This is a genomic window from Paenibacillus artemisiicola, assembly GCF_017652985.1.
Lineage (GTDB): Bacteria > Bacillota > Bacilli > Paenibacillales > Paenibacillaceae > Paenibacillus_Z > Paenibacillus_Z artemisiicola.
The window spans coordinates 1-56,654 of record NZ_JAGGDJ010000004.1; the positions used below are offsets into that span (position 1 = coordinate 1).

A 56,654-nucleotide genomic window follows, 5' to 3' on the forward strand; every position below is an offset into this window, starting at 1 on the left:
CACGGCCGGCAGCCTCCTTTCGTTCGCCGCCCGCGCGGACGGTCCGTCTATCCGGCCGGCGGAATACGCCGCGCCGTCAAGGCAGCTTCATTTCCAGCTCGGCTTGGTACACGCCCGGCACGAGCTCTTCGAACGCGAACGTCGCGGAATCGGCGTACGCGCCCTTGTTCCGCACGCGAACGGTCATCGCCACGGGCTGTTCGCCGGGCGGCGCGTACCTGGCCGTCGCCTTGTACGTGCCGACCGGAACGTCGTTGCGCCCGAAGCCGCCAGGGAAATGGAATCCGGGTCCGGCGAACGCTTTCCCGCCGCCCGCCGGCGTCAACGCGACCTCCACGTACTGCTCGGAATAGCCCGCGGCGATGTCATCGAGCGAGAGATAATAATACAGCTCGCCGAACGCGGTCTCCTTGCGCAGCGTGAAGTCGCGAACCGCTCCCGTGTTGCCCGCGAACGGCGCGTCGTTCGCCGGGGTCAGGTCGACGCGGTACGTTTCGCCGTCCGCCGCGGCTTCGTACGAGCCGCCCATGTGCCACGTCGTTGCGAGACGCGGCAGCTCGATCCGGTAATTTCCGTTCGCGTCGGTCGTCGCGGTCAAATTGCTGTTATACAGCAGCTGGTTGTCGGCGAACACGGCCGCGCCTTCCACCGGTCGTCCCTGCTCGTCGACGACGCGCCCTTTGACGACGTACGGCTCGTCGCCGGCGCTGCCGCCTGCCGATCCCGGATTCCCGCCGGTTCCGCCGGAGGAAGCGATGCGGATCTCGGTCGCGCCGCCGCCGGACTCATAGTCGACGCGAAAGCCGCCGTTCTCCGACACGAAGCGCAGCGGCACCAGCGTGCTGCCGCGCACGACCCGCGCGGGAACGTCGAGCGTCGCGTTCTTGCCGTTGACCTTCGCCACGCGGCTGTCGATCGTCAGCTCGAGCTTCAGCCCGGCCTTCGTGCCGACGGCCCGGCCGGAGCCGCCGGAACCGGTCCATTGCACGGTAAAACCGAGCGTCTCGAACAGGGCGCGGAACGGCACGAGCAAGCGTCCGTCCTCCGATACGGGCTGCGCGCCGCCGAAGCGGAGCGGTTCGCCGTCGACGTATACGCGGATCGGCTTGGCGGCCGCGCGGGCGGCATGCGGAATCGCCGCCGACAACAGCAGCAGGCTCATCAGCATCGCCAGGCCTTTCGTTATCCGGTGCTGCACGGGGGTCACTCCTTGCGAATTAGGTTGGGACCGCTCCTAGCGTGCCGGACATCGGACGCCGGAGCGGCGTTACGTCGCCCTGCCGCCGTCCAGTACGCGGTAGAGCAGCGCGAGCGCCTTGTTCAAATGCCGGTAATAGGTCGCCTTCGACAGGTTCAGGCTGCGGGCCGCGCGTTCGTGCGGCCGCATGTTCTCCACGTACAGCCGGGACAGCAGCAGCCCGAGCCGTTCTTCGGCTTCGTCGCCTTCGGCCAGCCGCCGGATCGCCTCGCGGATGTCCCGCAGCGCGGCCGCGCCCGCTTCCTCGAGGGAGGCGCCGTTCATCGCGCGATGCGGAAACAAGCGGAGATAGGCGCGGATCGCTTCGGGGTGCCGGGGCAGCGAACCCCCCGGCCGCAGGATGCGCTTGAGCGTCCGGACGTCCGGTTCGTCGGCAAGCGCGTCCCCGGGCTGCGTGTCCGCGGGCCGCGCATCGGCGGCCTGCGCCGGCGCTAACCGGCTTACGGAACGGTCGAGCTTGGCGATGAAATCCTCCTGCCGCAAATCCAGGACGAATGCCCGGTATTCCGTGCCCGCCGCGGAGGCCGCGTCCGCCCATGCCGCGCGTTCGAAGCCGCACAGCTCGAAGATCGGAAACCATTCGCGCAGGCTCGTCAAGTCGACAATCCATTCGGAACGGGAGAAATGATTGATTAACGTCCCGAGCATATAGGTTCGCACGGCGTCTTCGCGGTCCGGACGGATGCCGATGATCGCGAAGAGGTACGCGTTCGGCACGGGCCGCCACCCGTTCAAGAACGGCTCGAGCAGCGGCTCCCGCCGCAGCACCTCCAGCATCCCGCCGCGGAGCGGCACTTTGCCGAAGAAGGCGACCAGCTCGTCGCGCGCCCAGACCGTGACGAATGCGGCGGGGTCGGCTTCCCAGACGTCGCGCAGGCAGCCGCCGAGGAGCGGCCCGTCGTCGGGCATGGGCGCGGCATGCCGGTGATAGTCGGCATACAGGCGCTCCAGCTCGGGGAGGTCGGCTTCCCGGCAGGCGCGCAGCTCAAGCTCGCCGTCCGGGTGGCCGGCGAAGCAAACGGTCCGCACGAGCGGATGCTCGTGCAGGTTCATTTTATCGAGCTGCAGCCGGCCGCGCAGCCGCGGATGCAGCTCTTCTTCGCGGCGGATTTGCAGCAGGGCGCCGCGCCGCATCGCCTCGTACGCGCTCGGCCGCCGCAGCGTGAAATCTTCCAGCGCCCACGCCCGGACGGCATCGTGCAGCAGCCAGCCGTCTTCCGTCAGGCGGACGAACGGCAAGCCGGCGAACAGGCGGAACGCGGCCGGATCGAGCTCCTTCCCGAGCGCGGCGGCAAGCCGTTCTTCGTTGAACCGCCAATAGACGGAGGCCGCTTCAAGCATCCGGTGCATGTCCGCCGGGAGGCCTCGCAGCAGATCCGCCAGCAAGACCGAGAGAAGCCGGAAGTTCTCCTCGCGCGCCAGCCGTCCGGCTCCGGCCTCGCCGCCGCCCCGGATCGTCTCCGCCGCAAGCGCCATGGCGAGCGGGACGCCGCCGGAAAACCGCTGCAGCCTGACACGGTCGCCCGGCTCGTCGATGCCTCGCCGTTCGGCGTAGCGCTCCACGTCCCGCGCGGGCAGCGCTCCCAGCCGCAGCGTCTCGGCGAACGCGGCCGGCCCGCCGCGAAGCCAGTCGCCCGTCAGCATGCTGCGCCCCGCCGTGACGATCCGGACCGCCGGCTCCAACAAGGCAAACCAGCGCAGGCACCAAGGCGCGATCGCGTGCCAATGATCGATGCCGTCGATGACGAGGACGAGCGGCCGGCCGAGCAAGCGGGCACGGCGATTCAAGGCGTCCGCCGCGCCCTCTGCCCCGCCGTCCGGGAGCGCATCGTCCGCGGTCCCGATCGCCTCCAGCCGCTCCGCCAGCTGGCGCGGAACGTCTTCCTGCCGCATGACCCTGCCGCCGTCCATCGCCACGAGGCGGCCGGTCTCCGTATCGGCCAGGAATCGCCGAAGCAGCGCCGACTTGCCGATGCCGCCTTGGCCGAATACATGCAGCCAGCGCGTCTCCGATCCGCCTTCCGCGTGCGCATGCAGCCGATTCAATTCTTCTATCCGTCCGACGAAGACGGATTCCGGATGGACGATCATCGCTCACCGACTCCTTCAACGTATCATGCGATCGCCGGGCCCGCTACGCGATTTGATACTCCATGGCGGAAGTTGAGACTGCCGTGAGACCAATTTCGGATGCATCGCGAGACCCCGTACGTATCCTAATATACGACGCCGGGCAGGCGGGCGCCTGCCGCGCGGTCAGGGAAATGCGCGGCCGACCCATCCTTGCGCGCGACAAAAAGGCTGCCATCCTTTAGGGAAGGCAGCCTTTTGTCCGGGTTCGCAAGAACCGCTATCGCTCCAGCATCCAGCGCATCGGCTTGAACAGTTCGATCATCCATTTGTTCGGCCCGGGCAGCTCCGGAAAGCACAGCACCAGCAGCAGCAGGCCGGCGGCGAACGCGGACAGCAGCGCGAAGGCACGCCTCTCCCTCGGCCTTCCTGGCTTCAGCTTCGGCCATTCGTACAGCGCGCCGAGCGCGAACAGCAGCGCGACGCCGGCGATTTTCAGCATCACGGGGGCGTTCCTCCTCTTCCTTATCCGGCTATGCGGGCTGCTCGTCCGGCCGCGGCGGCCCGCCCCGCGCCGCCTTCTTGCGAATGGTTGCGATCAGGATGAGCAGCACGGGAATGAGCACGTGGATCGTGCAGCTGTAGAAGGGCGTCGCCTTGCCGATGAAGTCCACCAGATCCTGCATCGACGGTCCCGACCATAGCGTGAACGTCAAGATCAACGCGCCGACCGGAAACACGACCGGCCGATAGGACTCCAGCCCGAGCCAATGCGCCATCCCCAGCGCCAGCACATAATAGAAGATCGCGATTTTCAAATAAACGCCCGCCACCCAAATGACGACCACGAGCGCCTCCAGATGCTCCAGGAAGTCCGCAATGCTGATGTAGCGCGCCGCCTGAATGACGGGATAGGTGAAGCTGCCGGTAATATTGCCGAACAGCATCAGCGTGTACACGTTGCACAGCGACAGCGAGCACGTGGCGACCAGCACGGCGATGAAGCCCCATTTGCGCGCTTTGTCCGGGTCTTTCACATAAGGCAGGAGGAACGAAATCATGATGTAGTGCGAGAACCAGGCGGTCGGCACGATCGCCCCCATCAGCGACGGCCCGACCCCCAGTCCCATGATCGGAAGCAGCTTGTGCACGTCCATGTCCGGGGTCAGCAGCACGAACACGAGCACGGTCAGCAGCAGGATGAACGGCACCAGCATCTGCGCCGTCCGCGCGATGACCTCGAGCCCTCCCCGCACGGCGCAGCCGCTGACGAAGATCAGCCCGGAGATGACCACGATCACGGGGGTGTAGTTCAGGAAGTTCGACGTCACCAGCTCCTGCGACAGCTTCACGATATTGCCGTTGATGTGCACGTAATAGAAGAGAAACAGCAGCCCCAAGGCTTTGCCGGGCCATTTGCCCAGGATGCGAACAAGGTATTGGATCAACGTCTCCCCCGGATACAGGCTCGCCAACCGCACGGCCATCCAGACCGAGAACAGCCCGAGAAGGGCGTCCCAGAGCGGCGAGATCCACAGGTCGCGGCCGGCCAGCTTGAAGGTCGTGGCGGGCACCGTCAAGTCGGCGGTCGCCACGACTAGCGGATAGAGCATCAGCCCCAACTGAAACGCAGAGATTTTGCCTTGCTCCGCCATCGTACGCACCTCCGTCCTTTGCTTTCGTCCGAGCCTCGCCCGGCTCCGTGCCGACGCTCATTCGACCCAATCTTCTTTCGGCTTCCCTTGCGGCGACGTGGACAACCCGGGACGCCTAACCTTCGCCTCGACATGCACGCGCGTCTCGACCTTCGGGAAGAGCTCGTCCCAATGCCGCTTCGAACGCTCCCACTCCCGGGGATACTTGCGTTCGAAGGCTTCGGCGAATCCGATCACGTCGGCGTTCGCTTCTTGCTGAACGGCATGCAGCGCCCCTTCGATCCGGCTGGCGATATCCCGTTCGGCCGTCCGCTCCACCACGCCGAGGAAGCGCGGCGTGCCGAGCACCAGATCGGTCGTGTTTTCCAAGATATCGTCTTCCGTGAAGACGTTCACGTCCATGCGCCACCGGCCGTCCTTGATCGCCGGCACCAGCCGCGTGCGCGCCGTCAGCTGCAGCATGGAGATATAGCCGTTCGAGCCCTTCGGCGAAACGGTGATGGTGGGGTGGTGGATCTCGTTGCGCAGCCACATCATGCCCCGCACGCGGCTGTCGTCGAGGTAGAGCACCATCCGTCCTCTCTTGATGACGGCCGCCCCGTTCAACCGGAACCCGCGATTCTTCGATTGCCCGTCCGACAGCCACGCCGAATCTTCCACCCACGGGATCAGGCTGGCTTCGCGGACGCTGCTCATATCCTCCAGCACGTCCCTGATGGTCGTCTTCACGCCGACGTGGCTGATCGCCAGCTCCCGGATTACCTCGGAGCTCGTCATTTCGAGCGGCGGAACCGTGGCCAGCAGCTCCGCTGCCTTGCCTTTCTTGATGATCACGTACGCGTTGAGTCGCGTCTTCGGATGCCTCGCCATGAAGTCCAGGCAATTGCGGATGTCCCCGTTCCTCGCCAGCTCTTCGCCGATCACCAGCACCTTGCTGTGCCCCCAGAACAACCGCCGCGGCAATTGCTCCTGCATCCGGCTCAAGGCGTCCGCGATCGTCCGGCCTTTGGCGATGCGGGCCAGCGTCGGGTCGCCGCCGCTGCTCGGCTGTCCGCCCTTCTCCTTGCCTCCCGTCACCTGGCGGGGGGCGATGATCTGGGCGGACACTTCGATCGCGGAGCTGTCCGGCTGCTTGTCCAAGCCGGAGCCGGAAATAATCGCGAGATCGTTCAGCTCTTTCCGGTCCCAGCAGCCGGTGAGCAGCAGCGGAAGCACCGCCAGCATGAACGTCCGGCAGAGCGGCCGTCTTCCCGGTCGGTTCGCCGCCATTCGTCAGCCGCCTCCTTCGCTGGAGCCCGGCTTCGTCCCCCTCGGCTGGCGGACCGGATTCGGGCCGTCGCCGAGCTTCGGCCGCCGGTTGAGCGACCAGATCGGCGCCCGGATGAGCACGTCCTTCCATTCGCCGCGCATGGCCGGGGCAAGCCCGCTCAGATACGGCACGCCGAACGAACGAAGCGTGCACAAGTGAATCAAGATGAGGATCAATCCCCACAGCACGCCGAGGAGGCCTAGCGTCCCGGCCAGCAGGATCAGCGGGAAACGAAGGATCCGAAAGGCGCCCGAGACGTTGTACCGCCCCGTCGTGAACGACGCGATGCCCGTGAAGGCCACGACCATGACCATGGGGGGCGAGACGAGACCCGCCGATACGGCGGCGTCGCCGATGATCAGCGCCCCGACGATGCTGACCGCCGAGCCGACCTGCTTCGGCAGCCGGATGCCGGCTTCGCGCAGCGCCTCGAACGTCAGCTCCATCAACAAGGCCTCCACCAGCGCGGGGAACGGGATTTGCTCCCGCGACGCGGAGATGCTGATGAGCAGCCGGGTCGGAATCATCTCCTGATGGAACGCCAGCAGCGCGACGTAAATCGAGGGCAGCATCAGCGAGATCGCCATCAGGAAGATGCGCATCCAGCGGATCATCGTCCCCAGCATGAACCGCTCGTAATAATCCTCCGACGCCTGGGCAAGCGAAAACAGCGTCACCGGCGCGATCAGCGCGAACGGCGAGCCCTCCGCCAGCACGACCGCCCGCCCTTCCAGCAAGCCGGAAGCGGCCACGTCGGGACGCTCGGTGGAGACGATCTGCGGGAACGGCGAGAACGACATGTCCTCGATGTATTCCTCGATGTTGCCGCTGTCCAGCACGCCGTCGACGTCGATGCGCGCCAGCCGCCGCTTCACTTCCTCGATCAGCTCCGGATCGGCCAGGTCTTGAATGTATGCGACCGCCACCTCGGTCTGCGTATACCGGCCGATCTTGAGCGTCTGGAACTTCATGAGGGGCGAACGGATGCGCCGCCGCAGCAACGAGAGGTTATCCTTCATCGTCTCCGTGAAGCCTTCGCGCGGGCCGCGCACCACCGATTCGGCCGAAGGCTCCTGGATCGCCCGCTTCTCGAATTTGGACACGGACAGCAGAATGCCTTCCTCGAGCCGGTCGATCAAGAGCAGCGCGTTCCCTTCCGCGATCGCGCCGACCGCTTCCGCGAATCCTTGCGCGCCCTTCGTGCCGGATACCGCCAGCCGCTTCTCCACCAATTCCTTGACCGCCCGCGCTTCCTCGCTCTTCCCCGCCATGAGCGGCGTCAGTACGTTCTCGTTCAGCCCTTCCGTATCCGAGAGCCCGTCGATGTAGACGAGCACGGCCTCCGTGCCGCCGCCGACGGCGAACGGCCGGAAGATGACGTCGGGGCAATCCGCGTACACCGCCCGCAGCTCCCGCACGTTATCCTGCAGGGCCGGTCCGAACCGCTCCGGCAGCCGTATCCCGGCGCCTCGAAGATGCATCTGCGCCGAATGCCAAGGGTCGCGCGCCGCCATATGGGTTCGCAATCGGGTCCGAAACCGCATCCGCTCTTGTCTCCTCGTATCGCTAGTATGAAGAATTCCGTATTTTGTAAGATGCATCAATCGGGCTCGGAATATTCCTTTGCAGGAAACCGTTGGCTGCCGGGCGACGCAAAAAACCGCTTCGCGAACGAAGCGGCTGAGCGGCATTTCGGTGGTGCAGTAATTCGGCGTTGCGGCCGTATGCCTATACGGTTGCAGGATCGATCGGTTCCATGGTTCTGCGTGCTTGCCCCCGCTTCCGCGGCGAACGGTGAACGCCCCGCGCTCAGGTCCGGCGCATGTAGGCGCGCACCGTGATCGGCGCGAACACCGCCACGATGACCGCGGCGCCGATCAGGGAGATGCCGAGGTCCCAGCCGGCGGTGCCGCCGTTGGTCAAGTCGCGGACGGCCGAGATGAGATGGGAGATCGGATTGATGTCGGCGAACCAGCGCAGCCAGTGCGGCATCGTCTTCGTCGGCACGAACGCGTTGGACAGGAACGTCAGCGGGAACAGCACGAGCATCGAGATGCCCTGCACGCTCGAAGCCGTCCGCGCGATGACGCCGAAGAACGCGAAAATCCAGCTGATCGCCCACGAACAGAAGATGACGAGCACCGCGGCGATGGCGACGTTGCCGAGCCCCCCGTCCGGCCGGTAGCCCATGACGTAGCCCATGGCGAACGTCAGCACCGTCGCGATCGTATAGCGGATCGTGTCCGCGAGCAGCGCGCCCGCGAGCGGGGCAATGCGCGCGATCGGCAGGGATTTGAACCGGTCGAAGACGCCTTTGTCCATGTCCTCGCGCAGCTGCACGCCCGTCACGATCGACGTCGTAATGACGGTCTGCACCAGAATGCCGGGAATGATGACCGGCAGGTAGCTCTGCACGTCGCCCGAGATCGCGCCGCCGAAGATGTACGTGAACATCAGCGTGAAAATGATCGGCTGCAGCGTCACGTCGAACAGCTGCTCCGGCGTCCGGCGGATTTTCAGCAGGCCGCGGTACGCCATCGTGAACGAATGGCGGACGGACTGGCCGAAGGAGGTGCGGTTGCGAAGCTTCAGGCCCGCCCCCGTCTTGATCGTCGGATTGCTCATGCGCTAGCGCCCTCCTTCCGTGTTTGGCTATCGCCGTTCGTCGGCGGTTCGTCCGCCGGCACGCCGTGTCCCGTGATCGTCAGGAACACTTCGTCGAGCGTGGGCTTCTGCACGCTGACCTCGGCGAGCGGGATGCCCGTCTCGCGGAGCGCGACCAGCAGATCGGTGATCAGATCGGCGTCCGCCATCGGGGCCGTAATGCGGGCGGCTTCCGGCGAGACGGTCGACGGCGCCCGAAGCACCTGTTCGACAAGCCGGCGGGCGCCCTCGATATCCGCCGCGCTGCGCACCGTGAGCTGCAGCGACGTCGTGCCGATCGACGCTTTCAGCTCGTCGACGGTCCCTTCGGCCACGACGCGGCCGCGGTCGATGACCGCGATCCGGTCGGCGAGCTGGTCCGCTTCCTCGAGGTACTGCGTCGTCAGCAGCACGGTCGAGCCCGTCTTCACGAGCCGGCGGATCGTCTCCCACATCTGGGCGCGCGTGCGCGGGTCGAGCCCGGTCGTCGGTTCGTCCAGGAAGATGAGCGGCGGCTGCGCGATCAGGCTGGCCGCCAGGTCGAGCCGGCGCCGCATGCCGCCGGAGAAGTTCTTGAGCGGCCGCTTCGCCGCCTCCGTCAGGCCGAATTCCTCCAGCAGCTCGGCCGACTTGCGCTTCGCCTCCGCGCGTCCGAGCCCGAGCAGGCGGGAGAAAATGATCAGATTCTCGGTCGCGCTCAGCGACTCGTCGACCGACGCGTACTGGCCGGTCACGCCGATCAGCTGGCGGACGACCTGCGATTCTTTGACGACGTCGTGCCCGAACACCCGCGCCGAGCCGGCGTCCGGCCGAAGCAGCGTCGCCAGCATGCGGATCGTCGTCGTCTTGCCGGCGCCGTTCGGCCCCAGCACGCCGTAGATCGAGCCGGCGCGCACGTTCAGGTCGACGCCGTCCACGGCGCGGTTCGGTCCGAACGCCTTGACGAGCCCGCGCGCTTCGACGGCCCATTCGCCGCCGTGCCCGTTTGCGTTTCCATACCCGTGATTCATGGCGTTTCATGCCTCCTATAGTTTGCGGATGCTTAGGATGGTATCGTTGTTCTATGAACGGAATATGAACAACGGCAAAAAGGCCCCTGAGGATTCAGAGGCCTTCCGCCGCGCCGGCATGCGCCGCGGCCGCGATCGGATTAAGGTCGGATGAGAGCTTGCTGGAACTGCGCGATCGCTTCGTATTCGTCTTCGAGCTTGCGCGCGACGCCGATATAGATCGGCAGCAGCCGGTGATAGACGGAGGCCGATTCCGCGTCCGGCTTATGCTCGTGCGTGGCGCCGACCATGTCCGCGACGACGCTCAGCGAATCGGCCCTGCCGATCGCGTTCAGCCCGAGCACGACGGCGCCAAGGCAGGAGCTCTCGAAGCTTTCGGGCACGACGACCTCCTGGTCGAAGATATCCGCCATGATTTGGCGCCACAGCGCCGAGCGGGCGAAGCCGCCCGTGGCCAGAATTTTTTTCGGCCGCCCGATGTTCTCCTCCATCGCCAGCAGCACCGTGTATAAGTTGAAAATAACGCCTTCCAGCACCGCGCGGATCAGATGCTCCTTGCGGTGGTGCAGGTTAAGCCCGAAGAAGGAGCCGCGTGCGCTCGCGTTCCAGAGCGGGGCGCGCTCGCCGGTAAAATACGGATGGAATAGCAGGCCGTCCGCGCCTGGCCGCACCCGCGCCGCGATCTGCATGAGCAGGTCGTAGGGATCCATGCCGAGCCGCTTGGCCGTCTCGGCTTCGGCGGCGGCGAGCTCGTCGCGCGCCCAGCGGAGAATCATGCCGCCGTTGTTGACGGCGCCGCCGATGACCCAATGCTTGTCCGTCAGCGCGTAGCAGAAGATCCGGCCCTTCGGATCCGTCACCGGCTTGTCGACGACGGTGCGGATCGCGCCGCTCGTGCCGATCGTGGCCGCGACGACGCCGGGCTCGATCGCGTTCACGCCGAGGTTGGAGAGCACGCCGTCGCTCGCGCCGACGATGAACGGCGTCGAGGCGCCCAGGCCCGTCTCTTCGGCGTAGGCGGCTTTCATGCCCCGAAGCGCATGGGTCGTCGGCACGAGCTCCGACAGCCGCTCCCTCGTCACGCCCGCGAGCTCGAGCGCTTCCTCGTCCCAATCGAGCTTCTCGAGATTCAACATGCCCGTGGCCGACGCGATGGAATAATCGACGACGTACTCGCCGAACAGCCGCGCGAAGACGTATTCCTTGATCGACACGAACTTCGCCGCCTTCCGGAACAGCTCCGCTTGCTCATGCCGGAGCCACATCAGCTTGGGCAGCGGCGACATCGGGTGGATCGGCGTGCCCGTGCGCAAGTAGACGCCGTGCCCGTTCAGCTCGCGCTTCAGCTTGTCCGCCCATGCCGCGCTCCGGTTGTCGCCCCAGGTAATGCTGCGCGTGAGCGGCTTGCCTTCGCCGTCGACGAGGATGACGCTGTGCATCGCCGAGCTGAACGCGACGAACAAGACTTGCTCGGGCTTCGCTTTGCTCTGCGCCACAACGCCTTTAAGCGTATGAAGAACGGCGCGGAAGATCTGGTCCGGGTCCTGCTCGGCCACGGACGAGGTCGGCGTGTAGAGGGGGTAGCCCTCGTCCGCCTTGGCGACGATGGCGCCGTTCGTCTCGAACAGCACGGCCTTCGTGCTGGTCGTGCCGATGTCGACGCCGATCATATACATCGATTGACTCAAGGGATGAACCTTCTTTCGGATAAAAGTGCGGCGAGCGCCGCCCGGCTGCCGTCAGACCGCCATGCTCAGCAGCAAAATGAGCATCAGGCCGACGACGGACAAAATCGTTTCCATGACGGTCCACGACTTCAGCGTCTGCGGCACCGACATGTTGAAAAACTCCTTGACCATCCAGAAGCCGGCGTCGTTGACGTGCGACAGGATGAGCGAGCCCGCGCCGGTCGCCAGCACCGTCAGCTCGACGTTCGCGCCCGGGGTTTGCGCCAGGATCGGCGCGACGATGCCCGCCGCCGTCGTCATGGCGATCGTCGCCGAGCCCGTCGCGACGCGGATAAGCGCCGCGATAAACCAGGCGAAGAAGATGATGTTGACGTGCGCCGACGTCGCGATGGCGGCGATGGCGTTGCCGACGCCGCTGTCGATCAGCACCTGCTTGAACGCCCCGCCCGCGCCGATGATCAGGATGATCGTCGCCGTCGGCGCCAGGCATTCGCTCGCGAAGCGCGACACGTCCTCCTTGGAGAAGCCCCGGGCGAAGCCGAGCGAGAAGAACGAGAAGACGACGGCGATCAGCAGCGCGATCACTTCATTGCCGATGAATTCGCAAAACACCGTCAAGCCAGACGTCGCCTCGCGATCGAGAATATTGGCAATGGAACCGATTAACATCAGCATAACAGGGAGCAGAATCGTAAACAACGTGATTCCGAAGCCGGGAAGCTTGCGTTCGCCCGCCGACGCGAATTGCTCGGCCAGTTTGGCCGGCGGCTCGACCGCGATCCGGGCGCCGATGAATCTGCCGAAGAGCGGCCCGGCCAGAATGGCCGTCGGCAAGCCGACGATCAAGGAATATAAAATCGTTTTACCCAAATCCGCCTTGTAGGCGTCGATCGCGATCATCGGCGCGGGATGCGGCGGCACGAGCCCGTGCACCGTCGACAGCCCGGCCAGCACGGGAATGCCGATCTGCAGCAGCGACATCCGCGTCTTGCGCGCGACGATGAACACGATCGGGATGAGCAGAATCACGCCGACCTCGAAGAAGACGGGAATGCCGACGATGAAGCCGACGACCATCATCGCCCAGTGGACCCGCTTCTCGCCGAACAGGTCGACGAGCGTCGTGGCGATCCGTTCCGCGCCGCCGGATTCCGCCATCATCTTACCGAGCATCGTTCCGAGCCCGATGACGATCGCGATCGTGCCGAGCGTGCCGCCGAGCCCGCCGGTCACCGACTTGATGATCGCGGCCGGCTGCATGCCCGCGAGAAACCCGAGCGCGAGCGCCGCGAGCAGCAGCGTGACGAACGGGTTCCATTTGAATTTCGCGATCAGAATGACCAAAAACGCAATGGAAACGAGCGCCCATACGATCAGCGTCGCATTGTGGCCGAATCCGAATATCGTGCTCATGTTGAACCTCCTAGTCGATCTGGTTGCTTTACGGTTTGCCGTTAGTATTCGCCAAAATCGGCGAACGCTACCGGCAACCGCTTTCAATTCGTTCGCTTGCTTGGGATGGACATGCGTGCAGTCTTATATTGTATACTTGTCGACAACTTTGCGCGCGCGTTTTGTCCCGGCGCCGGTCCAGCCCTCCGGTTACGGAAGGCTGTTGTGCAGCGTCCGGTTGGAATCGGCGAAGTACGCCCGCACCTCCGCCCGGATGACCGCGGCGTCCCGCGATTCGATCGCTTTCAGGAGACCGCCGTGCTTCCCGATCACGCTCTGCAGCTTCGCCTCGCCCTCGGAAAACACCTCGTCCGTCGTAATCAGCATGACGGCGAGCACGACGTGGCGGATGCTGTTCCACAGCTGCTGGATTCTCGCGTGCTTCGCTTCGGCGATCATCGCTTCGTGGAAACGGAAATCCAGCTGGGCGAACTCGACGCGGTCGCCGTGCTTCACGGCCAGTCCCATCTTGTCGATCAGCTGCCGCAGCTCGGCGAGCAGCGGCTCGCGGTCTCCTTGCGCCAAGCGCTGCTGCGCGAAGCTTTCGATCAGATACCGGACGTCGTACAGCTCCTCGAGATCCTGCATGCTAAGCCCGAGCACGACGGCGCCCATCCTTTCGAGCCGGATGAGCCCTTCGTTCGACAGCGTTTTCAGCGCGTCCCGGACCGGCGAACGGCTCGCGCCGAATTCGGCCGCGACCCGGTTCTCCGAGATGACCGCTCCCTGCTCGATCGCGCCTCTGATGATTTGCAGCCGCAGTTCGCTCGCGATGGCGTCCCCGCGGGAGGCGCCCTGCAGCCAGGCGGATGGATAACGCATAGTCGTTTCAACTCTCCTACGTATCGATTTCCGAGCGCGTGCTAACAATCGGCAGGTACGATTTTACCACACATTCGCGGGCGGAACTATAAGGAGGCGTATCTCCGTCCGGCTGCCCGGCAGCGAGGAACGACGCTTTGGCCCCATATCGCTAAGGCGATTCGCCCGGGACGCCGTTCGCTTGTATCGTTACTCGCTCGGAACGACGGCATGGCCGCCGAATTCGTTGCGCAGCGCCGCGACCACTTTGCCGTGGAACGTGTCCGCTTCCAGGGAGCGGTAGCGCATCAGCAGGGACAGCGCGATGACCGGCGTGCTCGCTTCGAGATCAAGCGCAGTCTCGACCGTCCATTTCCCTTCGCCGGAGCTCTGCATGACGCCGCGGATGCCCTCCAGCTTGGGATCCTTCGAGAAGGCGTTCTCGGCCAGCTCCATCAGCCAGCCGCGGATGACCGAGCCGTTCGACCAGACGCGGGCGACATCCTCGTAGTCATAGTCGAAATCGCTCTTCGACAGCAGCTCGAAGCCTTCGGCGATCGCCTGCATCATGCCGTATTCGATCCCGTTGTGAATCATTTTCAGGAAGTGGCCGCTGCCGTTCTTGCCGGCGTACAGGTAGCCCTTGTCCACCGCCATCGCTTGGAACAGCGGTTCGATGGTTGCGAAGGCCTCGCGGTCCCCGCCGATCATGAAGCAGCCGCCGAGCGCCGCGCCTTCGGTGCCGCCTGACGTCCCCGCGTCGAAGAAGAAAATGCCCCGCTCGCCGAGCCGCTCGCCGCGCGCGATGGAGTCCTTATAATGCGAGTTGCCGCCGTCGATGACGATGTCGCCTTCGCCGAGCAGCGGCGCAAGGGCGTCCAGCACCTGATCGACGATCTTGCCAGCCGGCACCATTACCCAGACGATGCGGGGCGCCTGCAGCTTCGAGACCGCATCGGCGATCGTCTCCGCGAAAATCCCGCCTTCCGACGCGAGCAGCTTGCCGGGCTCCGGATTCACGTCCTGCACGACGACCTCGTGGCCGTTCCGCAGCAAATTTTGCGCCAGATTGAAGCCCATCTTGCCCAGACCGATCATACCTAGCTTCATTATGCTCACCTCGATCTTTGATCTACAAGTATACTTGTATACAACTCGTGAATCGATTTTACACCTTTCGCTTTCGTCTGTAAATACGACGGAAGAAAGCTGTCGTTATTTGCCAAGCACCCCCGTAAAAACGGGATAACCCCCGAATTCCTATTTATGGGCTTTCCTGCGGGCCGAAAGGCGAATGGACCCCGCTTGCAAAGTACCACTATTCATGGATAGGAGGTAGACAGATGACTCAACAATCCGCGAAAAAAGACTGGGCCGCTCCGACATTGGAAGTTCTCTCCGTTGGCGAAACGATGTACGGCAAAGGCACGACGACGATCGATTTCGTCACGACGGACGACCTGGATATTTACAATCCGAGCTAATGCGCATCCCTCCTAACGGCAGCGTCACGCTGCCGGCAAGCCCGAAGAGACCGCCGGTTCTGCCGGCGGTCTTGTTGCGCTCATGCACCGCCATAGTTTTCGCCTGCGAAATCGAATAGCCCCTCGCCCGCGTCATTGCCGTCGACCTTCCTAGTGTTCGCGAAGGCTGAAGCAATTATCCTTTAATGATCGCCGCGCGGGCAGGCCAAGAAATATTCTTTCTTTACCGATCGTTCTCAATATGCTAAGATGTCTTCGGGAGGCGAACGGGCATGGCAAGAAGCAAGGAATACGACGAGCCGGAAGTCCTTGACAAAGCAATGCGGCTCTTCTGGGAACAAGGCTACGAGAAGACGTCCATGACCGATCTGGTCGATCATATGGGCATTCACCGCAGAAGCTTGTACGATGCGTTCGGCGACAAGCGCACGCTGTTCTTGAAGGCGCTGGACCGATACGGCTCGTTCATCGCCGGGAATTTGAAGGCGGGCATCAAGCAGGCCGAGACGGCCGCGGACGCCCTGCGGTTCGTGTTCAAATACGCCATCGACGACAAGGAAGGCTGTCCGTCCGGCTGCCTGCTCGTCAGCTCGGCGGTAGAGCTGGCCGCCCGCGACGAGGAGGCCGACGCCAAAACGGTGCATGGCTTCGAAAGCGGAGAAGAGCTGATGGCCGGCATTATCGCGTGGGGACGGCAAAATGGCGAATTCACATCGGCCGTCGCCGCCAAGGAGCTTGCCGAATCGCTTCATAACGCGCTGCTCGGCATCCGGGTCTTGTCGCGCACCTCGGTCAGCCGGGAGAAGCTGTACCGGATCGTCGACGTATCCATGGGCCTGTTGCGCTAAGTTGCGTTAAGTTGCATGTAATTCGAAAGCCAAATTTTTTTGAGCTAAGTAGAATGATCGTTCCCATTAGAGCCGCGCAGCCTTGACGCCGCATTCGTTCCATCCGTTCACCCGCCCGCCCATTAGACGTACCATCCAAGACGTACCAACCCAACGTACCATCCAAAAGGAGACGATATGACGATGACAACGCAACATCTTCAAGGCAAAATCGCGTTCGTAACCGGCGCCAACCGCGGCATCGGCTTGGAAACCGCGCGCGGCCTCGCCAAGCTCGGCGCCACGGTGGTCATCGGCGCGCGGAACGAGCAAAACGGCCGCGAGACCGCCAAGCAGTTGAAAGAAGAAGGCTTTAAGGCCGAGAGCATCCGGCACGACGTCAACGTATCCAAAGACAACGAGGCGGCATTCCGCTACTTCGACGAACATTACGGCAAACTGGATATTCTCGTGAACAACGCCGGCGTCATGCTAGATCAGGAGCATATCTCCATGGAAATCGTGAACCGCACGGGCACCATGCCGCTTCAGCTGCTCCGCGACTCCTTCGACATCAACTTCTTCGGCCAGGTCGAGTTGACCCAGCTGCTCCTGCCGCTGCTCCGCAAGTCGGACGCCGGCCGCATCGTCAACCTCTCCAGCATTCTGGGTTCGCTGACGCTGCAGGCCAATCCGGAATCGCCGATCTACGCGATCAAGACGTTCGCGTACAATGCCGCCAAAGCCGCGATCAACGCCTTCACGATCCATTTGGCCGAAGAGCTGAAAGACACGAACATCAAAGTGAACTCGGTTCATCCGGGCTGGGTCAACACCCGCATCGGCGGCGACAAGGCGGAATTCGACGAAACGGAAGGCAGCCGCACGAGCATTCGGGCGGCCACGCTTCCGGCCGACGGACCGAGCGGCTCGTTCCTCTACCTGGACGGCACGCTGCCTTGGTAATTTTTTTACCCAAATGAGAACGATCATTCCCGTAATAGTGAATCGCTTTGCGCCCCAGCGGGCTCGCATCGCAACAGGCGGCACCATAAGGTGCCGCCTGTTCACTTATCAATGGAATGAAATAAAAGAGAGAGAGGAACTGAAGCAAGTCCAGCAGATATAGGAAGCCGAATGGCCGCCGTCTTACTCGGCTTGCAGCGCCTTCAGCATGGCATTGACGAATCCGACGTGATCGAGCAGATGCAGCTCCGTGGACACGATCAGCTCGCCGATCGTTTGCGCCTTCAGGAAGTTCTCCGGCACGGGCTCGTCCATCCGGTCCTTGAACGTCTCGCGGATGAGCACCGCCTGGGCGCCCAGCTGCGAGACCAGATCGTCCCAGGCCGGCGGCTCTTCCTGCCAATCCGCGGGCTTCGTGCCGTACGCGAACAACGCTTGATACCGTTCAGGAAGGAACGCGGGCTGATTCGAGAGCGCGAACACATGGAATTCCGTTACCGTCAGCACGTGGCCGACATGCCAGTGCAGGTGGTTCTTGAAGCCGTTCGGAATGACGCGGCGCTTGTCCGGCGGGCACTGCTCGACCAATCGAAGAAAGACGTTCAGCCGGCTGTCCAGCAGCTCCAATATAAACTCGTTTCTCATTGCGCATCGTCCTCCTGAAATAGTTTGGCGTATTTCCCGTATCCGCTTTGCGCCAGCTCATCCATCGGAATGAAGCGCAGCGACGCGGAGTTCGTGCAGTAGCGAAGTCCCGTGGGCTCGGGGCCGTCCTCGAAGACGTGGCCGAGGAAGGAGTCCGCGTAACGGCTTCTTACTTGGGTCTCGTCCGAGAAGAACCCGCCGACCTCCCGGTAGATCACGCTGTCCGGCTCGAGCGGACGGGTGAAGCTCGCCCAGCCCGTGCCGGCATCGAATTGATCCTTCGAGCTGAACAGCGGCTCGCCCGACACGATGTCCACGTAAATGCCGGCTTCGGCGTTGTTCCAATACGCGTTCCGGAACGGCGGTTCGTCCTGATCATGCTGGGTAACGTCGGCCTGCAGCTTCGTGAGCGACTTCAGCCGATCCGCTTTGTCGAATACGGCATACGGGCTTTCCAATGCCTTCAACTCCTTGTCCTCCCCCCAGACGCGGTCCAGGAACGCTTCCCGGCCGGACGCGACGTCGTTGAACTCGTAATCGGCCGGATGGGTTCTGAAGAAGTCCTGATGGACGTCTTCGGCTTCATAGAACGCGGCGACCGGCAAGATCTTCGTCACGAGCGGCTTGTCGAACTTGCCTTGGGCGGCGAGCGCCGCCTTCGACGCTTCCGCCGCGGACTGCTGCTCCTTGCCGTCGTAGAAGATGACCGAGCGATATTCCGTGCCGCGGTCGCCGAATTGCCCCTCCGCGTCGGTCGGATCCGTGTTGCGCCAGAACGCCTGGAGCAGCTGATTGTACGAGATGCGGCTCGGGTCGTAACTGACCTGCACCGCTTCGAGATGGCCCGTCTTGCCGGCGGATACCTTCTCGTAGGTCGGATCGGTCGTATGTCCGCCCGTATACCCGGTCACGACGCTCACGACGCCGTCCAGCTTCTCGAACGGGCCTTCCACGCTCCAGAAGCACCCGCCGGCAAATACGGCCGTCTTAGTGTTCCCGCCTGCAGCCGCCGCTTCCGTGAATCGATTCGCCGTGCCGCTCATGCCTTTCGCCTCCGCCGTATCGTGTTTGTGATAGGAGCCATACGCGGCAAACATCACCACGGCCATCAACCCGACGGGAAGCACGATTCGTTTCAAGTTCACAAGCCCTCACCTCCGCGGAAATTCTTGCGCGTCCCTTCGCATGCGCGATCAATAATTCAAGAAGCAGTTCAGTTCAAAGAAAGATCCGACCACCAGCGCCAGCAGAAGCGACACCGTCATGATCCGCAGCGTCAACCCGGCTTTTTTCTCCGCCATCCCGTCCACTCTCCTATCGCGTCTTGGATTTCGCCGGAGGGGCTATTCGCGCCGCCTCCGTTCTTGCACTTTGATCTTACCAAGGTTCGCGGACCGCCAAATCTGTGGAACGTCATGAATCGGACGCAAAAAAAGCATCACCTTCGGCCGCCGCGCATGACGAATCTCATGCGCTATGCCAAAAGTCATGCTCGACTTGCTCAGATGGAATGACGGACCGCATAGACGGCCGCCTGCGTTCGGTCGCGGAGCCCCAGCTTCGCGATCAGATTCGAGACGTGGTTCTTCACCGTGCCTTCCGTGATCGACAGCGTCTCCGCGATTTCCTTGTTGTTCCGGCCTTGCCCCAGCAAGGCCAGCACCTCTTTTTCCCGTTCGGTCAACGCCGCCAGGGCGCCCGGCTCGTCCGGAGGCAAGGGCGCCGCCGCGCCCGGATCGCGCTCCGCCATCTTTTTCATTTCGCGCAGCAGCATCGCCGTGATATCGGGCTGCAGCACCGTGCCGCCGTTGTACACCGTGTGGATCGCGCTGACGATCGCCTCCGACGGCAGATCCTTCAGCAAGTAGCCTTGGACGCCCTTTTCCAATGCTTGCAAAATCAGCTCCGCGTCGTCGAACGTGGTCAGGATCAGCACCTTCGTGTCCGGCATATGCCGCAGGATCAATTCGGTCCCGGCCACGCCGTCCATGCCCGGCATCCGAATGTCCATCAGCACCACGTCCGGCCGCAGCTCGACGACCTGGTTGTAAGCGTCCCTGCCGTCCACGGCCGTGCCCACCACCTCCATGCCTTCTTCCAGGCCGATAATGGTCGCGAGCCCCTCGCGCATGAGACGCTGATCGTCAACGATGAGAATTTTCAATGGCTTCCGCTCCGTTTCCGCCGGGGGCATAAGGGAAGCGGACGTCGACCGCGAACCCCGTTCCCGGCTCCGTCCCCACCTGCACTTCCCCGTTCCACTCCCGCACTCGTTCTTGCATGTTGATCAACCCGAAGCCGGGCTTCAGTTCCGCGGGCGCCTCCCCGTCATTGCGGATGCACAGCGAAAATCCGCTGTCGGCAAAAGCGAGCACGATCTCGGCCTTCCGGGCATGGCCGTGCTTCTGCGCGTTCGTGAGCGATTCCTGCACGACGCGGTACGCGGTCAGCTGCAGGTCGCCCGGCAGCGCGACGGGACTCCCTTCCACCTCCAGCGTCGTGTGCACCTCCGCCCACTTGGTGAATTCCCGCGCGAGCTCCGCCAGACGCTCCTGCAGCGAGACCGACCGGACCGGCTCGTCGCGGATCGCCCGGACCGAGAGCCGGATCTCTTGCAAGGACGCCCGGATCAGGTTCTCGCATTCCGCGTAGGTCTCCTCGCTGCGCCGCGGATCGATCCGGCTTAGCTTCCGCGCCGCCTGCATTTGGACGAGCAGCGCCGTCAGCTTATGGCCGACCGTGTCGTGAATGTCCCGCGCGATCCGGATTCGCTCCTTCGCGGCGCCCCATTCCTCCGTTTGGAGCGCGTATTCCTGCAATTGCGCGTGCGACTGCATCAACTCCCCGTACAGCTTCAGCGTGTTCGCGCGCGCGCTCCGATAGAAGTGGATCAACACGCTCACGATGCCGGCGAACACGATGAACGACCCGGTCGTAAAATAGCCGATTTCATCCCATTGCCCGAAGACGTACCAATCCAGGCTGCCCATCGTCAGGACGTATACGCCCAGCAGCAGCAGGCAGGTCCAGATGATGCCGCGGACGCTCTGCGCGAACATCAAGATGGCGAGCGCCGTGATGCCGACGAAGAGATGATTCGGGAAATTGCCCGCGATGTAGATGTAGCCGTAGGCGGCGGACAGCAGGAAATCGAGGATCAGCAGCTGGAACAACCCGCTTCGCCGCTTGCTCTGGTTCATATAGACGTAATTGGCGAACAAAAAGGCCGCGATGGATATGAAAATGAAGCTGAGTCTCCAAAACAGCGCGATCGAATAATCGAAATAAAAGACGCCGGCCAAGGCTAAATTCAGCAGCAGCTTCAATCCGAACGCCAGTTTCCAGGTCCGGGAAGCGCTCCATCCGCCTTCGGCGGCCGCGCGCTTGTCGGCGGTCGTTTCGTTCATGAGCCCGCATCCCGCTCCCCTCCGGATGATGTCCCCTTAAACTTACCACGAGGGTTTCGAAAAAATCAAACGATCGGTCGGATTTTGGTACTTGAACGGCCGATTGGCGGTCTCGGCGAAGCAGGAAGCGCCCGCCCCGATTCCTAGATTTCAGAAAAAAAATAAAATTCAAAATAGCAAGATAACGAATTGTATTGTTAAGCGCTTTCATTTACAATGAGCCTATCAGACAGGCGGAGGATATGCTTGGATGACCTGGGGGGTTATTGCCAGTCTGACCGAAGGCTTGTTGATTAAAAAAGGAGGCTATTCAATGGCGGCAACGAGAAAAAAAACGATGTTGTTCGGCGCGACCGCGGGCATGCTGCTTCTGGGCGTTCTGGCGGGCTGCGGCGACAACGGCGGAAGCGGCGGCGGTTCCGGCGGCAAAGTCACGCTGCGCATGATTGAAAGTCTGACCAGTCCGGCACGCACGACCGTATTGAACGAAATGATCTCGAAATTCGAAGCAGCCAACCCGAACATCAAAGTGGAATTGATCTCGCCTCCTTTCGATCAAGCCGACAACAAGATCAAGACGATCCTGGGCGCCAAGCAGGATCTCGACGTGCTGGAGGTCCGCGACCTGACCGTGTCCGAGTTTTCCAATAACGGTTACTTGGAGCCTCTGAACGATTACGTGAAGAACTGGCCGGACTACGCGACCGAGGTCGACGTCGCCAAATCGGTCGCCACGCTGAACGACAAGCTGTACTTCATCACGAACGGCATGTACCAGCGCCAAATGTTCTACCGCAAGGATTGGTTCCAGGAGAAAGGGATTCCGGCGCCGACGAACTACGAAGAGATGGTCGATGCCGCGATCAAGCTGACGGATCCGGCCAAGAACCGCTACGGCTTCTCGTTCCGCGGCGGTCCCGGCGCGAACGGCGTTCCGGATACGATGATTCTGAACTACAACTTCGATGGCATCGACCACGACGACTCCATGTTCCTGACGGACGGCAAAACGATGTATTCGACGCCGGAAGCGAAGAAGGCGCTGGAGCTGTACGTCAAGCTGTACAAGGAAGGCTCGCCGAAGGATTCGATCAACTGGGGGTATCAGGAGCAGGTGCAGGCGTTCACCTCGGGCGTAACCGGCATCCTGCTGCAGGATCCGGACGCGATTCCGGCCCTGATGGAGAAGATGGACGTGAACACGATCGGCACGGCTCCGATGCCGAAAGGCCCGGGCGGCAAAGCGTTCACCGCGACGGGCGGCGGCGGCTGGGGCATCACGTCCTATTCGAAGCATAAGGACGAAGCGTTCAAGCTGATCGCCTTCCTCTCGAGCCCGGAACAGAACACGTACTTCGCCCAGAAAACCGCGCTCATTCCGATCCACAAGTCGGCGAGCGAGGATCCGTTCTTCCAGACGGATATGTACAAACAGCTGCTGCTGATGGCTTCCAAGCCGGACGAATTCGTCAATCTGAAAGCGAACACGAAGTATCCGGGAACGAGCCAATGGGGGCAGGTCTCCATGGAAACCGGCCAATCGCTGCTGCTGGGCGACGTGTCGGTCGACGATACGCTGAAGAAATGGGATCAGTTCTGGGCGGATCAGCGCGCCAATCTGAATAAATAAACGGAGCTTCGACGAACGATGGGTGGCGCGCAGCCACCCATCGTTACCGTTTCGTTCGATTTCCTCCTAAAGAAGGTGGTGCGGTTCATGAAAGAAGATCAGCCTCCCCTCGTCAGGCGCGCGCAGACCGCTTTCCGCAACACGCCGCGCGGTTTTATTTTCCTCAGCTTGCTGCCCGCGCTCGCGCTCGTGCTCGTCTTTACCTACTACCCGTTCCTCCGCGGCATCGTCATGGCCTTCCAAAACTACCAGCTCTTCGACCTTACGAACGTTCACTTCATCGGCTTGGACAACTTCAAGACGATGTTCCACGATACGAAATTCAAAACCGCCGCGATCAACAGCGCCTACTGGGTCTTCATATCGCTTATCCTGCAATTCGCGCTCGGCTTGACGGTCGCCCTCCTGTTGAACAACCGGTTTCGCGGACGCGGAATCTTCCAAGGCTTCGTCTTCTATCCGTGGGCGCTTTCCGGCTTTCTGATCGGCTTGATCTGGAAATGGATGTTCAACTCGCAGATCGGCGTGATCAACGACTTGCTCCTGCATCTCGGCCTCATTCACGAACGCATCGGCTTCCTGTCGGATCCGAGCTGGGCGATGGCTTCGGTCATCCTCGCGAACGTATGGTACGGCATCGCCTTCTTCGCGATCATGCTGCTGGCCGCGCTGCAATCGGTGCCGCCCGAGCTGTACGAGGCGGGAAGCATGGACGGCGCGAACGGCGCGCGCAAGCTCCTCAATATTACGCTGCCCTATATCATGCCGACGGTCATTACGACGACGCTGCTGCGCGCGATCTGGATATTCAACGATCCGTCGATCATTTACGGCTTGACGAACGGCGGCCCTGCCGGTTCGACGCATATTCTCTCTTCTCTCATGCTGGACAAAATCATGTACGGCGGGGATTACGGCGCGGCTTCGGCGATCGGCATCGTCATGATCGGCATTCTGCTGCTGTACACGATCTTCTATCTGACGGTCACGCGATCCGAGAAATTGGGGGACTTCTGATATGAAGCGTCACGCGTTGAAAGGCTTGAAGGTCGTTTTCTTGACGCTCTATCTGATCACCATGGTCTTCCCGCTTTATTGGATCGTCATCACCTCCCTGAAGCCCCAGAAGGATATCTTCTCCTTCCCGCTGAACTATTGGCCGGATCGGATAACGTTCCAAAACTACATCAACATCATCAAAATCTCCAAGTTCCACGTCTATATCGCCAACAGTCTGCTGATTTCGCTCAGCGCCGCCGCGATCGTCGTCTGCATCTCGGTGCTGAGCGCCTATGTGCTGGCCCGGTTCAAATTCCGCGCCCACCGGCATGTGATGCTGGGCTTCTTCCTGACCCAGATGCTGCCCGGCTTCGTGGCGCTGGCGCCGCTTTATTTGCTGATGACCCGGCTCGACCTGATCAATACGCGCTCTTCGCTCGTGCTGATGTATACCGTCGGGTTGATTCCGTTCTCGACGATTCTGCTCAAAGGCTTCTTCGAACGGATTCCCTCCAGTCTCGAGGAGGCGGCCATGATCGACGGCTGCTCCCGGATGTCGGCGCTCGTCCGCGTCATTATGCCGGTCATGCTGAACGGGATCGCGGCCACGTTCATCTTCGCCTTCGTGCAGAACTGGAACGAGCTGTTCATGGCCGTCCTGTTCATCGACGACGAGACGCTCAAGACGCTGCCCGTCGCGATGAACTCGTTCGTCATGAAATTCGACGTCGATTGGGGCGCCATGTCGGCCGGGACCGTGCTGTCCGTCCTCCCGACCATCGCGCTGTTCGCCGTCGCGCAGCGCTTCATCGTCGAAGGGCTGACGCAAGGCGCGGTCAAGGGATAAGGATAAGCTAAGCGCCCGTAACGAAAGGAGCATGCAAGGATGAACAAGAAGGCAGACCTGGCCTGGCAGTATTCGGCGGTGACGCACGACCCCGTCGACGTTCGGCATCACGGCGCGATCAACGTGCCGATCTACCAAACGAGCCTGTTCGCGTTCGAAACGTACGATGAATTCCGGCAGGCCGCCCAACATCCGCAGCAGGCGCACGTCTATTCGCGGGGCAGCAACCCGACCGTCTCTTATCTGGAGGAGAAGCTGGCCGCGCTCGAAGGGGCGGAAACGGCGAAATGCTTCGCTTCGGGCATGGCCGCCATCTCGGCCGCGATCCTGTCCACGGTCAGAACCGGCGACCATATCGTCTGCGTCAGCCAGGCGTACGGCCCGACGCGAATGTTCGTCACCCAATACCTGCAGCGCTTCGGCATCGACGCCACGCTCGTGGACGGCAGCTCGCTGGACGATATCCGCGCGGCGCTCCGTCCGGAGACGAAGCTGCTTTATCTGGAAAGCCCGACGTCGATGCTCTTCCAGCTGCAGGACTTGGCAGCCTGCGCCGCGCTCGCCCGCAGCCGCGGCATCGTCACCATTGCGGACAATTCGTGGGCGACGCCCTTCTTCCAGCGCCCCTTGGAGCTGGGCATCGACCTCGTCGTCCATTCCGTGACCAAATACATCTCGGGACAGAGCGACAGCGTCGCCGGCGTCGTGATCGGCTCCAAGCCGCTCGTCGGCCGGATCGCGGAGGACGAATACATGCTGCTGGGCGGCATCATGACGGCGCATACCGCGGCTCAGATTACGCGCAGCCTGCGTACGCTGCCGCTGCGCATGGAGCGGCATGAACGAAGCGCGCTGGCGGCCGCGGCGCATCTGGCGGGCCAGCCGTACGTCGCGAAGATCAATCACCCCGCGCTCCCCTCGCACCCTCAGCATGCGCTCGGCCTCCGGCAGATGAACGGCTCGAGCGGGCTGTTCTCGTTCGAATCCGCCGAGTCGCCGGAGAAGATGCGGGAATGGGCGAACCGGCTGAACTATTTCAAAATCGGCGTCAGCTGGGGCGGCTTCGAGTCGCTCGTGACGGTCAACCCGGCCTTTCCGGGCTGCGCGCCGGAAGCCCGCAGCCTGATCCGGCTGCATATCGGCCTCGAGAACGTCGACGATCTGACGCAAGACATGGATCAGGCGTGGGCGGGCGTGAAGGATATGCAGCCGTAACCGTGCATCACCGCTGAATTTGCGATTACGAGGAGGGAGACGACGTGGCTAAAATCCAAAGGCAATCGATGCCGGAATTGGTTTCGCAAGAAATTCAGAATTTCATCGAAGAGCAGTCGCTGCAGGAAGGAGATAAGCTTCCGTCGGTCGAGGCGATGACGCAGATGTTCGGCGTCGGCCGCTCTTCGCTCCGCGAAGCGCTGCGTTATCTGGAGGCGATCGACGTCATTACCATCGTCAACGGCAAAGGGATTTTCGTCCGCGACGTGGGCATCTTCCGGTTCGCCGGCAAGATCAAGATCGAGAAAGAGAAACGCTTCCTCCTCTCGATCCTGGACGTGCGCCGGGCGCTGGAAGGAAAGGCGGTCGAGCTGGCGGCCAAGCGGATTACGCCGTCGCAGATCCGCGAATTGACGGAATGCTTGCGGGAATACGCCAAGCTGAAGGAAGCCGGGCAGCCGACCTCCCAGATCGACCTGGCTTTCCACCGGGGCGTCATGCGGGCGGCGGCCAGTCCGATTTTGTTCAGCGTGCTCGAATCGATCTCCAGCATGTACGAGAAGTTCTTCCATGAACCGCTGGGCGAGCAGAAGCTGTTCGACGAAACGTACGAGTTTCATCCTACGATGTTCGCGGCCATCGCGGATCACGATCCCGTACGGGCGCTTGCCGAGTTCGACAAGCTGATGAACTGCATCGAAGAGATTATCAAGGCGTACTGATCGTGTGAAAACGCCGGAAATGGGCGCGTTCGCGTTTGTGTTAGACGGAGCCTGGGCGAATCGGCTTGCATCGCTTGATGATCCGTCAGGGATGGCACCGTCCTCGGCACCAAACAGGCAGGGACCCTATGATTGGGTTCCCTGTCTTTTTGTTATGATCCTAACATTCGGCTGCAATGTCTTAACGTCTCCGCAGAAGATACGGATGAGTTGTCCTTACCGGTCGTTCGCCCCTTTCTGACAACTGCCCATGCACTATACCCGATTGAACATATAATGCGGTGTACCTCAAATAAAGGAGCTGACTACAATGGGATATGGTGTTGGAGGCGTAGGCGGAGTAGGTTGCGGACCTGTCGGCGGTTTCGGCTGCGGCAGTGCGCTGGGTATTGTTCTTGTCCTGTTCATTCTGTTAGTCATCATCTTGCGGGGCGTCTTTTTCTAAGTAATGGACTCCATTGAAATCCCGTCTGCGACAACCTCCTGGTTCAATAGCATTGCCTAGGCATGTCTGCTAACCGGACAGTGGACCGCCCCCAAGATAAGGTCACAAGCCCCAGCGAGTATTCGCTGGGGCTTTTCATTTTGATGGTCCCGCGGTTCGACCTGCCGCAATGTTCCAACATCCGAAGATATCATGATCAGTAAGAGCAAAATGAGGTAATGATAAAGCGCATAGCTTCGGCTATGCGCTTTATCATTTTCGAGCAAAGATTTCGAGAATATTTTCCCCAATGTGTAGACTAAAGCAAGCAACTTATTCTTCCTTACTCAGAAATTTGATAAGAAACCAGCATCCAGCTAACAAACCAATGATGACAACAAAAAAGCCTGCAATTCCGATGCCGTCCATGAATGGCGAGGAACCCATCATCGTTCGATCTCCCCTTTCCGTATCGCTACCTTACTTCGCTTTAAAAATCCTGCAAACAATAACCTACGCCCCATACTGTTTGGATAATCGCTCCGGCTAACCGAGAAGCGCCATTTAACCGCGTGCGAATACGTTTGACATGGGCGTCAACTGTTCGATGGTCGCTGCTTTTAAGGTAATTATGATCCCAAACCGCCTTCAGCAGCTCTTCCCTTGTAAATACTACGCCGGGATGTAAGGCGAAATAGAGGAGCAGTTCATACTCCTTTAATGCCATAGTAATCGGCTTTCCATCGACGAGAACGCGGTAAGCCGCAGGTTCGATGACGACACGCTTTAAGATCACTGTGCCTCCGTTAGAGCGTTGCCAGCCTGAAAACGGAACGGCCTGGCTTCTATTCACGATGGCCTTTATTCGGAAAGCCACTTCTCGTGCGCTAAACGGTTTGACCACGTAATCATCGGCTCCAGCCTCAAAGCCTTGAAGGCGTTCATGCTCATTTCCGCTTGCCGTCAGGATGAGCACGGGCGTTTGTTTAACCCGGCGCAGCTGCCTGCACACATCGAGGCCGTTCATGCCCGGTAGCATGATATCCAATACGATTAAGTCGTAATCATGTTTCAACGCTCTCTCCAATGCGTTAGCTCCATCCTCGGCCTCATCCACTATATAGCGGTCTCGCTCCATATATAAACGCAGCAGCTTTCGAATGCGGTCTTCATCGTCTACGATCAGAAGCCTTTTGGCGCGTTCCTGCATCAGCATGGACTCCTTTCCTGCCTCGGAGGGGATAGATTTAGTATAGGCTGATCCCGCTTTGCTCGAAAACCGCTCGAACGGGCTAGTTTAGCCTTCAGGTATGACAAAGCAGTGAAGATTCCCAATGAGCTGATTGCTCCTGGGCGTTTGCCGGTGCACAAAAAACCGATGTCGCTGATGGACATCGGCCTCAATGGGTTACGCCATATTCATAAGCTGGCCGGCTCGTTTAACTTAGCCAAGCGCGAAGCTTTGAAATTCGCTGTATCACGACCCAATCCAGAATGAGCGCAGCCAGGAACGTGATGCCGACAGGAGGAATAATGACGGCAAGCACAATGACGATCAAGGCTGCCCCCCGCTGCAGCGTATGGTTCACCGGCTTCGTCGGTGCGCCGAGCACGGTTCCCTTCGGTCGGCGGCGCCACCACATGACTGCGCCTAGGATCGAGGAGCCGGCAATTGCAGCGCACGCAAGCAGGCAGAGGATTAAGTTCGCTACACCGAAGTAATGCCCCTCATGCAGCGCAATGCCGATTTCGATCATTTGCGCCATGGTTCCATAATCGCTGAAACGGAATGACGTAAGTACTTTCCCGCTGTATTGATCCATATGAATCGTGGCTTCGTCATAGACGTTTTTAGGCCAAACGGAAATGGTATACACGCCTTTATCATCTTGCGGGAGCGCTACGCTGTAGCCGTCGACAATCTTATCTTGTTTGGCGATAGCCAGCACGTTCTCGATCGGCAGCGCGGGCACGCCGCTCTCGCTCGAGCGCGGAACGGGCAGGTTCTCGGCAGCCCAAGGCACTTCCAGGATGTCCTTCGTTGGTACGGCCGACTCTGTACCGCTGCCGCCCCATACGCCAGCAGGATAATTGCTGTTCAAGGCCGTTGCTGCCTTGTCGATATAGTTACCGGTTATGCCGGACCATGGAAGTCCCGTGATCACGAGCATGATGATGACGATGCTGAGCCAAAACATCGGTACGGCATGGAGATCGCGAATCGTGGTTTTGCGCCCTTTGCGGAATCGCGGAAGCAATACGCCCCATATTTTGCTCGTACCTCTCGGCCACCAAAGGTAGAGGCCGGTCACGATCAACACGATCGCCCAGCTAGCTGATAATTCGATCATTTTATCGCCGACGGAGTGGTCTCCGGCCAACAGGCTGCCGTGAAAGTCTCTAATCCGCTGGGTAAAGGTTTTGGACGGATCCAAGGATCCGACGATCGTCCCGTCGTACGGATTCACGAAGACGGTATGGTCGCCCTCGGGAACGGAAATGCCGATTTCGGCAGTACGGTCTTTGCCGAAGGAAGGCTTATAGGAGGTAAGCGCGGCGTCCGGATATTTCTTCTTCACGGCTTCCAGTTGATAGGAAGGCGAAATCTTAGCAGTTTCCTGGGCCGGAATGTGATACAGCCTATGGTACATCGCATCATCGATCTGGTCTTTAAATAAGTACGTGCCGCCGGTAATGGCGAGCACAATCAGAAACGGCATGAATATCATGCCGGCGTAAAAATGCCATCGCCATATCCTGGCATACAGTCCTCGGCTTACCGGCTGCTTCGCCGGTGCCGGTTGTGCTTTCGTCGCAAGTTCCATTGAACGGCCCCCATCTCATCTTGCTCATTGGCTTTAAGGATTTGTCGATGCAACCGTCAGGATGGTCTTTTTATGACGATCCTTCTCCAGCGTAACGGCAGCCTTCCAGCTCCCATCCATCGCCCATTTCAGTTTCGCGGTATATTGACCGTCGCCGCTGCGCTTCATATCGCCTTTCGATTCGTGACGCATGCCGTGCATCGACATCGTAATCGTCAGACGCACGTGGTCAAGCGCGGCCGGTTGACCTGACTGATCCGTTATCGAGGCTTTGTATTCATGCATTGCGGAGCCTGCGGATGATTCTTGAAGTTTTACGGTCAGGCCGTCCAAATAAGGGCTTGAGGCGGCCGGTTCTGAGGTACCGCAGCCTCCAATCAGCAAAGCTGCCGTCCACATGACCATGAAGCCGATTAGCGCGACTCGACTTTTCCCGATCCCGGTTGTCATGCCGTCATCCATCGCCGAGTCTGTTCGATTGGAGTAACGCTAGCCGTAGGTATCTGTGCCGTCTTTCGTTGCATGCTGCTCATTTTCGAGCCGTCCCCCGTTTCTTGTTCACAATCCGTGAACAGTGTATCAGGGGGACAACCGCAGCAACATGACTAGGAAGAGCTATTTTGAGGGGAGGTCTTGTCCGAATTTTGAACATGACCGAGTTGTACGGGAACCTGATAAAACAATGACTCGAACGAGTCATGCTTTCCAATTTTGGCACATGCTAGAATGAAGGCGCCGGTCAGCGTAAAAGCAGGTAAAACAAAAAATGCGAAAGGAGCTGAATATGAGTAACGGACTAAAAAAACACGGACTGTTTTGGAGTGCGATCATACTGCTGGTAATCGCCGCGCTGCTAGCGATTCGTGGAGAAATCGGCGGTCAGTCGAAATTGAAAGTGATCCGACCTGTCCCTTCTTTCAGCTTAACCGACATGGACGGCAAGCTTGTCCAATCGTCCGACTTGGGCGGCAGCGTGGTGCTGCTCGCGTTTATCTTCACGATGTGTCCCGACATTTGCCCGATCACGACCAGCAAGATGGTACAGCTGCAGGAGGAATTAAAAAATCGCGGACAATTCGGCAAACAGGTTCGCTTCGTGTCCATCACGATCGACCCCGAACACGATACGCCGGAAGTGCTGAAGCAATACGCGTCGAAAATGGGTGCCGATGCTGCAGGGTGGAGTTTCGTGCGCGGAACGGAACAAGGTATTCAACAATTGGCCTCCCGTTTCGGGTACATGGTTCAGAACCTTGGGGACGGCAATTTCGTGCACACGGTGACGTCCTTAACGTTAATCGACAGCCGCGGGCAAGTCCGAAACGTTTACAAAATGGGCGAAGACATGGACAACCAGACCGTGCTCAACGATATCGAAACGTTAGCCTCGGACCTGAAGAAGACTCCTGCATCTGCGTCCTAGATAATCAATGCCACCGTACGAGCAGCGGCCCGTATGCGTGCTGAATCCCCCCTACACCGCATACATGTAGCGGTGTAGGGGGGATGAACGGTGAAAAAAATGTTGGCTGTTCTGAGTTTGGTAGTGCTTGGGGTTGCGGCTGCGTATTGGAAAACGAGCGGCGAGTCGTCGGCACCGAGGCTTCGGACGGAAATCGAGCAGAACCATCTGCGCATTGATGTACAAACCGAGTCCACGGATATCCAGCCCATGCATGAGGCTCGGTTCGCCGTAACGTTGACGGATGCCGCTGGGAAGCATCTGCCGGCGTCCGAAGTTGAAATGACATACGCCATGCCGCGGATGTTCTGCGGGCAGTTCAATGCAGAGGTCTCGCAACTACGTCCGGGTGCTTATCTAGCCGTCGGAGTACCGGTCATGAAAGGGAGCTGGGAAGCTAAGATAACCGTTGTCTTCGAGAAGAAACGGATTACAATGACCCATCCGTTTCGAGTAATCTAACGACTTACCATAGCCAGGGATGAATAGATGGAATCCATCCGTTCGCGCTTAGGCCTTTCATAAGCGATAACAGACCCATGAGAACAGCGATGTAGAAGCCAAGTTTACTTACGGCATGCCGCCACTTGCGGCTCATTCGCCGAGCCGTTAAGGCGATGATAACAAGCGTAGGTACCGTTGCCAAACCAAAGGCAAGCATCGCCGTCCCGCCCGCGACCCAGGAGCCCGTTGCCGCCGCTCTCATCTGCATGGCATAGGTGAGACCGCATGGCAGCCAACCTAGCAAAAGGCCGGCCGCTATGGAGGCTCCCCAATCCAAACCGGGTTTACGCGTGAGCCATTTGGCGGCTAAGCCGTGCCAATCCATCGAGATACCGGTCAACGGAAGCGTATAGCGTCGAAACGCCCACAATAAAATGAGGATGCCGCCTAGCATGCTGGCCATCGCTTGGACCTGTACAAGAGAACCGGCCGCGTTCAAAAACGAACCGGCTGCTCCCAAAATTGCGCCGCTGACCGCGTACGTTGCGATTCGGCCTGCATGAAAAGCCAGCAGCTCCCGAAGCGCATCCCCCCTTGCCTGCAAGGCTATGGACGAGCCAATGCCGCCGCACATGACGATACAATGCGGTGCACCTGCAATACCGAGCAGCGCTGCCGGAACCCATTCAGAGACAATCATGGCGCCTCCCCTTCCCGCTAATCATGCAATCATCCCTAGCCTCCTTCATCTTATGTCGGCGGCATCCAAACAAAGAATAGCCCGCCCGGGCTGGCCCGAACGAGCTATGGAATCATGACACATCATGCGATAAGCTAACGAAGAATCTGAAGCGGAGGGAACAACCATGCACAAACGACTGATGCTGATTACGTTCGCGGCTGCTGCCGTACTGGGTATCTGTCTGATCATCTTTGCTTTGCCCGAGAAGCAAGAAGCCGGCAACGGAAATACGGCCGCGATTCCGAATGCGCCTGTCAATGCAACCGCCGCGGAGACGACATACAAAAGCAACTGCGTCTCGTGCCACGGAACGGATCTCCAAGGCAAAATCGGACCGAACCTCACCAAGATCGGCGCCAAGCTCTCGAAGGAACAGATCGATGCCAAGATTTTGAAAGGCGGCGGAGTCATGCCTTCCTTTGAAGGCAGGTTGTCCGCCGAAGAAGTCGCAAACCTGGCCAAATGGCTATCGGACAAGACCTAGCGGTCCATGCCGAGTCCACGCTCGTACGCATAACGCGCGAGCTGGACACGGTTTTCCAGGTGCAGCTTTTGCAGAATATTTTTTAGATGATTTTTCACTGTATGTTCAGAGATGTTGAGGTGAGACGCGATTTCGCGGTTTTGCACCCCTTTGGATACCCAGGTTAAAATCTCGGTTTCCCGGGGGGTAAGCGGCGTATGGTGCGAAGCCTTCTCGCGATCGAAAAATTCTTTAAGGAACCGAAAGGCGAGCTCTCGAGACATCGGTACTTCGTCGAGCGCCACCGCTTTCAGGTAGTCGTGCCACGAACTCGGATCAAGGTTTTTGAGCAAGTAACCCTGTGCGCCTCTTTTAATGGCTTCGAATAAATGCGTGATATCGTCGGAGACCGTCACCATAACAATCTTGATGTACGGAAATCGCTCTTTGATGATCTTGGTTGCCTCAAGGCCATCCATTTCTTTCATATTAATATCCATCAGGATCAGATCTGGCATTTCTTGAACCGTCATCTCGATGGCCTCCAAGCCGTTCCGCGCCTCACCTACGACCTCGAATAAGGGGTCTCCCTCAATGATCGTCCGTATGCCTTCCCTGGCATCCCGGTGGTCGTCCGTAATTAATATGCGCATCGGTTGCATAGATGCCCTCCTCCTTTCTACTCCTGGATCAGCCATTCCGTTAGCTTTGATTCGGATTCGAATGCCCCGGATACGATTTTTGAGACGCGTCCATTCGCATCGATAAGTACGGTTGTCGGCAGCGCCTGTATCCGGTAAAGATCCGTCATTGTCCCGGCGGCGTCGATGACAAGCGGAAATGACAGGCCTTTGGCCTTGGCAAAAGCCGCAACCGTGCCGCGGGATTGGCCGATATTCACGCCGATAACAGCTGTATCATCGCGCTGCGTTGCGATGCGCTGCATGACCGGCATCTCCTTCACGCACGGCGGACAGTAAGTCGCCCAGAAATGCAGGACGACGCGACGCCCGCGGTAATCTGCGAGCTGAACCTCCTTGCCGTCTATATCCTTCAGATCGAACGCAGGCGCAACGCTGCTTACGGCAGCGACCGGACGACTATCGCTCATTTGTCGCACGACTACAACGGCCAGCACTGCAATGGCAGCCGTCAAGAGAATGACGCTTACTCGTTTACGGATGCGATTCATCATGAGGGGCCTCCTCCGTCCGGCCATACAAATTTCGAAGCGATGCCGAACGCCCTTCTTGAACGATTCTGCCTCCGCTCAAGAAGACGAGCCGATCGGCGCAAGCCTCGGCTACATCGAGCTGATGCGTTGAGAACAGGACGGACTGACCTTCCTCCTTAGCCGATTGAACAAGCTGGATAAACGTCTCCATCCAGAAGGGATCCAGCCCGTTCGTGGGTTCATCCAGCACAAGCAGTGCCGGCCTCGCCAATAGCGCTTGCGCGAACAACAGCCGCTGCCGCATGCCCTTGGAGAAGGCGGATACCGGCTTGCGTCGGACGTCCGAGAGTCCGACGCGCTCCAGAAGCTCCGAAACCCGTTCCTTCGGGGCTTTCCGCAGCTTCGACCAGAAGGCGAGATGTTCTTCCGCGCTTAGCCCGCCTCCGAAGCGGTAGTCATCCGGCATGTAGCCGATAATCTCGGCGTAACGGTAACGATCGCGCTTCCGGCTTAGCCCGTTGACGGTAATGTCCCCGCTGCTCAGCTCGAGAATACCGGCAACCATGCGGAGAATCGTGCTTTTGCCCGCACCGTTATCTCCGCATAGCGCAAGGATGCTTCCTTTCTCTACGGCCAGGTTCAATCCGTCGATAATCGTTTTTTTTCCAATGGTTTTTCGAACCATCCGCATCTCTAGCAGGACGTTATCCACGAACTCGCCTCCTTTCCCATACGACATAGGCTGCGCCAGCCGCAGCGGCGAGGAAGCCGGCGAACAATAACGCGAATAAGAGTAAACCATAAGGTCCTCTGACCCAAACGATCCAGTTGTAATATTCAGGTCCAAGCGCGGATCCTCCGCCGAGCCGAACGATGACGAACAACCGAACGAATTCTGCCGGGTTCAAAGCGGTCAGCGTTAAGAGAAGCGGCTTGATCATGCCGTAAGGTACAAAGCCAAGCACGGCGATAAGCAGCGTGGGCCATCCGATAACGGCAAAAAACCAAACCGAAACCCCATAGATAAGCGCTTGCCAGCGATTGCTCGCAAACGTGCCGAGCCACAAAGCTACTGCGAGGAATAAGAGTACAAGTCCGGACGAAAATGCGATATACAGACCGAACGCGCCGAACCGAATGCCAAGAAGCGCCCCTACGACACCGGTCAGCCCGAAGCCGAACGCGACGATGGCGAGCATGACAATGGCCATGCCCATATATTTCCCCGCCAGAAACGCGAACGTGCTAAGCGGATAGGAGGCGAGCAGCTGCCAGCTGCCCTCTTCCTTCTCCGACGTCAAGGTAAACGAACCGAGCAGCAGTGCCACCAGAGGCAGTAAATACAACATAAGATTCAACAGCGTTCCGGTAATACTCGAGAAGCCTTCCACATCGTTCTGCGACTGAATGAGCAACAACGACAAGCTGAAAACAGCGAATAAGCCGAGAAACGAGTACGCCCAGGGATTACGAAAGCCGATTCGGATCTCGCGGACCGCAATATGCCAGGCATTCATGCGCCCGCCTCATCCCTTTCGGCGTTGCCTCCCATATCCATCTCGCCATGCGCATTTTCGTCATGTTCCCCGCCCATGTCGGACATGTTATTCATTTGATCCATGTTTTGCGCCCAGGAATGCTTCGCCAGTTCGCTCGCCGTCATCAGCTTGCCGGTCTTTTGTTCATCAATGAATTGCTGCGCGGACGAACGGTCCTTAAACGCATAAATCCCATAAGCCATTGGCTAGCGGAAAGAGGCGTCGTAGGCGTAGTATGCATCGCTGTATGGGACCCAGGTTAAATCGTCGTAATCCCGTACGTATTGGGCACCGATTTCTTCGTCGGGGTTCTTCGTACGCCATTCGTTCATGCATCCGATATCGTCGAAGAAATACGTCTTCCCCTTCGTCGTGGTCAGTTGGACGGCGAACGCGTCGTCCTTGACCTGCATATTGCATACCGTGCATTTGGCGGTTGCCTCGTCGACTGCGACCGGTTCATATTGTTTCTTGGAACAACCCGTCATCAAAATCGTTACGATCAATAAGGCCAAGATGGGAATCGCATATTTATTCATCGTCTTCTACCTCCGAATTGTAGGATGATCCAGCTGGATACGAGCAGCAGGCATGCGCCGGCGGTGAATAACCCCAAGTCTGTTCCGGCGGCATCGGAGCCATCGCTTTCAGTCATGGCCGGCTTCATAAGCGGCATCGCGTCGCTCGCCCATTCGTTGCGGTTCGTTTCGAACAAGCTCTCCAGAAAAAGCATACCCGGCGATCGAAAGAAAAGCTGATACGCCGGCGTTTCGCTCGTCAGCTGTTGAAAAAACGGATTAATGGCGTAGGCGGTGTTGCTTGCCCCGTCGCCATCGGAATCGATGCCCCTATACGCATCCCAGTAGTTCCCCGTTAATTGATTGTTCTTGCTCCCCGTTAATTGATTGTTCTTGCTCCCCGTCGCTTCAGCCTCGATGACATTTCCGATAAAATCATTGTTGGTGAAGCGATTATTCTCGGCATCCAGCAGCTGGATGCCTGTAAAATTCCGCAGTACTTGGTTGTTTTGGAGCAGATTGTCTGTCGATTGTTCTATATAAAGCCCGACTCGGTTGCCCTCAACAAGGTTGCCTTCGACGCGGGACGTATGGACATCGAATAACAGCAGTCCCTGCGAGTTGACGTTTTCGCTTTGCTTCGCAAACCGGTTTCCGGTTACGACGGCATCGTTGACCCCCATGATCATAGCCCCTGTGACGTTGGCATAGCCGTGATTATCTTTCACGACGGTCTGCTTGGTGAACATGCAGTGTACGCCATAACGGGAATGATCGATTGCGTTGCCGGATACTACATTGCCGTTACTGCTTTCCAAGTAGATGCCATCGTTCATATTCGACACGGTATTGCCGGTAATGATGTTCTGGTGCGAATCGAATAGATCGATCCCGTTTCGTTTGACCGTCTTCCGGTTGCTCCCCGAGGCATTCGCGTCGTCCAGCGATCGGACTTGGGACTTCCCAATCTCTACGCGATTTGCTTTACGCAGAAGAATGCCGTAGCCCTTCGTGGAAATCTCGAGGGATTCCAGTTTCACTTCGTCTGCAGCGACGTATACGGCGGCATTCTTGTCCTTGGCATCGTGAACGACCCGTATGCCTTCCAGGGCAGCGCCTTTCGCCGTAATCGCGACCGTAGATTCCCCTTCGTCACTCCGAATCGTGACCGTGCCTTCACCCACAAGCCGAATTGAACGATTGAGTGTAAATCGGCCTTCGTAGGTACCAGGCGGGATACGCACACTTTCGCCATCCTTAGCTCCGGCAATTAATCGCTCAATGAGTGAAACATTTGAAGTTGCGGCGTGGACCATCGCCGGATCAAAGCCGTTAACCAGCGACGGCAGCAGCGCTAGCATCAGAATCTTTCGAGACCATCGATAACCGCGAATCTTCATTTCTGGACGACCAGTTCGGTTTTCTTCGTCATATGCAGATCGTCTTGATACAAATGAATGTATACTCTGTATGTATCTGCTTCCTTGAAGGTATGGTCCACCGTATAGGTGTTATCCTCGCCAAGCGTAGCATTGACCAGATCCGGGACAGCCGAGGTATCGGACCCCCGAATATCAAACTGCACCTCTGCTCCGTCCGTATTGTTCAAGCCCGTAATCTTGGCCGACAGTTGGATCTTCTGTCCTGTAACTGCTGGCGACGGGTTAGTGGTCAGTGCGACCTGTATCGCTGCCGGGTCTTGCCCTTCCGCCTCTTTGGTTGAACCGCACCCCGTTAGCAACATGAAGATGAATAGGCATGATACTAGGAATCCAGCCGAGTATTTCAAATCCTTCACTCCCTTCTCGTTCATTTCCGTACTAAGTGTACCCGCTGCGAGCAGCATCTAACATGACTCCTTCGAGCTAATCTACCCTGGAAATATGGCGAATTTGAAGCGGTTGATGGCTGCCTAGCGCAATATTTTCTACAGGCAGGCATATTGGGATTACAGTTAAATCGCATTACAGGGCATAAAAAAGAACGTTCCCGTAGAGAACGTTCTTAGAACACTTAGACATGGTGAATGCGATTTGATGGGATGGTCTGGAGGCAGCAGGCTTGATTTACAGTAGCATAATTAGCTTAGAATAATACGCGTTGTCCTAACCAAATTGCCCCCAAGACAAACGCAACGGTTGACGCAGCATAGACTGCTTGTCTTGAATATTTCCAACGGTGCAAAAGCAACAACAGTGGGAACAGGACCCCAACTATCGTTATCTGAACCGCTTCGATGCCGAGGTTGAAGCTGATCAGAGCCGTAGCCAGCATCGTTTTCGGCAGATGCATTCCCACCAAGAGATCTGCGAAACCCATACCATGGATCAGACCAAATAAAAAAGTAATAACCCAGCGATGGCTAACTTGCTTACGTACAACATTATCAATGGCTACAAAGCAAATGCTAAGTGCAATCATTGGCTCGACGATCCATGCAGGCACATCAATAACCCCAGTTACAGTCAATGTTAACGTGATACTATGAGCGATCGTGAAGGCGGTTATCATTGTCGCGTACTCTTTAAACTTCTGTCTCGCAATGATGAGCGAGAATAAAAATAAGAGATGGTCATATCCGCCTAAAATATGATTCATACCTAAATCAAAAAATGAATACCAACCTGACATTGTGTTCGCCCCTTATTCGAATTCGTTAATGTGTTTAAGCATGGTATAAATATAGAAAGTTACTATTAAAAGACATTAGGCGTTGTGTAATTCTGCTGTAAAAAATAACTAATCATTGTGTAAACCTTCGGAGGCGGAGTTACTTGCATGGCAGTTGGGAAGGTAAATTTCATAGCTCATTCTAAAAAACCGTTACCGGCCCTCGTATTGGCGGGCCAGGGGGGCGCTTTGCTTGCACAGATTGCCGATCCGCCATGGATGTCCGAATCTTGATCGTATGCTGACGAAGCGTATTCGAGTCGGACTTTAGTCGGTCGATTCAGACGCCGTGCTCCTTCGCTGCCGCTTCGTCCGCGCGGACTGAACCCCGGGGTTATCGAAATTAGGATTGAAGCGGCTGCGGTAAATTTCGATGCCGTGCTCCTACGCTTGCGCTACGTACGCGCGGTCTGCCCCAGAAGAGCTCCACCGAACATAAAAAGTGTGTATCGTTGTGTATGATGGAGCCTAGAGGGATTCGGCTTGCCTTGCGCGCCGATCCGCCATGGGATGTCCGAATCTTGATCGTATGCTGACGAAGCGTATTCGAAGCGGACTTTTCGCGGTCGATTCAGACGCCGTGCTCCTTCGCTGCCGCTTCGTCCGCGCGGACTGAACCCCGGGGTTCGCCCCCTTCGGGGCTTCACCAAATAAACAAAAAACTACGTCCGATCGGACGTAGTTCGCATTGTTTATTTGGTGGAGCCTAGGGGGATCGAACCCCTGACCTCATCGCTGCCAGCGATGCGCTCTCCCAGCTGAGCTAAGGCCCCGTATTAAAGTGGCGACAAGAAAGATTATAGCATGGACTATCCGGTTTATACAAGTCTTTCCTCCAAAAAAATTTACGTCTTTTTTCGGGCCGCCGATTTGCCGTCTAGACGCAAAAGCAACCTGCCGCTCCGCGTACGACCGCGGCCGGCAGGTTGCTCTGCGAAACGTCCGCCGCGCTTAGGACAAAGGGTCCTTCGACAGCAGACTGTTGAGCTCCTTCATGAACATGTCGATGTCCTTGAACTGGCGGTAGACCGATGCGAACCGGACGTACGCTACTTCATCGACGGGATACAGCTGCGACATGACGAGCTCGCCGATTTCGCGGCTCTCGACTTCCGCCTGCGCGGTGGTGCGCAGCTCCTTCTCCGCTTCGGACACGATGATTTCGAGCTGGTCGACGGAGACGGGCCGCTTCTCGCAGGCGCGGATCAGGCCGCGCAAAATTTTATCGCGGCTGAATTCTTCCCGGCTGCCGTCTTTCTTGATGACGATCAGCGGAGTCTCCTCCACCATCTCGAACGTGGTGAACCGCCGCGTGCATTTCTCGCATTCACGGCGGCGGCGTATCGACTTATTTTCGTTAGCGGGTCTGGAATCGAGCACTTTCGTTCCAGCGTAGTCGCAATACGGGCATTTCATCGTCTATATCCTCCGTCTACTCGCGATGCGAATTCGAATACGCGAACATTCCCAAACGTTACCTGTAATGAAACCGCCATTATCGCACATAATACAGTTACCAACCGCAAGGAGGTGAACGAACGAATGGCTAACAACAACGGAAGCAGCAATCAACTCGTAGTTCCACAAGCTAGCGCTGCTTTGGACCAAATGAAGTACGAGGTGGCTCAGGAGCTGGGTATCTCTCTTCCACAAGACGGATACTATGGCAACATCACCACGAAAGATGCCGGTTCCATCGGAGGCAGCATCACTCGTAAACTGGTTCAAATCGCGGAGCAATCTCTTGCAGGTCGCGCCTAATCGATGATTGAACATCGGGCTTTGGTCGGTCGCCGTCGATGGCGGCCGGCCAAAGTCTTTTTTGCTATTCCGCCCGAATGTCGGGATAGAGCGTCTTGTACTTATTATAATAATAAATGACCCGCTGTATATAGTGTCTTGTTTCCCCGTACGGCACCTCGTCCACCGTCTCGGCCCGGCCATCCCACGTGCCGTCCGACAGCCAGCGATTGACCGTCCCCGGGCCGGCGTTGTAGGCCGCGATCACCTTTACCATATTCCCCTTGAACTGCGCGTTCAATTCGTTCAAATACCATGATCCGATCTCGATGCCGGCTTCCGGCTCCGCCGAGACTTTCTCGGTCGTCATATCTTTGAAGCCGCCCTTCTGGATGATCCAATTCGCGGTGTCGGGCATCAGCTGCATGATGCCGATCGCGCCTTTCTTCGAGACGGCTTCCGGTTTGTAGTTCGTTTCGACGCGGATGATGGCCGCCACCAGATGGGCGTCCAGCTCGTATACCTCCGCGCTCGCGGCGATTTCCTCGCGGAAATGCACCGGATACAGCCAGCGGCTCATCCATTCCGAGCGGATGAACAGCAGCGCAAGCAAAGCCAGAATCAAGATGAGAAATACGCGCTTGCGCAACCGGCGTTTCTTCATGGCAATCCCTGCTCCTGCCAGAACAGGTCGACCTGATGCCGCGTCTCGTCGAGCGTCCCGCCGTTGTCGATGACGAAATCCGCCAGTCGGCGTTTCTCCTCGATGTCCAGCTGCAGCGCGATCCGCCGCTCCGCCTCTTCCGGCGACATTCCGTTGCGGGCGATCAGCCGCTCCGCCTGCATGGCGCGCGGCGCATAGACGACCATGACCGCTTCGTACAGCGAAGCTTGTCCCGTCTCGTAAAGCAGCGGTATGTCCGCGATGATCAGCTGCTTCGGATCCTCCGCTTCATACGCGCGAATTTGCGTCCACATCCGGTTGCGAATGGCGGGGTGCAAGATCGCTTCCAACTTATTCAGCCGCTCGCGGTCGTTAAACACGAGCTTGCCGACCTCCGCGCGATTCATCGTGCCGTCGCCGTTCAGGACGGCTTGTCCGAATTCCGCGACGATCGCCGCCAAGGCCGGCTCGCCGGGAAGCACGACTTCCCGGGCCGCCTGGTCGGCATCCACTAGCTTGGCGCCTCGGGAGACGAGCATCGCGGACACCGTGCTCTTCCCGCAGGCGATTCCGCCGGTCAGTCCCAGTTTCAAGTCATTCACCTCGTAAGTAACCGCGCCGCCCGCCCACAGGCCGTGAGCGAGTCGACGCAGGGTATTCTACATGAGCCGTATGAAGCCCATGATGATGAGCATAATCCCCGGCAGCACCGACAGCGCGCGCATGCCGCGCCACGCCGCGAACCGAAAGCCGAGCCGCATGCCCGCCAGGAGAAACAAGCCGCTGGCCGTGCTGATGACGAGCGCCGTGAGCAGCGGGTTGAAGCCGACCAGCGCCGCGCCGAGACCGGCGCCGAAGCTGTCGAGCGACAACGCGAAGCCCAGCAGGACGGCTTCAGAGGACGAGATCACGCCCGACCGGTCGACGTCGGCGATTTGCGGGGTGCGCAGGATTTGGATGACGATGCCGAGCCGCTTCAGTTCGAAAATGACGATCGTCGAGGCGGTCGCGCTCCCCTCCGCCGTGAGCTCAATCGCGTCCCCCGTTTGGGGAACCGCCGATTCTTCGCCCGGATCGTCGGCGTTCTCGCGCCGGCGCTGCCACCATTGGATGAGCGCGTAGACGCCGATCAGCATGAGCAGGCCGGCGCCGATCGCCTTCGCGACCATCGGCGACATATAATTCGTAAACAGCGAGCCGATCTGCATGGACAGCCAGACGATCAGCCCCGAACAGAAGGCGATGATGCAGATCGACAGCAACGGTATGCGGATCCGTCTTAATCCGTACGTCACGCCAACGCCGAATCCGTCCAAGCTGACGGCAAACGCGAGCAGCACTAAGGAAAACGCATGAATAAGCACCTTGATGTCCCTCCCATGAAGACGTTAATGCAGGTTCTGTGCATTCGCCTAGAACATGAATGGTACATCATATGCGGCATCATGCCGCTCGTGCCTTATTTGGCGCGCGGCTTGACCTTTGCCTTGAGACGATTGCCCGGCAGCGGCTGGCAGGCGGGGCAGGTATGCGTGCCCCGTCCGCCGACGACGGTCTTGACGATCGTGCCGCCGCAGCGGGTGCAGGCGCCGTCCTCGCGGCCGTAGATGAGCAGCTGATGCTGGAACATGCCCATCTCGCCCTGGCCGTTGACGTACGACTTGATCGACGAGCCGCCGGCGTCGACCGCGCGTCCGAGCGTGGCGCGGATCGCGTCGTACAGCCGGGCCCAGTCCGGCGCCTTCAGCGTGTCGGCGGCCCGCTCCGGATGGATGCCCGCCGTGAACAGCGCTTCGTCCACGTAGATGTTGCCGAGTCCGACGATATGCGCCTGATTCAGCAGCAGCGGCTTGATTTTCGTCGTGCGGTGCGCGACCTCGCGCTTGAACGCCTGAAGCGTGAACGCGTCGTCCAACGGCTCGAGCCCCAGCTTGTTCAGCGGGGCGTTCGCCAGATCCTCGCCCGGCGCGAACAGATGCATCGTGCCGAATTGGCGGACGTCCTTATAGCGCAGCTCCGTGCCGTCATCGAAACGGAACCGCACGTGCGTGTGCAATTCGACCGGCTCGTCCTGCCGATAGACGCCGTAGCGCCCTTCCATGCGCAAATGCGACACGAGCACGAGCCCGTCGAGCAAAATACGCAAAAACTTACCCCGGCGCTCCACCGTTTGAATCGTATGGCCGGCAAGCGCGGCGGCGAATGCCTCCGGCTCCGCCGGCCGCTGTATAATTCGCGGAAGCGTCACGGTTACCCGTTCGATCCGTTTTCCTCCGACAAGCTCGTTCAGCGTGCGCCGAACGGTTTCGACCTCCGGTAATTCCGGCATTTCGAGTCCTCCCCTGCCAAATGGTCTACCCCCCATTATACGACAGGATGCGCGGAAAGTCTTACTTCGCCTCGTACCAATTGTCGCCGTAGCTGACGTCCGCCCGCAGCGGCACGTCCAGCTCGATCGCGCGCTCCATGACGTCCGGCACGAGCGTCTTCATCAGCTCCAGCTCGTCCGCCGGCACTTCGAAGACGAGTTCGTCATGCACCTGCAGCAGCATGCGGCTGCGCAGCTTGCGCGTTCGCAGCTCGGCGTCCATCTTGACCATCGCGAGCTTGATGATGTCGGCGGCGGTGCCCTGGATCGGCGTATTCATCGCCGTCCGCTCCGCGAAGGAGCGCAGGTTGAAATTCGAGGCTTTGATCTCCGGCAAGTAGCGCCGGCGCTCCAGCAGCGTCGTGACGTAGCCGTCCTTGCGCGCCTGCGCCACGATGTTGTCCATATACGCCCGCACGCCCTCGAACACGGCGAAATACTGCTCGATGAAGCGCGCCGCGTCCTTGCGCGAGATGCCGAGGTTGTTGGACAAACCGAAATCGCTGATGCCGTAGACGATGCCGAAGTTGACGGCCTTCGCCTGGCGGCGCATGTTGGCGTCCACGTTCTCGGCCGTCACGCCGAACACGTCCATTGCCGTCTTGGTGTGGATGTCCGTATCCTCGATGAACGCCTGCTTCATGCGGGCGTCGCCGGAGATATGCGCGAGCACGCGCAGCTCGATCTGCGAATAGTCCGCCGCGAGAATGCTCCAGCCCGCTTCCGACGGCACGAACGCCTTGCGGATGCGGCGCCCCTCCTCCAGCCGGATCGGGATGTTCTGCAGGTTCGGGAACTGGCTCGACAGCCGCCCCGTGGCCGCGATCGTTTGGCGGTAATACGTATGCACCTTGCCGGTATCGCGGCGGATCTCCTTCAGCAGCCCTTCCACGTAGGTGGACTGCAGCTTCGTCAGCTGCCGGTAGTGCAGGATCAGCTTTACGATCTCGGAGTACGGCTCCAGCTTCTCCAGCACCTCGGCGTCCGTGGAATAACCCGTCTTCGTCTTCTTGATGACCGGCAAGCCGAGCTTCTCGAAGAGCACTTCGCCGAGCTGCTTCGGCGAATGGATGTTGAATTCCATGCCCGCTTGCGAGTAAATGTCGCTCATGTACTGCGCGATGCCCCGCTCCAGCTCGGCCCCGAGCTCCTCGAGCACGCCCGGGTTGACCTGGATGCCCTGCTTCTCCATGCCGGCGAGCACGACGGCGAGCGGCAGCTCCAGCTCGTCGTTCAGCTTCGTCATGTTGCCCTTCCCGAGCTCCGCCGACAGCAATGGCACGAGCCGCCTTACCGCGTCCGCCTTGGCTGCGAGATGGTTCGCGAGCGCCTCGCCCGCCGGCACCTGCAGCCGCGCTCCCTTGCCGTACACGGCCTCGTCGGTCTGGATGGCGGCCAGGCCGAAGCGCTGGATCAGCGCGGCCAGCGTCTGGCTCGATTCCGTCGGGTCGAGCAGGTAGGCCGCGAGCAGCGCGTCGAACCGGATGCCGCAGAGCGGGATGCCGGCCCAGCCGAGCGCCAGCTCCGCCTTATGCAGGTCGTAGCCGCGCTTCGGCGCCTGCTCGTCCGCCAGCCAATCCCGCAGCGGCGCGGCGGTCCGCCCGTCCATCAGATCGTCGTACGTCGCCACGGCGATCCGGTCGCCGGCGGCGACCGCGAGGCCGATGAGCCGCGCCTGATGCGGGTTGTCGCCGATCGCTTCGATGTAGACGCTCTCCGAAGCCGCGAGCAGCGCCGTCAGCTCGGCGGCCGGCAATTCTCCGGCCGAGACGACGTCGTACGTGGCCGCGGCCGCAACGGCCGCGGCGTCGGCGCCGGCCGCTTCCGGCAGCGCCAGCCGTTCGAGCAGCGACTTGAACTCCAGCTTGCGGAAGTTGTCCGCGAGCGTCTGCGCGTCGTAGCCGCCGTAGGCCAGCTCGTCCGTCCGCTTCTCGAGCGGCACCTCGCGGTAAATCGTCGCCAGCTTCTTGCTCATGACCGCGCTGTCGCGGTGCGTCTCGACCTTCTCCTTCATCTTGCCCTTCAGCTCGGCGGCGTTCTCCAGCACGCCCTCGACGGAGCCGAATTCATGCAGCAGCTTCAGCGCCGTCTTCTCCCCGACCCCGGGGATGCCGGGAATGTTGTCCGACGTATCGCCCATCAGCCCCTTCAAGTCGATGATCTGCAGCGGCTTCAGGCCGTACTTGGCATCGATTTCGGCGGGATCGTAGCGTTCGACCTCGCTGACGCCTTTGCGGGTCAGCGCGATCGTGACATGGTCGGACGCCAGCTGGAGCATATCCTTGTCGCCGGACACGACGACCGTCTCCACGCCCTGCTCGTCCGCGAGCCGGCTGAGCGTGCCGATGATGTCGTCCGCTTCGTAGCCCGGCAGCTCGTACTGCGAGATGCCGAAGGAGCGCAAGAGCTCCTTGAGCACGGGGAACTGCTCCGACAGCTCCGGCGGCGTCTTCTCGCGGCCGCCTTTGTAGTCCTCGTACCCCTCGTGGCGGAACGTCGTCTTCCCGGCGTCGAACGCGACGAGCATATGCGTCGGCTTCTCTTCCTCCAGCAGCTTCAGGAGCATCGTCGTAAAGCCGTACACCGCGTTCGTGTGCAGGCCGGCCGAATTCGTCAGCGGCGGCATCGCGAAAAACGCCCTGTAGATGATGCTGTTTCCGTCGATCAATACCCATTTATCCATCCGAAGAGGCACCCCTCACCCTTTGATTTCCTTGGCACTATCATAGCATAAAGCAAACAAGCTTTCCCAATGGATCCGCTTGCGCGAACATTAGGAAAGCTTCATGGTTGCGCCGCCGGAACTAGGCGTCCGCCGCGAGCTCCCGGGCGGCGCCGAACGATGCCGGCCGGCCCAGCAGATACCCTTGCCCGTAGTGCACGCCGAGCGTCCGGATATGCAGCAGCTCTTCTTTCTCCTCGATGCCTTCGGCGATCACCTTGATGTCCATCTTCGCCGCCAAGTCCGCGAACGTCTGGACGAGATGCGTCTTCATCGGCTCCAAGTGGATGCCGCTGATCAGGGAACGATCGATCTTGATGTAGTCCGGCTTCAGCTCCACGATGGATTGCAGCGAGGAATAGCCGGCCCCGGCGTCGTCGATGGCGATCTGATACCCCTGGTTGCGGTAATGCCGCAAAATCCGCTTCGCCGCTTCGAAATCCTCGATGGACGTGCGCTCCGTAATCTCGAACACGACGTGGTGCGGGGACAAGCCGTAGCGCTGCAGCATCGGCAGCGTCTGACCCGGCGAGAACGACGGGTCGTTCATGATCTTGGCCGTAATGTTGATGAACAGCTTGCGTCCGCTGGCCAGCCCCGCGCAGCCTTCGATCGCCTTCTCGCGCGCCAGCCGGTCGAGCGCGTAGGTCAATCCTTCCTCGTCGGCAAAGTCGAACAGCCCTATCGGCCCGCTGAACCAGCGGCTCCCCGGCAGCCGGGACAGCGCCTCGTACCCGTACAGCGTCTCGGCGTCCGGCCGCAGCGCCAGGATCGGCTGATAAACGGGCTCGATAAGCCGCTCCTCGAGAATGCGCTCCAGCGCCCTGCGCTTCAGGCTGCGCTCCGCCGCGCCCCGCGACTGCCCGTGCACGATCGCCCGCTTGAAGCCGTCGTACAGGCGCTCCTCTTCGGAGGCGATGCCGTCGTCGAGGAACGATACGCCCGTATGCAGGCGAAGCTCGGGCACCTGCTCGCCGAATGCCGCCTCCATGAACCGCGTCTCCCAATCCGACCGCAGGTCGTTGGACAGCTCGAGCAGCCGTTCCTCCTGGGTCTCCCGCCGTTCCTGCGCGAGCCGGTAACCGACGAACAGGTCGTCCCGCATCCACAGCCTCGACGTCTCCTGCAGGCCGGCCGCCTCGTGCTCGTCCAATACCCGTTCCGCGAATATCCGCCAGGTCGCCCGAATCCGCCCCTTGACGTCCGCCCGTTCCTGCGCCTTGCCATGCCAAGCAAAGTAAATGATGCCCATCCCGCCGCTGTCTGTTCTCACGTTCACGTTTTTCCCTCTCCTAGATGCTTCTCCTCATATACGCTGCCTGACACGCAGGCGCTGCCGCTGATGGACTTGGCGCGCTTCTTCAGCCGCGCCGCCGCCTGCGAGACGGCCGCCGCGGTGACCGGCTGCTCCCCGTCCCACAGCAGCAGGGACAACGATAACGTGACGCCTTGCTGCGCGACCGGATGGCCGCTCCGGTCCGTGACGGCCGGCGCGTCTCCGCCGCCGTACGCGCCGACGCCGCCGTTGAACCGGTCGATCATCAGCCGGCACAGCCGCTCCGGATCGGAGCATTCCGACAGCAAGATAAAATCGTCTCCGCCGATATGGCCGATAAAATCGTCTCTTCCGCCCGCCGTAAGCGCCGCTTGCTGGAGCACCGAGCCCAAGAACCGGATCAGCTCGTCGCCTTGGCTGAAGCCGAAGCAGTCGTTGAACCATTTGAAATAGTCCAAATCGGCGTACACGATGGCCAGCGGGCGCCGGCCGTCGATCCGGCGCTGAATTTCCCGTTGAATGGGCGCGTTCCCGGGCAGTCCCGTCAGCGGATTGGCCGTCAGCGCTTCCTCCGTCCGCAGCTGCGTCAAGCATTCCAGGATCGATCGGACCGAGGCCGCGCCGATCAGCTTGTCGCCCTGCGTGATGATCACGACATGGTACAGGCGGGACATGTCGCGCGCCATCGCCATCTGGGCGACCTGCTCCACCGGCCAGCTCCCGTCGACCACGAGCGCTTCCTCGTCCATGATTTTGGCGATGGGCCGGTTCCAATAGAGCGGCAGGCCGAACTGGCCCGCGAGCAGCTGGTTCATGTTCTCTTTCATCACGAGTCCGAGCGGGCGCCCTTCGACCGCGATCACCGCGCCCTGGACATGCGGGTTCGCCTCGAACATCCGCGCGAGGTCCGATACGAGCGCGTTCGGATGGAACGTCGGAATCGACTTGGCCAGCTCGCCGATCGGAAAAGGCGACGGGCCGCCGGCCCGCGCGCGCTCGGCGGCGGGCTTGCCCGATTCCCGGGCGCTTGCGTTCGGCGATTCGGCATACGCCTCCGCCTCCGCGGCGGCCGCCGGCTCGAACACCGCCGCTGCCGCCTCCTCGCGGATCTGCTGGCGCATGACCGCGTGCTGCGCTTCCTTGACGGCGTAATAGATCGTCGCTTCCGCCGACCTTCCGATGCCCGACGGATACGCGAGCGCGTGGCCGATGGCGAACCCGGCGAGGGCGCGCTCGGTGCTCGGCGCTTGCAGCGTTTCCCGCGAGAAAGCGCGGCCCAGCCGCTCGCGGAGTCCGGCCAGCGCGCGTCCGACGAGCTTGTCCAATTGTTCGTCCGATTTGCCGCGCTGAAGGAAATAGAAAAAATCGTTCTCCATCCGGTACCGCCAGACGAGCCGCCGCTGCTCGTTCATCCAGCCCGTCAGCGCTTCATAGACGGATGCGGAAGGCCCGCCGTGCAGCTGCACGACGATGACGCCGATGCCGCCGTAATGCCACTGTTCCGTCAGCCGATGTATCATTGTACGGTCCAAAAGTCCATAGCCGATTTCGTCCACGGGAATCATCTCTCTTAGGCATAAGCCGTATTGACTAGCATCTAGGGCTATTGTAGGGGGAGATTGTGATGGGAGCATATCTGAACTGTTAAAATCATGTAAAATCATAGGCGGCTTTTGACAAGGGCGCCTGCCCGCGCGGCATGAGGCGCTCCGCGGAATAAAAAAGACCCGGCGCGAAGTGCTCGCTCTCGGATCTTAGGGTGCTTAGGCGTTCAAATCGGGGCGCTTGCCGGTGACGAGATAGACGACGCTCTCGCCGATGTTCGTGGCGTGATCGGCGATCCGCTCGATATACCGGCCGACGAAGCTGATCAGGCCGGCCTGCGAAATCGTCTTCGGGTTGTCCATCATGACGCCGTACAGGTCGCGGATGACCTGGCTGAACAGCGCGTCGACCTGGTCGTCGTCCTGCGCCATCTTGCAGGCCAAATTGACGTTTTCCTGCACGTACGACTGAATCGACTCCCGGGTCATCTGCTGCGCGATGCCGGCCATCTGCGGGAGGTCGACCAGCGGTTTGACGAGCGTCTGGCCGTCCAGCCGCACCACGACCTTGGCGATGTCCACGGCGAGGTCGCCCATGCGCTCCAGATCGCCAGCCATCTTGAACGCGACGAGGATCCGGCGCAAATCCTTGGCGACGGGCTGCTGCGTGGCGATCATGCGCGCGCCGAGCAAATCGATGTTTTCTTCGATTTGATTCAGCTTGATGTCGTCCGCGATGATCCTTCTGGCCGAGATCGTATCGAGCTGCTCCAGCGCGCGCATCGCGTCGCCGAGCACTTTTTCCACGCGGGTTCCCATCTCGATGAGCATGGCCTTCAGCTGATCCAGGCCGTCGTCTAGCTCTTTCCGTCTAATCACGCGCAGCGCCCCCTGTTCGCCCCTTAACCGAAGCGGCCGGAGATGTAGTCGTCCGTCGCTTTCTCGGAGGGATTCGTAAAGATCTTGTCTGTTTTGTCGTACTCGACGACTTTGCCCATGTAGAAAAACGCGGTTTTATCCGATACGCGGGCGGCCTGATGCATGTTGTGGGTCACGATGATGATGCTGTAATCCTGCTTGAGCTCGGCGACGAGCTCCTCGACCTTCGCCGTCGACACGGGATCGAGCGCGGATGCCGGCTCGTCCATGAGGATGACCTTCGGCTTGACCGCGATCGAGCGGGCGATGCACAGCCGCTGCTGCTGACCGCCGGACAGCGCGAGCGCCGACGTGTGCAGCCGGTCCTTCGTCTCTTCCCACAGGGCGGCCTTCCGCAGGCAATCCTCCACGATCGCGTCGAGCTCCTTGCGCTTGCGGATGCCATGGTAGCGCGGCCCGAAGGCGATGTTCTCGTAAATCGACTTGTGAAACGGGTTCGGACGCTGCCACACCATGCCGATCTTTTGGCGGAGCAGCACGACGTCGACGCCGGGGTCGTTAATGTTTTCGCCGTCGATCCACACTTCTCCTTTGGTGCGAACGCCGCCGATGGTGTCGTTCATCCGGTTCAGGCTGCGGAGAAACGTCGACTTGCCGCATCCGGACGGCCCGATAAGCGCGGTCACCTCGCGGGGCGCGAAATCAAGCGACACGCTCTTGATGGCCTCTTTCTCTCCGTAAAACACGCTGAGGTTGTTGGCCGACAATCCTGCCTGCTGCATGCTTGATCACTCTCCCCTTTATTTGGTGGCCGTAAATTTGCGGTGCAGGTACCGGCCGAACCAGCGTGCCGAGAAGTTGAAGATCAGCACCATGATGATCAGCACGGCGGATGCGCCCGCGGCGATTTGCGAAGCGTCCGGCGCGAGGCCTTCGCTGTTGATTTTCCAGATGTGCACGGCGAGCGTCTCGGCCGGGCGGAACGGATTCAGCGGCGAGAACGGGCTGAGCGGGTTCCAGTTCGTGAAGTCGAGGCGCGGCGAGCTCATGCCCGCGGTGAAGAGCAGCGCGGCGGCTTCGCCGAAGACGCGGCCCGAAGCCAGGATCGTCCCGGTGACGATGGCCGGCGTCGCGATCGGAAGCATGACCGACGTGATCGTCTTCCAGCGCGAGAGGCCGAGCGCGAGGCTCGCTTCCTTCTGCTCGCGCGGCACGCCTTTGATCGCCTGCTCGGTGATCCGCACCATAAGGGGCAGGTTGAAGACCGTCAGCGCGAGAGCGCCCGAGAACAGCGAGAAGCCGAGTCCGAATACGTTGACGATGACAAGCAGGCCGAACAGGCCTACGACGATCGACGGGAAGGACGACAGCACTTCGACGATGAGGCGAATCGCGTCCGTCAGCTTGCCCGGACGGGCGTACTCGCTCATGTAGATGCCGGCGCCGAGGCCGAGCGGAATCGTGATGATCAGGGTCAGCACCAGCAGGAACAACGAATTGAACAGCTGCGGTCCGATGCCGCCGCCCGCCTTGATCGTCTGCGGACCGCTGGTCAGGAAGTGGAAGCTGATGTGCGGCAAGCCGCGAAAGAGAATGTAACCGAGCAAGCCGGCCAGCAAAAGCACGATAAGAGCGGATATGGCGATAATGACGGCGGTTGCGATGCGGTCTGCGGTTTTGGCGCTCATCGGCTATTTCTCCTTTCCAGCAAGCGGACGATAAAGACGAAGACGAACGTCATGGCGAGCAGAATCAAGGCCAGCGACCACAGGGCGTTGTTGTGCGTGGAGCCCATGACCGTGTTGCCCATGTCGAGCGTGATGACGCTGGTCAGCGTGGAAGCCGACTCGAACAGGGAGTGCGGGATATGCGGCGCGTTGCCGATTACCATCTGGACGGCGAGCGCTTCGCCGAACGCGCGGGACATGCCGAGCACGACGCCCGTGAGCAGCGAAGGCAGCGTCGTCGGAATGACGATGCGGTAAATCGTCTGCCAGCGGGTCGCGCCGAGCGCGAACGAGCCTTCTTTCAGGCCGCGCTGCAGGTTAGACAGCGCGTCGGTCGCGATCGACGTGATCGTCGGCAAAATCATGAACGACAACACGATGGCACCGGCCGCGATCCCGATCCCTTGACCCGGAAATACGTTGCGCAGCAGCGGAACGACGACGCTCAGACCGACGAAGCCGAAGACGACGGACGGGATGCCGGCGAGCAATTCGATCACCGGCTGAAGGACGCGCTTGCCGAGTCCGGGCATGATTTGCGTCATGAATACGGCGGCGCAGCAGCTAAGCGGCGCCGCGATAACGGCGGCCAGCAGCGACGTGCTGAACGAGCCGAAAATGAACGGCAGCGCGCCGTACAGCGGAATTTCGCCTTCCGGATCCCATTTCAGTCCGCTGAGCAGCCCGCCGAGGCTGACACCATCCGTAATAAACGTAGCCAAGCCGCGGGAAGATACGAAGTATACGATCGCGCCGATCGTCACGACCAGCACGACGATGCACAGGGTCGTAAAGACCTTCCCTACCCACTCTTCCATGACGTGCGGTTTGGCCATATTGCGTGCCGTTCTCGGTTTTACGCGGGACTGATCATTCACAGCGGGCTGCTCCATCGTTTCATCTCTCCTTCAAGTACGAACATGATCGAAACACAAGTCAATTAGAGGCGGAATGGCTCCACCTCTAATGACTGAATGCGTTATTCAATTCCTAAGGCCGTTCTTATTTCGTGACGTTGCCTGCGGCGTCGCGCTTCACTTGCATTTTCGTAACCGGGATGTAGCCCAGTTCGACGACGTCGGCGTTTTGTACTTCGTCGCTCATGATGTAGTCGAGGAGCGCTTTCGTAGCGGCGTCAGGCTCGCCTTTCGTGTACATGTGCTCGTATGCCCATACCGGATACGTGCCGTTCACGATGTTGTCTTCTTTTGCTTCGACGCCTTCGTATTTTACCGTTTTAACCGTATCGTCCAGGTAGGAAAGGGCCAGGTAACCGATCGCTCCGGGCGTATCCGTTACGTATTTTTTAACCGTGCCGGAAGCATCTTCTTGGATGGAGCCCGGGATGTCTTGGGAAGCCGTGCCCAGCGCGTATTTCTCGAACGTTTTGCGCGTGCCGGAGCTGCTTGGACGGTTGATGATCGTGATTTTCTCGTCTTGGCCGCCCACGTCTTTCCAGTTCGTGACTTTGCCCGTGAAGATGTCGACCAGTTGCTGCTTCGTCAGGTTGTCGACCGTTACGCTTTTGTTAACGACTGCCGCCATGCCGACGACCGCTACTTGGTGGTCAACGAGTTCTTTCGCTTTGTCGGCGTCCGCATCGACGAATTTCTCTTCGGCGAAGATGTCGGAGTTGCCGATCGTTGCTTGTCCGCCTTGGACTTGCGTCAGGCCCGTGCCGCTGCCGCCGCCTTGGACTTGAACCGTGATGCCGCTGTATTTGGAGTCTTCCATGAATTTCTTCGATACTTGATCGACAAGCGGTTGAAGAGCCGTGGAACCTGCCGCCAGAATGGAACCGCTCAAAGCCTCGCCGCCTGCATTCGAACCGCTGTTGCCCCCTGCGTTCGTTCCGCTGTTGCCCTCGTTCGTCGTGCCGCTATTTGCAGTGTTGCCGTTGTTCTCTTTGTTAGAGCCGCAAGCAGCAAGCCCGATCGTCAACATGAGCGCTACAACAATGAATAATGCTTTTTTCATTCCGTTCTTTTTCTCCTTCCGCTTTCCTCTGCGGTTATTTGTTCTTACAGGAGCTATTGTACGGTTCCCTTATTAATTTGATATTTCCTTAGTGTTAACGGAATGCTAAAACTACATAGATAGATTGAATACTAGAGTTGGGTATTATAAATTAATTGTATAACTGAAACGATGGGGAGTTTAAAAATCATGAGCATATTAAGATTGCGGATTTTAGTGCTGCTCGGCGAGCTAAAAAAAGTGACGGCTGTCGCCGACGAGATCGGCGTCAAACAGCCGACGGTCAGTTTTCATATGCGCAAGCTCGAGGAAGAATGGGGCGTTCCGCTCTTCGAGATCAAAACCGGCAAGGTGCTCCTGACGGAGCCGGGCAAAATGCTTTACCGCTATGCCGTCGAGATCAACAAACTCTATAAAGAAGCGCAGTCTCGCTTCCAGTCCTTCCGCGAGCACGGCAAACACGGCTTCGTGATCGGCAGCACCGACGCGGCTTCTTCGCTGCTGTTCGGCCGCGACTGGCATGTCCGGGCGGCGGACGCCGCGCCGATGCGCATTCAACTGCGGACCGGGCCGCACGACGCGCTGCTCGAGCAGCTGTTGACCGGCGCGATCGACCTGCTCGTCAGCGGCGGCTTCTCCGCGCGCGGCGCCTTGTCTCAGCTGACGTACGAGGATCTCGGGGAAGAGCGGCTGCTGCTGTTCATGGGCGACCGGCATCCGCTTGCGGACAGCGCCTCCATCCCGCCCTACAAGCTGGCGGGGTACCGGTTTGTCGAGCTCGCGGATGCTTCCCTGCAGGAGGCGCTTCGCGTCTGGGAACAGCACGAGAAGCTGTCGCTCGCCTTCGACTGGTCGACCGACCGGGTCGACCTCGCGCTCGCCGCCGCGGAGAACGGCGGCTCGCTGACCGTTCTTCCCGCCTCGGCGGCGCTCCGGGCCGCCGGGACGCTGCAGCACGTGCCTTTGCCGGGTCGTCCGGTGACCCTGCAGCTGACGGCCGCCTGGCGCTCCGATTATTGGAATCTTCCGCTGCTGCAGCGGATCGTGGGGTTACTATCGAGAACGACCCCTAAGGCCACGACCCCCTAAGGGCACGACCCCCTAAATCCCCCTCGCCAGGGGGACCCCGAGGGCCCCGGCCCTCTGGACACCTGGATGGCATAACGTCGGCGGGACAGAGCAGCGCGCTTGGGGTACGTGGGTGCCGGGCCTCGTTTTCGTCCCTCGCGGGACACACTTGACGGTTGCGCTCGCGAGTTACCTGGTGTCCCTGGCGGGACCATGGGAACGCGATGCGCCGCAGAGACGCTCGGGAGCTGCGGCGTGCAAGTCCCCGCTTTCGTCCCTGACGGGACACGCTCCACGGCGTTTTGGCAAGCCGGCACCTGCGGCTGGCTTGCTTATTTGGCGGCAGGTCCTCGCCGCTTGTAGAGCAAGCCGCCGCCTGCGGCTGGCTTGCTTATTTGGCGGCGGGTCCTCGCCGCCGAAGTTGGTTAAGCCTGCCTGCGGCAGCCTTGGTATAACGCAAGAGCCGTTTACGGAAGCTAACTTTAGCTTCGTAAACGGCTCTTTGTCGTTTGTAAGGATAAAGAGATTAGGAGTTCAGGTCGGGTCTTACGCCCGTCACGAGATAGACGACGGATTCTCCGATGTTCGTCGCGTGGTCGGCGAAGCGCTCGATGTAGCGGCCGACGAAGCTGAGCAGGTTCGCTTGGGAGATGGTCTTCGGATTCTCCATCATGAGCGAGAACAGCTCGCGCGTGATCTGCGAGTACAGCGCGTCGACGAGATCGTCGTCCTTCGCCATCTTGTACGCCATGTTCACGTTCTCCTGCACGAACGACTGGATCGACTCGTACGTCATCATCTGCACGATTTGCGACATGCGCGGCAGGTCGATGAGCGGCTTGATCAGCGTCTGGCCTTCCAGGCGGATGACCGTCTTGGCGACGTCGACGGCCAGGTCGCCCATCCGTTCGAGGTCGCTCGCGATTTTGAACGCGACCAGAATGCGGCGCAGGTCCTTCGCGACCGGCTGCTGCGTCGCGATGAGCGTCGAGCCGATCTCGGAAATTTTCTCTTCGAGCTTGTTCAGCTCTTTGTCTTCCTTCACGATGCGTCTCGCTTCATCCGCATCGACGCGCTCGAGCGCCTCCATCGCTTGGGCGATCGCCGTTTCGACGCGGCGGCCCATTTCCACGATGAGGCCGTTCAATTCTTCGAGTCCTTGATCGAACTCTTTGCGTTTCGTCATCATTTTCGCGTCCTACGTCCTCTCCGTTTTGCTGGTATCAGCCGAACCGGCCGCTGATGTAATCTTCCGTACGCTGGTCGCGCGGGTTGGAGAACAGCTTCTCCGTATCGGAGAATTCCACGACTTCGCCGTTAAGGAAGAATACGGTTTGATTGGATACGCGCGCCGCTTGGTGCATGTTGTGCGTGACCATCACGATCGTGTATTTGTCCTTCAGCTCTTGCGCGAGCTCTTCGATCTTCAGCGTGGAGATCGGGTCGAGCGCGGACGTCGCTTCGTCCATCAGCAGCACGTCGGGGTTGACCGCGATGGCGCGCGCGATGCACAGCCGCTGCTGCTGGCCGCCGGAGAGGCTCAGCGCGGAGCGCTTCAGGTGATCCTTCACTTCGTCCCACAAGACGGCGGAGCGCAGGCTCGTCTCGACGATCTCGTCCAGCTTCGCCTTGCTGCGGATGCCGTGCAGGCGCGGGCCGTACGCGACGTTGTCGTAAATGGATTTCGGGAACGGATTCGGCTGCTGGAACACCATGCCGACCTTTTTGCGGAGCGTCTCCACGTCGACCTCCTTGGAGTAAATGTCCGCGCCGCCGATCGTGATTTTGCCTTCGATCCGGG

At 59.9% G+C, this 56,654-nt stretch carries 57 protein-coding genes and 1 tRNA gene (1 of these 58 running past the window's edge); 13 read left to right on the plus strand and 45 right to left on the minus strand.

Features of this window, described 5'->3' with window-relative positions; translation table 11 throughout:
- Positions 1-76: 76 nt before the first annotated feature.
- From I8J29_RS08385 to gnd, 12 genes are all read right to left on the minus strand, one after another.
- Complete coding sequence (locus I8J29_RS08385) at positions 77-1,198, minus strand: stalk domain-containing protein (protein WP_208847177.1); 1,122 nt, start codon at positions 1,196-1,198, stop codon at positions 77-79.
- A 69-nt stretch (positions 1,199-1,267) separates the two neighbouring features.
- Positions 1,268-3,349, minus strand: coding sequence for an ATP-binding protein (locus I8J29_RS08390; RefSeq protein ID WP_208847178.1), 2,082 nt, complete (start codon positions 3,347-3,349; stop codon positions 1,268-1,270).
- 259 nt (positions 3,350-3,608) lie between these two features.
- On the minus strand, positions 3,609-3,833 hold the full coding sequence (locus I8J29_RS08395) for a hypothetical protein (protein ID WP_208847179.1): 225 nt from the start codon (positions 3,831-3,833) through the stop codon (positions 3,609-3,611).
- 28 nt (positions 3,834-3,861) lie between these two features.
- The gene (locus tag I8J29_RS08400; RefSeq protein ID WP_208847180.1) at positions 3,862-4,983 is read right to left on the minus strand and encodes a GerAB/ArcD/ProY family transporter; all 1,122 of its coding nucleotides are present in this window, start codon (positions 4,981-4,983) and stop codon (positions 3,862-3,864) included.
- A 57-nt stretch (positions 4,984-5,040) separates the two neighbouring features.
- Entirely contained in the window at positions 5,041-6,252 is a 1,212-nt protein-coding gene (locus I8J29_RS08405; protein ID WP_208847181.1) for a Ger(x)C family spore germination protein, read from the minus strand.
- Between the two features lie 3 nt (positions 6,253-6,255).
- Positions 6,256-7,836: a spore germination protein gene (locus I8J29_RS08410; RefSeq protein ID WP_208847182.1), complete on the minus strand. Its 1,581-nt coding sequence runs from the start codon at positions 7,834-7,836 to the stop codon at positions 6,256-6,258.
- 265 nt (positions 7,837-8,101) lie between these two features.
- Entirely contained in the window at positions 8,102-8,917 is an 816-nt protein-coding gene (locus I8J29_RS08415; RefSeq protein ID WP_208847183.1) for an ABC transporter permease, read from the minus strand.
- The gene (locus I8J29_RS08420; protein ID WP_208847184.1) at positions 8,914-9,945 is read right to left on the minus strand and encodes an ATP-binding cassette domain-containing protein; all 1,032 of its coding nucleotides are present in this window, start codon (positions 9,943-9,945) and stop codon (positions 8,914-8,916) included. Before I8J29_RS08420 ends, I8J29_RS08415 begins: the two co-directional genes overlap by 4 nt.
- 140 nt (positions 9,946-10,085) lie before the next feature.
- Entirely contained in the window at positions 10,086-11,633 is a 1,548-nt protein-coding gene (gntK, locus tag I8J29_RS08425) for a gluconokinase (RefSeq protein ID WP_208847185.1), read from the minus strand.
- A 51-nt stretch (positions 11,634-11,684) separates the two neighbouring features.
- Positions 11,685-13,046 (minus strand): GntT/GntP/DsdX family permease, encoded by a 1,362-nt coding sequence (locus I8J29_RS08430; protein WP_208847186.1) that lies wholly within the window; start codon positions 13,044-13,046, stop codon positions 11,685-11,687.
- Between the two features lie 189 nt (positions 13,047-13,235).
- Positions 13,236-13,907: a GntR family transcriptional regulator gene (locus I8J29_RS08435; RefSeq protein WP_208847187.1), complete on the minus strand. Its 672-nt coding sequence runs from the start codon at positions 13,905-13,907 to the stop codon at positions 13,236-13,238.
- A gap of 189 nt (positions 13,908-14,096) precedes the next feature.
- Positions 14,097-14,996, minus strand: coding sequence for a phosphogluconate dehydrogenase (NAD(+)-dependent, decarboxylating) (gnd, locus tag I8J29_RS08440; protein ID WP_208847188.1), 900 nt, complete (start codon positions 14,994-14,996; stop codon positions 14,097-14,099).
- A gap of 233 nt (positions 14,997-15,229) precedes the next feature.
- Between gnd and I8J29_RS08445 the strand changes: the two genes are divergently transcribed.
- The 3 genes from I8J29_RS08445 (at position 15,230) to I8J29_RS08455 (ending at position 17,163) form a co-directional block, all read left to right on the plus strand.
- Positions 15,230-15,370, plus strand: coding sequence for a paeninodin family lasso peptide (locus I8J29_RS08445; RefSeq protein ID WP_208847189.1), 141 nt, complete (start codon positions 15,230-15,232; stop codon positions 15,368-15,370).
- Between the two features lie 272 nt (positions 15,371-15,642).
- Positions 15,643-16,218 (plus strand): TetR/AcrR family transcriptional regulator, encoded by a 576-nt coding sequence (locus I8J29_RS08450; protein WP_208847190.1) that lies wholly within the window; start codon positions 15,643-15,645, stop codon positions 16,216-16,218.
- 183 nt (positions 16,219-16,401) lie between these two features.
- A complete protein-coding gene (locus tag I8J29_RS08455) occupies positions 16,402-17,163 on the plus strand; it encodes an SDR family NAD(P)-dependent oxidoreductase (protein ID WP_240546019.1) in 762 nt (253 codons plus the stop codon).
- Between the two features lie 183 nt (positions 17,164-17,346).
- Here I8J29_RS08455 and I8J29_RS08460 read toward each other — a convergent pair whose 3' ends face one another.
- The 4 genes from I8J29_RS08460 to I8J29_RS08475 form a co-directional block, all read right to left on the minus strand.
- A complete protein-coding gene (locus I8J29_RS08460) occupies positions 17,347-17,808 on the minus strand; it encodes a DinB family protein (RefSeq protein WP_208847192.1) in 462 nt (153 codons plus the stop codon).
- Positions 17,805-18,953, minus strand: coding sequence for a peptide-methionine (S)-S-oxide reductase MsrA (gene msrA, locus I8J29_RS08465; protein ID WP_338113097.1), 1,149 nt, complete (start codon positions 18,951-18,953; stop codon positions 17,805-17,807). The genes I8J29_RS08460 and msrA overlap by 4 nt, the downstream gene beginning before the upstream one ends.
- A 356-nt stretch (positions 18,954-19,309) precedes the next feature.
- Positions 19,310-20,002 carry a response regulator gene (locus I8J29_RS08470; protein ID WP_240546020.1) on the minus strand — a complete coding sequence of 231 codons (693 nt, stop codon included), beginning with the start codon at positions 20,000-20,002 and terminating at the stop codon, positions 19,310-19,312.
- Positions 19,953-21,215, minus strand: coding sequence for a sensor histidine kinase (locus I8J29_RS08475; RefSeq protein WP_208847194.1), 1,263 nt, complete (start codon positions 21,213-21,215; stop codon positions 19,953-19,955). The genes I8J29_RS08470 and I8J29_RS08475 overlap by 50 nt, the downstream gene beginning before the upstream one ends.
- Positions 21,216-21,528: 313 nt before the next feature.
- Here I8J29_RS08475 and I8J29_RS08480 point away from each other — a divergent pair, with 313 nt between their 5' ends.
- The 5 genes from I8J29_RS08480 (at position 21,529) to I8J29_RS08500 (ending at position 26,628) form a co-directional block, all read left to right on the plus strand.
- Positions 21,529-22,845: an ABC transporter substrate-binding protein gene (locus I8J29_RS08480; protein ID WP_208847195.1), complete on the plus strand. Its 1,317-nt coding sequence runs from the start codon at positions 21,529-21,531 to the stop codon at positions 22,843-22,845.
- A gap of 87 nt (positions 22,846-22,932) precedes the next feature.
- Entirely contained in the window at positions 22,933-23,862 is a 930-nt protein-coding gene (locus I8J29_RS08485; protein WP_208847196.1) for a carbohydrate ABC transporter permease, read from the plus strand.
- 1 nt (position 23,863) lies between these two features.
- Entirely contained in the window at positions 23,864-24,691 is an 828-nt protein-coding gene (locus tag I8J29_RS08490; RefSeq protein WP_208847197.1) for a carbohydrate ABC transporter permease, read from the plus strand.
- 39 nt (positions 24,692-24,730) lie between these two features.
- Positions 24,731-25,906, plus strand: a complete 1,176-nt coding sequence (locus I8J29_RS08495; protein WP_208847198.1) for a trans-sulfuration enzyme family protein — start codon at positions 24,731-24,733, stop codon at positions 25,904-25,906.
- A 44-nt stretch (positions 25,907-25,950) separates the two neighbouring features.
- Complete coding sequence (locus I8J29_RS08500) at positions 25,951-26,628, plus strand: FadR/GntR family transcriptional regulator (protein ID WP_338113099.1); 678 nt, start codon at positions 25,951-25,953, stop codon at positions 26,626-26,628.
- Positions 26,629-27,542: 914 nt separating this feature from the next.
- On the opposite strand, the gene I8J29_RS08505 is transcribed toward I8J29_RS08500, so the two are convergent.
- From I8J29_RS08505 to I8J29_RS08515, 3 genes are all read right to left on the minus strand, one after another.
- Positions 27,543-28,262, minus strand: a complete 720-nt coding sequence (locus I8J29_RS08505; protein WP_208847507.1) for a response regulator transcription factor — start codon at positions 28,260-28,262, stop codon at positions 27,543-27,545.
- A 229-nt stretch (positions 28,263-28,491) separates the two neighbouring features.
- On the minus strand, positions 28,492-29,877 hold the full coding sequence (locus I8J29_RS08510) for a PepSY-associated TM helix domain-containing protein (RefSeq protein ID WP_208847199.1): 1,386 nt from the start codon (positions 29,875-29,877) through the stop codon (positions 28,492-28,494).
- Positions 29,878-29,910: 33 nt separating this feature from the next.
- The gene (locus tag I8J29_RS08515) at positions 29,911-30,339 is read right to left on the minus strand and encodes a FixH family protein (protein WP_208847200.1); all 429 of its coding nucleotides are present in this window, start codon (positions 30,337-30,339) and stop codon (positions 29,911-29,913) included.
- Between the two features lie 322 nt (positions 30,340-30,661).
- Here I8J29_RS08515 and I8J29_RS08520 point away from each other — a divergent pair, with 322 nt between their 5' ends.
- Together I8J29_RS08520 and I8J29_RS08525 are read left to right on the plus strand one after the other, a co-directional pair.
- Positions 30,662-31,300 carry an SCO family protein gene (locus tag I8J29_RS08520; RefSeq protein ID WP_208847201.1) on the plus strand — a complete coding sequence of 213 codons (639 nt, stop codon included), beginning with the start codon at positions 30,662-30,664 and terminating at the stop codon, positions 31,298-31,300.
- Positions 31,301-31,390: 90 nt separating this feature from the next.
- Positions 31,391-31,801: a FixH family protein gene (locus I8J29_RS08525; protein ID WP_208847202.1), complete on the plus strand. Its 411-nt coding sequence runs from the start codon at positions 31,391-31,393 to the stop codon at positions 31,799-31,801.
- A 4-nt stretch (positions 31,802-31,805) separates the two neighbouring features.
- On the opposite strand, the gene I8J29_RS08530 is transcribed toward I8J29_RS08525, so the two are convergent.
- Positions 31,806-32,483 carry a sulfite exporter TauE/SafE family protein gene (locus I8J29_RS08530; RefSeq protein ID WP_208847203.1) on the minus strand — a complete coding sequence of 226 codons (678 nt, stop codon included), beginning with the start codon at positions 32,481-32,483 and terminating at the stop codon, positions 31,806-31,808.
- A 166-nt stretch (positions 32,484-32,649) separates the two neighbouring features.
- Between I8J29_RS08530 and I8J29_RS08535 the strand changes: the two genes are divergently transcribed.
- Positions 32,650-33,009, plus strand: coding sequence for a c-type cytochrome (locus tag I8J29_RS08535; protein ID WP_208847204.1), 360 nt, complete (start codon positions 32,650-32,652; stop codon positions 33,007-33,009).
- On the opposite strand, the gene I8J29_RS08540 is transcribed toward I8J29_RS08535, so the two are convergent.
- The 11 genes from I8J29_RS08540 to nrdR all read right to left on the minus strand — a co-directional run bounded on the left by I8J29_RS08540 (position 33,006) and on the right by nrdR (position 40,304).
- Complete coding sequence (locus tag I8J29_RS08540; RefSeq protein ID WP_208847205.1) at positions 33,006-33,650, minus strand: response regulator; 645 nt, start codon at positions 33,648-33,650, stop codon at positions 33,006-33,008. The two genes, I8J29_RS08535 and I8J29_RS08540, sit on opposite strands and share 4 nt — an antisense overlap.
- Positions 33,651-33,667: 17 nt before the next feature.
- Complete coding sequence (locus tag I8J29_RS08545) at positions 33,668-34,183, minus strand: TlpA family protein disulfide reductase (protein ID WP_208847206.1); 516 nt, start codon at positions 34,181-34,183, stop codon at positions 33,668-33,670.
- Positions 34,164-34,964, minus strand: coding sequence for an ABC transporter ATP-binding protein (locus tag I8J29_RS08550; RefSeq protein WP_240546042.1), 801 nt, complete (start codon positions 34,962-34,964; stop codon positions 34,164-34,166). Before I8J29_RS08550 ends, I8J29_RS08545 begins: the two co-directional genes overlap by 20 nt.
- Positions 34,867-35,679, minus strand: a complete 813-nt coding sequence (locus I8J29_RS08555) for an ABC transporter permease (protein ID WP_208847207.1) — start codon at positions 35,677-35,679, stop codon at positions 34,867-34,869. The genes I8J29_RS08550 and I8J29_RS08555 overlap by 98 nt, the downstream gene beginning before the upstream one ends.
- Positions 35,676-35,903: a hypothetical protein gene (locus I8J29_RS08560; protein ID WP_208847208.1), complete on the minus strand. Its 228-nt coding sequence runs from the start codon at positions 35,901-35,903 to the stop codon at positions 35,676-35,678. Before I8J29_RS08560 ends, I8J29_RS08555 begins: the two co-directional genes overlap by 4 nt.
- A 3-nt stretch (positions 35,904-35,906) precedes the next feature.
- Entirely contained in the window at positions 35,907-36,239 is a 333-nt protein-coding gene (locus I8J29_RS08565) for a nitrous oxide reductase accessory protein NosL (protein WP_208847209.1), read from the minus strand.
- Positions 36,236-37,579, minus strand: a complete 1,344-nt coding sequence (locus tag I8J29_RS08570; protein WP_208847210.1) for a right-handed parallel beta-helix repeat-containing protein — start codon at positions 37,577-37,579, stop codon at positions 36,236-36,238. The genes I8J29_RS08565 and I8J29_RS08570 overlap by 4 nt, the downstream gene beginning before the upstream one ends.
- Positions 37,580-37,614: 35 nt before the next feature.
- Entirely contained in the window at positions 37,615-38,064 is a 450-nt protein-coding gene (locus I8J29_RS08575) for a hypothetical protein (protein ID WP_208847211.1), read from the minus strand.
- A gap of 239 nt (positions 38,065-38,303) precedes the next feature.
- Complete coding sequence (locus I8J29_RS08580; RefSeq protein WP_208847212.1) at positions 38,304-38,849, minus strand: HupE/UreJ family protein; 546 nt, start codon at positions 38,847-38,849, stop codon at positions 38,304-38,306.
- A 736-nt stretch (positions 38,850-39,585) separates the two neighbouring features.
- A tRNA-Ala gene (locus tag I8J29_RS08585) sits at positions 39,586-39,661 on the minus strand.
- A gap of 178 nt (positions 39,662-39,839) precedes the next feature.
- A complete protein-coding gene (gene nrdR, locus I8J29_RS08590) occupies positions 39,840-40,304 on the minus strand; it encodes a transcriptional regulator NrdR (RefSeq protein ID WP_090641931.1) in 465 nt (154 codons plus the stop codon).
- Positions 40,305-40,430: 126 nt separating this feature from the next.
- Between nrdR and I8J29_RS08595 the strand changes: the two genes are divergently transcribed.
- Positions 40,431-40,649, plus strand: coding sequence for an alpha/beta-type small acid-soluble spore protein (locus I8J29_RS08595; protein WP_090641932.1), 219 nt, complete (start codon positions 40,431-40,433; stop codon positions 40,647-40,649).
- A gap of 64 nt (positions 40,650-40,713) precedes the next feature.
- Here I8J29_RS08595 and I8J29_RS08600 read toward each other — a convergent pair whose 3' ends face one another.
- The 12 genes from I8J29_RS08600 to I8J29_RS08655 all read right to left on the minus strand — a co-directional run bounded on the left by I8J29_RS08600 (position 40,714) and on the right by I8J29_RS08655 (position 53,785).
- Complete coding sequence (locus I8J29_RS08600; RefSeq protein ID WP_208847213.1) at positions 40,714-41,292, minus strand: lytic transglycosylase domain-containing protein; 579 nt, start codon at positions 41,290-41,292, stop codon at positions 40,714-40,716.
- Positions 41,289-41,885, minus strand: a complete 597-nt coding sequence (coaE, locus tag I8J29_RS08605) for a dephospho-CoA kinase (RefSeq protein WP_208847214.1) — start codon at positions 41,883-41,885, stop codon at positions 41,289-41,291. The genes I8J29_RS08600 and coaE overlap by 4 nt, the downstream gene beginning before the upstream one ends.
- 66 nt (positions 41,886-41,951) lie before the next feature.
- A complete protein-coding gene (locus I8J29_RS08610) occupies positions 41,952-42,656 on the minus strand; it encodes an MntP/YtaF family protein (RefSeq protein ID WP_208847215.1) in 705 nt (234 codons plus the stop codon).
- Between the two features lie 95 nt (positions 42,657-42,751).
- The gene (mutM, locus tag I8J29_RS08615) at positions 42,752-43,621 is read right to left on the minus strand and encodes a DNA-formamidopyrimidine glycosylase (RefSeq protein ID WP_208847216.1); all 870 of its coding nucleotides are present in this window, start codon (positions 43,619-43,621) and stop codon (positions 42,752-42,754) included.
- Between the two features lie 61 nt (positions 43,622-43,682).
- Positions 43,683-46,343, minus strand: a complete 2,661-nt coding sequence (polA, locus tag I8J29_RS08620; RefSeq protein WP_208847217.1) for a DNA polymerase I — start codon at positions 46,341-46,343, stop codon at positions 43,683-43,685.
- Between the two features lie 121 nt (positions 46,344-46,464).
- Positions 46,465-47,661 carry an EAL domain-containing protein gene (locus I8J29_RS08625; RefSeq protein WP_208847218.1) on the minus strand — a complete coding sequence of 399 codons (1,197 nt, stop codon included), beginning with the start codon at positions 47,659-47,661 and terminating at the stop codon, positions 46,465-46,467.
- Positions 47,658-49,214, minus strand: a complete 1,557-nt coding sequence (locus tag I8J29_RS34435; protein WP_208847219.1) for a diguanylate cyclase domain-containing protein — start codon at positions 49,212-49,214, stop codon at positions 47,658-47,660. Before I8J29_RS34435 ends, I8J29_RS08625 begins: the two co-directional genes overlap by 4 nt.
- 207 nt (positions 49,215-49,421) lie before the next feature.
- Entirely contained in the window at positions 49,422-50,081 is a 660-nt protein-coding gene (gene phoU / locus I8J29_RS08635; RefSeq protein ID WP_208847220.1) for a phosphate signaling complex protein PhoU, read from the minus strand.
- 23 nt (positions 50,082-50,104) lie between these two features.
- Complete coding sequence (pstB, locus tag I8J29_RS08640; RefSeq protein ID WP_208847221.1) at positions 50,105-50,863, minus strand: phosphate ABC transporter ATP-binding protein PstB; 759 nt, start codon at positions 50,861-50,863, stop codon at positions 50,105-50,107.
- An 18-nt stretch (positions 50,864-50,881) separates the two neighbouring features.
- Positions 50,882-51,769: a phosphate ABC transporter permease PstA gene (pstA, locus tag I8J29_RS08645; RefSeq protein ID WP_208847222.1), complete on the minus strand. Its 888-nt coding sequence runs from the start codon at positions 51,767-51,769 to the stop codon at positions 50,882-50,884.
- The gene (gene pstC, locus I8J29_RS08650) at positions 51,766-52,644 is read right to left on the minus strand and encodes a phosphate ABC transporter permease subunit PstC (protein ID WP_420831109.1); all 879 of its coding nucleotides are present in this window, start codon (positions 52,642-52,644) and stop codon (positions 51,766-51,768) included. The genes pstA and pstC overlap by 4 nt, the downstream gene beginning before the upstream one ends.
- A gap of 166 nt (positions 52,645-52,810) precedes the next feature.
- Positions 52,811-53,785 carry a phosphate ABC transporter substrate-binding protein gene (locus I8J29_RS08655; protein ID WP_208847224.1) on the minus strand — a complete coding sequence of 325 codons (975 nt, stop codon included), beginning with the start codon at positions 53,783-53,785 and terminating at the stop codon, positions 52,811-52,813.
- A gap of 189 nt (positions 53,786-53,974) precedes the next feature.
- On the opposite strand from I8J29_RS08655, the gene I8J29_RS08660 reads away from it, so the two are divergent.
- Positions 53,975-54,874 (plus strand): LysR family transcriptional regulator, encoded by a 900-nt coding sequence (locus tag I8J29_RS08660; protein WP_208847225.1) that lies wholly within the window; start codon positions 53,975-53,977, stop codon positions 54,872-54,874.
- 505 nt (positions 54,875-55,379) lie between these two features.
- Here the strand turns inward: I8J29_RS08660 and phoU (I8J29_RS08665) are convergent.
- Entirely contained in the window at positions 55,380-56,039 is a 660-nt protein-coding gene (gene phoU, locus I8J29_RS08665) for a phosphate signaling complex protein PhoU (RefSeq protein ID WP_208847226.1), read from the minus strand.
- Between the two features lie 37 nt (positions 56,040-56,076).
- Positions 56,077-56,654, minus strand: partial view of a phosphate ABC transporter ATP-binding protein PstB gene (gene pstB / locus I8J29_RS08670; RefSeq protein WP_090641954.1) — the 3' portion only. It continues 193 nt past the right edge of the window; 578 of the gene's 771 nt are visible here — the last part of the coding sequence; its start codon lies off the right edge, out of view; its stop codon occupies positions 56,077-56,079.

What these genes read in the sequence shown, in the direction of transcription:
- I8J29_RS08390 (WP_208847178.1), bottom strand. Translation starts at nt 3,349, where the DNA reads ATGATCGTCCATCCGGAATCCGTCTTCGTCGGACGGATAGAAGAATTG.
- I8J29_RS08400 (WP_208847180.1), bottom strand. Translation starts at nt 4,983, where the DNA reads ATGGCGGAGCAAGGCAAAATCTCTGCGTTTCAGTTGGGGCTGATGCTC.
- I8J29_RS08405 (WP_208847181.1), bottom strand. Translation starts at nt 6,252, where the DNA reads ATGGCGGCGAACCGACCGGGAAGACGGCCGCTCTGCCGGACGTTCATG.
- I8J29_RS08410 (WP_208847182.1), bottom strand. Translation starts at nt 7,836, where the DNA reads ATGCGGTTTCGGACCCGATTGCGAACCCATATGGCGGCGCGCGACCCT.
- I8J29_RS08415 (WP_208847183.1), bottom strand. Translation starts at nt 8,917, where the DNA reads ATGAGCAATCCGACGATCAAGACGGGGGCGGGCCTGAAGCTTCGCAAC.
- I8J29_RS08420 (WP_208847184.1), bottom strand. Translation starts at nt 9,945, where the DNA reads ATGAATCACGGGTATGGAAACGCAAACGGGCACGGCGGCGAATGGGCC.
- I8J29_RS08430 (WP_208847186.1), bottom strand. Translation starts at nt 13,046, where the DNA reads ATGAGCACGATATTCGGATTCGGCCACAATGCGACGCTGATCGTATGG.
- I8J29_RS08435 (WP_208847187.1), bottom strand. Translation starts at nt 13,907, where the DNA reads ATGCGTTATCCATCCGCCTGGCTGCAGGGCGCCTCCCGCGGGGACGCC.
- gnd (WP_208847188.1), bottom strand. Translation starts at nt 14,996, where the DNA reads ATGAAGCTAGGTATGATCGGTCTGGGCAAGATGGGCTTCAATCTGGCG.
- I8J29_RS08445 (WP_208847189.1), top strand. Translation starts at nt 15,230, where the DNA reads ATGACTCAACAATCCGCGAAAAAAGACTGGGCCGCTCCGACATTGGAA.
- I8J29_RS08450 (WP_208847190.1), top strand. Translation starts at nt 15,643, where the DNA reads ATGGCAAGAAGCAAGGAATACGACGAGCCGGAAGTCCTTGACAAAGCA.
- I8J29_RS08455 (WP_240546019.1), top strand. Translation starts at nt 16,402, where the DNA reads ATGACAACGCAACATCTTCAAGGCAAAATCGCGTTCGTAACCGGCGCC.
- I8J29_RS08460 (WP_208847192.1), bottom strand. Translation starts at nt 17,808, where the DNA reads ATGAGAAACGAGTTTATATTGGAGCTGCTGGACAGCCGGCTGAACGTC.
- I8J29_RS08470 (WP_240546020.1), bottom strand. Translation starts at nt 20,002, where the DNA reads ATGCCCCCGGCGGAAACGGAGCGGAAGCCATTGAAAATTCTCATCGTT.
- I8J29_RS08475 (WP_208847194.1), bottom strand. Translation starts at nt 21,215, where the DNA reads ATGAACGAAACGACCGCCGACAAGCGCGCGGCCGCCGAAGGCGGATGG.
- I8J29_RS08480 (WP_208847195.1), top strand. Translation starts at nt 21,529, where the DNA reads ATGGCGGCAACGAGAAAAAAAACGATGTTGTTCGGCGCGACCGCGGGC.
- I8J29_RS08485 (WP_208847196.1), top strand. Translation starts at nt 22,933, where the DNA reads ATGAAAGAAGATCAGCCTCCCCTCGTCAGGCGCGCGCAGACCGCTTTC.
- I8J29_RS08490 (WP_208847197.1), top strand. Translation starts at nt 23,864, where the DNA reads ATGAAGCGTCACGCGTTGAAAGGCTTGAAGGTCGTTTTCTTGACGCTC.
- I8J29_RS08495 (WP_208847198.1), top strand. Translation starts at nt 24,731, where the DNA reads ATGAACAAGAAGGCAGACCTGGCCTGGCAGTATTCGGCGGTGACGCAC.
- I8J29_RS08505 (WP_208847507.1), bottom strand. Translation starts at nt 28,262, where the DNA reads ATGCAGGAACGCGCCAAAAGGCTTCTGATCGTAGACGATGAAGACCGC.
- I8J29_RS08510 (WP_208847199.1), bottom strand. Translation starts at nt 29,877, where the DNA reads ATGGAACTTGCGACGAAAGCACAACCGGCACCGGCGAAGCAGCCGGTA.
- I8J29_RS08515 (WP_208847200.1), bottom strand. Translation starts at nt 30,339, where the DNA reads ATGGATGACGGCATGACAACCGGGATCGGGAAAAGTCGAGTCGCGCTA.
- I8J29_RS08520 (WP_208847201.1), top strand. Translation starts at nt 30,662, where the DNA reads ATGAGTAACGGACTAAAAAAACACGGACTGTTTTGGAGTGCGATCATA.
- I8J29_RS08530 (WP_208847203.1), bottom strand. Translation starts at nt 32,483, where the DNA reads ATGATTGTCTCTGAATGGGTTCCGGCAGCGCTGCTCGGTATTGCAGGT.
- I8J29_RS08535 (WP_208847204.1), top strand. Translation starts at nt 32,650, where the DNA reads ATGCACAAACGACTGATGCTGATTACGTTCGCGGCTGCTGCCGTACTG.
- I8J29_RS08540 (WP_208847205.1), bottom strand. Translation starts at nt 33,650, where the DNA reads ATGCAACCGATGCGCATATTAATTACGGACGACCACCGGGATGCCAGG.
- I8J29_RS08545 (WP_208847206.1), bottom strand. Translation starts at nt 34,183, where the DNA reads ATGATGAATCGCATCCGTAAACGAGTAAGCGTCATTCTCTTGACGGCT.
- I8J29_RS08550 (WP_240546042.1), bottom strand. Translation starts at nt 34,964, where the DNA reads ATGGTTTACTCTTATTCGCGTTATTGTTCGCCGGCTTCCTCGCCGCTG.
- I8J29_RS08555 (WP_208847207.1), bottom strand. Translation starts at nt 35,679, where the DNA reads ATGAATGCCTGGCATATTGCGGTCCGCGAGATCCGAATCGGCTTTCGT.
- I8J29_RS08560 (WP_208847208.1), bottom strand. Translation starts at nt 35,903, where the DNA reads ATGGCTTATGGGATTTATGCGTTTAAGGACCGTTCGTCCGCGCAGCAA.
- I8J29_RS08565 (WP_208847209.1), bottom strand. Translation starts at nt 36,239, where the DNA reads ATGAATAAATATGCGATTCCCATCTTGGCCTTATTGATCGTAACGATT.
- I8J29_RS08570 (WP_208847210.1), bottom strand. Translation starts at nt 37,579, where the DNA reads ATGCTAGCGCTGCTGCCGTCGCTGGTTAACGGCTTTGATCCGGCGATG.
- I8J29_RS08575 (WP_208847211.1), bottom strand. Translation starts at nt 38,064, where the DNA reads ATGCTGCTCGCAGCGGGTACACTTAGTACGGAAATGAACGAGAAGGGA.
- I8J29_RS08580 (WP_208847212.1), bottom strand. Translation starts at nt 38,849, where the DNA reads ATGTCAGGTTGGTATTCATTTTTTGATTTAGGTATGAATCATATTTTA.
- nrdR (WP_090641931.1), bottom strand. Translation starts at nt 40,304, where the DNA reads ATGAAATGCCCGTATTGCGACTACGCTGGAACGAAAGTGCTCGATTCC.
- I8J29_RS08595 (WP_090641932.1), top strand. Translation starts at nt 40,431, where the DNA reads ATGGCTAACAACAACGGAAGCAGCAATCAACTCGTAGTTCCACAAGCT.
- I8J29_RS08600 (WP_208847213.1), bottom strand. Translation starts at nt 41,292, where the DNA reads ATGAAGAAACGCCGGTTGCGCAAGCGCGTATTTCTCATCTTGATTCTG.
- mutM (WP_208847216.1), bottom strand. Translation starts at nt 43,621, where the DNA reads ATGCCGGAATTACCGGAGGTCGAAACCGTTCGGCGCACGCTGAACGAG.
- polA (WP_208847217.1), bottom strand. Translation starts at nt 46,343, where the DNA reads ATGGATAAATGGGTATTGATCGACGGAAACAGCATCATCTACAGGGCG.
- pstB (WP_208847221.1), bottom strand. Translation starts at nt 50,863, where the DNA reads ATGCAGCAGGCAGGATTGTCGGCCAACAACCTCAGCGTGTTTTACGGA.
- pstA (WP_208847222.1), bottom strand. Translation starts at nt 51,769, where the DNA reads ATGAGCGCCAAAACCGCAGACCGCATCGCAACCGCCGTCATTATCGCC.
- pstC (WP_420831109.1), bottom strand. Translation starts at nt 52,644, where the DNA reads ATGGCCAAACCGCACGTCATGGAAGAGTGGGTAGGGAAGGTCTTTACG.
- I8J29_RS08655 (WP_208847224.1), bottom strand. Translation starts at nt 53,785, where the DNA reads ATGAAAAAAGCATTATTCATTGTTGTAGCGCTCATGTTGACGATCGGG.
- I8J29_RS08660 (WP_208847225.1), top strand. Translation starts at nt 53,975, where the DNA reads ATGAGCATATTAAGATTGCGGATTTTAGTGCTGCTCGGCGAGCTAAAA.
- phoU (WP_208847226.1), bottom strand. Translation starts at nt 56,039, where the DNA reads ATGACGAAACGCAAAGAGTTCGATCAAGGACTCGAAGAATTGAACGGC.